The sequence below is a fragment of the Sunxiuqinia rutila genome, assembly GCF_050589705.1.
Classification (GTDB): Bacteria; Bacteroidota; Bacteroidia; order Bacteroidales; family Prolixibacteraceae; genus Sunxiuqinia; species Sunxiuqinia rutila.
In genome coordinates this window covers 1-57,671 of sequence record NZ_JBNGOT010000016.1, presented here as the reverse complement: position 1 = coordinate 57,671, position 57,671 = coordinate 1, and the positions used below count along the sequence as shown (strand labels likewise).

Genomic DNA, 57,671 nt, shown 5'->3' with positions numbered 1-57,671 from the left:
AAGATGGGCAAGGAGTGAATGACAAAAAATCAAACTAAAAGCACTTTGTAAGTTGCGTTAACGATAGGAATGTGTTTATGAAACAACTAAAAGTTTTTTTCTTACTAATACTGGCAAGCCTGAGTTTAAAGGCTCAACCAAGCCTGAGTCTGGAAGAAGCCATCAAACGATCGCTTGAAAATAATTACGATATCACTTTGGTGAAGCAACAACAGCAGATTGCATCGATCAATAACAGTTGGGGAGCAGCCGGCCGCTATCCGTATATTGGCGTGTCGTTAGGGGCGGATTATGCCTTGAATGATAATGCCAATGAAGACTTTATTCAAAATCGGTTTTCAGGTGGGGTGAACCTGAACTGGACGCTTTTTGATGGTTTTGCTGTGAAGATTACAAAACAACGGTTCGCCGAACTGGAGGAGCTGTCGAAGCAGAATACCGCGATCATGGTGGAGGGGACGATCCAGTCGGTGGTGCTGGCGTATTATGCTGCCTTGCTCGAAAAAGAGCGGCTGAATGTGCTGAACGAAGTGATGTTGTTGTCGGAAGACCGATATCAGCGGATTCAGCAGCGAAAAGAACTTGGTTCGGCAGTGACTTTTGAGGTGCTTCAGGCCCAAAATGCATACCTGACGGATAAAACAAGTTACCTCTCACAACAGGTGTTTTATAAGAATGCCTTGCGCGATCTGGCTTTTTTAATGGCTGATGACAGTGGGGCTTCGTACGAGTTGAATGATGAGTTTCAGGCGATGCCGGTATCTTATGTGTTGGCTGACTTGCAGACTCAAATGGTGGCCAATAATAAAAGTTTGAAAAATCAATACATCAATCAAAACCTCTTGGAGAATGCTATTTTATCGGCTAAAAGTTCATACTACCCAACGCTGTCTTTTGCGGGGGGCGCTACGCATACCCGTACCGGCAATGACTTTGAGAACAGTGGAATTTCATGGAACAATGTCAATAACATGTATGGCAACTTTACGCTGAGCTACAACTTGTTTAGCGGAGGCAACCGGAAAAGGGCTCTTCAGATAGCCCGGCTGGAGGAGGAAAACGGCTTGGTTGAGCTGGAGCAAATGAAGCATGAACTGGATAACAAACTGGCAAATCTGTACGAGTTTTACCTGGTTCGGCAGGAGTTGCTTTCTGTGGCCCGTGAAAATATGGAAGCGGCTAAGCTGAACTTTCAGATTGCCCGGGAGAAGTTTGAAAGCGGTGCCATTAATTCGTTCAATTTTCGCGATGTGCAGCTGATTTATCTGAATACTTCGCTGCAGGAGCTGCAAGCGATTTACAATTTTATTGATACGCATACCGCTTTGCTTCGTATGGTGGGTACCATTGTTCAGCAATATGAATAGTTGGGCTGCTCCTCAGAATAATCAATAATATTTTTAGGCCCGGACAGCGAATGCTCCGGGCTTTTTTTTGCTTGCCCTTGAGACTGGTTTAGAAGTCAAGAATTTGTTGCCAAACATCAGCATGTACCGGTATGCCCAGCCTGCGGTTCTCAGCACGCGTTTGAATGACCCGTTGTCCGGGATAGCGTAAGGTCATTTCCGGGGCCACTTTTTCGGCGGAATGAAAATCATCCAGCACCGCTTGCAGGCTTTGTTGAATGGCCGGAAAGTTAGACAGCTGTTTTAGGTTTATGGCGATAAAAACCTGCGACACCCCATATTCTTCCAGGTGTTGTTGGGTGAGTGCGGAAGTTGATAAACCGGCAGAAAGGATGCTTGCAAATAAGTCCAGCATGAGCGATAAGCCCGCGCCTTTCCAATAGCCAATGGGCAATGGCCGGCCCGATTCAATAATCTCCTGCGGCTGGGTGCTGAGTTCATTGTTGCGGTTGAATCCACCGGGAACAGAAAGTTGCTGCTCCAACTGCTGCATGTTTTCCAGTTTGCCGTATGAAAATTGCGACATCGCCATGTCCAGCACGATTGCCTCGTTTCGGTAGGGAAGGGCAAAGACCAATGGATTGTTGCCCAGTTTGCATTCGCGGGCTCCCCAGGCCGGAAGGTTGGCGATGGTGTTGGTCCAGCCCATAAAGGCGAACCCTTGGCGGGCCGCTTGCCAGCCATAGTATCCACCGCGCATCCAGTGGTTGGTGTTGGCCAGAGCTACGAGCCCCAGGCCTTGCTCCTGGGCTAGTTCCATGGCTCGTTCGGTAGCCTGAAGCGCGTTACTCGGTCCCGGCCCCAATTGGCCGTCCCACTGTTCAATGGCTCCAAGCCGGTTTTGACATTTAGCATCCATTTCTGGTTTGATATAGCCTTTCTGGGTGTAATCCACAAAACGAGGAAACCGGTTGACTCCATGGGAGTAAATGCCATCAAGGCTGTTGGTGGCAAAAATGGAAGCACAGCTTGCTGCTTTTTGTTCCGGAAAGCCTAAGTTGAGCAGTACTTCCAGAAAGCGGGCCTGCATGGTTTCAAAAGCAATTCGGGTAAACTGTTCAGAAGACATGGGCGTGTCGGATTAAAGGGCAAACTCAACGGCTGTGCGTGCATGAATTTCAATGGTGTTCAATAATGGAATGTCGCAGTCTTCCTGTTGAACAAGAAGTGGAATTTCAGTACATCCTAAAATAATGGCTTCAGCGCCTTTTTCCTGCAGTTGCCGAATAATTTGCAGAAAACGGTTTTTACTCTCGGAATTGATTTGATTAAAAACCAATTCGGAACTAATGCACTGCTGGATGAAATTCTGATCGTCCTCTTCCGGAACCAGTGTCTCAATGGCTTGTTCGGTGAGTTTCTCTTTGTAAAAAGGAAGCTCCATGATTGATTTGGTGCCCAGCAAGCCAACTTTTTTATAGGCTGACTGGCTGGCCTGAGTGGCAGTTGCCTCGCCGATGTGAAGCAGCGGAACCCGAAGGGCTTGCTGAATATCTTCTGCAAATTGGTGCATCGTATTAGACGCTATTAGGATGCAGTCGGCACCACTGGCTTCCAGTTTTAGCGCGGCATGTTTTAGAGTCAGCATGATGGATAGCTGGTCTTTTTTTTGGCGCATCGCATCAATTTCTCCAAAGTTCAACGAATAGATAATGACACGAGCTGCGTGCAAGCCGCCCTTTTTTTCATTCATGAAAAGGTTAATCAGGCGGTAGTATTCCATGCTTGATGCCCAATTGATTCCTCCAACAAGTCCGATGGTCTTCATATAGCTTGTTCTGTATTTGTTTTGAATAATATTAACGCCTTCGTTCGTGGCGAAAGCTGTGGATGAATGTATGAAAAACAAAAGAGGGTTGCAACTGCAACCCTCTGGTATCTGCTTCGAGAAGCAATTTTACAATTCTTTGATTTTGATGTTTTTAAACCAAACATCGTTTCCGTGGTCTTGCAAAGCAATGTAACCTTCTTTAGGCACATCCGCCCAGTTTTCGTTCAGGCCCGGAAATTTACTGCCGGCAACCAGTGCTTTCCAGTCATCGGTCCACAAGTGGTATTCAACAACCACTTCGCCGTTTTGCTTGTGAACAACTGTGCCTTGGTAGCAAATGATTTCAACACTGTTCCATCCTCCGGCAGGCTTGGCATTCTGTGGTTTAGCGGGAATCAGGTCGTACAATGAACCTGCTTGGCGGTTACCATCTTTTCCCAGCATGGCGTCCGGATGACGTTCGTTGTCCAGAATCTGCATTTCAGGAGCTGTTTTATAAATTGGCCAATCTTCAACTTCTTCGCCCAGGTAGAAAATTCCGGAGTTCCCGCCTTCAGAAATTTTCCAGTCCAGTTTCAGCTGAAAGTTTTTGAATTTTTTGTCGAAAAGGATGTCACCACCATCCTCAGCTCCAGCTTCACCTTCACCTGAACCTTTGCACATCAGGGTGCCATCAACAATTTGCCATCCGGTAGGGAAGTGGTCTTTGTTGACTCCACGCCAGCCTTCGGATGTTTTTCCGTCAAAAAGAAGCACCCAGCCGGCTTCTTTTTCAGCAGCTGTTAAGGTATTATCGGCGGCAGGCTCTTCCGCTTGGGCCGATTTTTCTTCTTTCGCATCTTCTGCTTTTTTAGTTCCTGTGTTGCAAGCGGTCGCAAATGCAAGTACAGTGGCAAATAGTAGCAAATAAACTCGTCTCATAGGTAAATTAAATTTTAGGTTATCGATTTAAATTATAAAGAATTAAAATGATGCTACGAATTTAATAAAAAACTTGGCAAATTCCGTGGGTGCTGCAGGCTGGATTCGTGGATTTTATCGGAATAAAAGATACCGGAAAAGGATGAGTGAACCGATTTTTAGTGACGGTGTTTTGATGTTGGGTAGGCATGGAAAAATGAGCCTGTCCCGGAGTTGGCATTCATTCCTGACGGTCAGGCTTTCCAGCTTAGCGGAAGGAATGAAAGTGAATTTTTTTGAAAAAAAGCGAATTTCTTTTAGTAATTTAGATTGATATTTAAACCGGCCACATCCTTGTGGTAATATTCAAAATTAGATAGCATATGAGTACTCAAAAGCCAAAGCGAATAGGAATTTTAACAGCCGGGGGAGATTGCCCGGGACTAAATGCTGCTATTAGAGGAGTTGGGAAAACAGCAATTGTCGACTACGGCATGGAGGTCATTGGATTTACCGCTGGATTTTCTGGTCTGATTGAAAAGGATTTTGTTGAACTTAAAGAGTCGCATCTTTCCGGTATTCTGACTTTGGGAGGAACCATTTTGGGAACATCCCGCGAGAAACCTTATAAGGTGGTGAAAGATGGCGAAAATGATAAGCCGGAATTAATCAAACAGCATTACCAGGAATTGGGTTTGGATGCTGTTGTTTGTATTGGGGGCAATGGAACGATGAAAACCGCTGCGCGCCTGCAGCAAGAAGGTCTGAATGTAGTAGGTATCCCCAAAACCATTGACAACGATGTGTGGGGGACAGATGTAACTTTCGGTTTTGACTCGGCTGTGCAGATTGCCACCGAGGCCATCGACCGACTGCATACCACGGCCAACTCGCACCAACGGGTTATGATTATTGAAGTGATGGGACATCATGCCGGATGGATTGCCTTGTATGCCGGAATGGCTGGCGGAGGCGACATCATTCTGATTCCGGAAGTGGAGTATAATATCCGTTCGATTTGTAAAAAAATAGAACAGCGCTACCAAAGCAATAAGCCTTACTCCATTGTGGTTGTTGCTGAAGGGATCGATCATCCCAAAAAAGTATCAGCCGCAGCGCATGTTGGCGAGGCCATTCATACTTTTACTGGGATTGAAACCCGCGAAACAGTGCTAGGCTACGTGCAGCGCGGAGGAAGCCCCAGCCCGATGGACCGGATATTGGCTACCCGCTATGGTTCGTTTGCGGCCCAGTGCATCGCCGAGGGGAACTTTGGTTCGATGGTTGCCGTGCGCAATAACTTGCTGACTACAGTTCCGCTGGAAGAAGTTGGGGGTAAGCTGAGCCTGGTTGAAGCGGATAATCCGCTAATTATGAAAGCCCGGAAAATGGGAGTTGCTTTTGGCGATGAATACGAATTGATGTAAAAATAAGTGACTGATATAAAACAGGAATCCCGGCTTTTTAGCCGGGATTTTTTGTTTGCAGCCCATTCTTATTTGGTAAAGGTCTGCTTATTTCTTTTCAACCGGTGCATTGAAGCGAAAGCCAATGCCGTGCAGGTTGATGATTTTAATGTTGGAATCACTTTTAAGGTACTTGCGTAAGCGCGAAATAAACACGTCCAGGCTTCGGCCCAGGTAGTAATCATCCGATCCCCATACATTTTTGAGAATGTCTGATCGGCTTAGGACCGAGTTGGCATGCTCGCAGAAATACTTCAGCAATTCAGCTTCCTTATAAGTCAGGGTGCGTTTTTCGTTGCCGTACTGAAGGGTTAAATGATCAAACAAAAAGTTGAAGTGGCCGACCTGATAGTTGTTTTGTTCTTCAGATTCAAGGGTGTCGGTATGGCTTCGTTTTAGAAAAACTTTGATGCGCAGCAAGAGTTCTTCCATGCTAAAAGGCTTGGTAATGTAGTCATCGCCACCAATGTTAAACCCGTTAATTTTATCCTCAGTCATGGCTTTGGCAGTCAAAAACAAAATGGGAATGGACTGATCCTTTTTCCGAATTTTTTTCGCCAGCGAGAATCCATCCAGTTTGGGTAACATGACATCCAGCAGACATAGGTCGAAGGAGTTTTGTGCATAGGTTGCAAAGGCTTCTTCGCCATTTTCGGCTGAAGTTACTTCGTAACCCGCTTCTTCCAGGTTGTCGCGTATGATAAAGTTGAGGGTTTTGTCGTCTTCAACCAACAGAATTTTTTTCCCGGTAAGTTCCATAGTACAATACGGTGAAATAATTAGTGTTCTGTGTTTAATTTTGAATACCTGATTTCCGGAGAAAAGGCATGTTTTAAGCTTTCTTTTTCGGAATCGTAATGGTAAATATACTTCCTTTTGGTGAATTATCAGAGACTTCAATGCGCCAGTGATGGCGGGTGGTGATTTTATTGACATAATCAAGTCCCAGCCCAAATCCCTTTACATTGTGGATGTCGCCTGTTGGAATCCGATAGAACCGATTGAAGATCTCTTTGCGGTATTCCTTGGCGATTCCAATTCCGTTATCGGCAATTTCAATTTGAAACCCTTTTTTGGATTGACTGATTCGGACCTCAATTTTGGGATCCTCGTCGCAATACTTAATTGCATTGTCCAGAATGTTGAAAATAACATTTGAAAAATGCAAGGGGTCGGCTTCTACCGTGGCCTCCTCCAATTCGCTGCGGAAAGTAATGCGATACTGATTCCCGTTTTGACTGGTTTTAAAATCAGCAATGCTTTTCTGAATGAAACGATTTAATTCAACTGACTCCAGGTCCAGCTGAAGCTGTTGCTTTTCGATACTGGCCATTTGCAATACCTTGTCAACCTGTGCTGATAAGCGTTGGGTTTGTTCGGCTATAATCTGGCTGTAGTCCTTCAGCCGTTGGGGGTGCTCAATAATTTTAGGATCAGCAAGAACCTTGGACGAAAGGTCAATCGAAGCAATGGGGGTTCGAAACTCGTGCGTCAGGTTATTGATGAAGTTTTTCTGAATTTCGCTTAACTGCCGCTGCTTAAAAATGACATACAAGGTGTAGCCAAAAAACAAAATGATGATGAGCAAAAAGCCGTTGACGACATACCAGGCATGTACCTGGCTGCTGTAGTATTTTGACCGGCTGGGAAAGTATACCCCAAAGTAGTAGGTGTATTTTTCGCAAACCGGCAGACCACAATCAAGCTTGGCTGTCTGCGCTTTATAATGTTGTTCAAACAGCCGTTCTTCCGCCAGACAATCGTCTGATTGCTTGCTGGTCGGGTAGATTTGAGTCAAGGTATCATTATTTTCGGTGAGGTGCTTGCCATACACCATCTTCTCGTTTTCGCAATCGTAAATGGCATATTCAAAATCCACATTCAGGTTGTGGTTCTTAAACTCCTGAACAAGGAAATGCTCCAGCAATCCCGGATGAATATCTTCGTTGACATTCACCACGTAATAGTTGTTGGAAATTTGGTCCACCGCATTGGGGAGGTCTACTTTTTGGGTTGATCCATGAACCTGCTGGTTGTAGGAAACCAGTTTTTGAGCCACCACATTCAAGGCTTTGGTGGTTGCTTCGTGAAACTTTTTTTCATTCAGGTTGACCGTGTTTCGTAAGAAAAAAAACTGAATCAGGATAATTCCCAAAACGGAAAAAGTGGCTAAAATGATGACGTATCTTAAGGTGTTTCTTCCCATGGTTGTAACATACTCAATTGACTACTACGAAACTACTTATTCTTTTGAAAAGCAACTTGCTGTTAACAACTTATTAACAAAAGTTAGTGATGCATTAACACCTTTGGGGATGAAGCTTTTATAGCTTTGTTTGTGCGTAGTTAGCGCGTGATTATTATCTTTGATCTGGATTTAAACACCTCATATAAAAAATTGGTTATGAAGAATTTTTTCATTTTTTTAGTACTAATCTCATTTGTAGCAGGCACTTCCGGCGAAGCTCAAACTGTAAAGGCTAAAATTGATTTTGAAACCTTGGAGCATGATTTTGGTACCTTCAAAGAAGAAGATGGTTCACAAACCTATAATTTTAAATTTGTGAACAATGGTGCATCACCCCTTATTTTAAATAATGTCCGTGCGGCATGCGGATGCACCACGCCCCAGTGGACCAAAGCCCCAGTGGCTCCGGGACAGGAAGGATTTATTAAAGTGAGCTATAACCCCCGTAACAGACCGGGACCTTTCAATAAAACAGTATCGGTAACCTCCAATTCCGAAAAACCCAATACGATCTTAAGAATTAAAGGAGTGGTTGAACAGCGTGAGAAAACGCTGGCAGAGCAGTATCCGCGTCAAATTGGGCCATTGCGTGCCAAAAACAACCATATTTCAATTGTGAAAATTACCGAGAATGAAGTAAGGACGGAAGAGCTCGAGCTGATTAACGATACCGATGAGCCGGTTAGCCTCTCGTTTAAAACTCCTCCCAAACACCTGACAGTAAAGGCTGTTCCTGAGACGATTCCGGCCAAAGGCAAAGGGAAAGTGGTGGTTGCTTATGATGCCAAGGAGCTGAATACTTATGGCTTTATGATGCACCGCATTTACCTCAATATCAACGGGGAGTCCAACTATCGCAATTCTATTGGTATTTCGGCGACTATCGAAGAGGATTTTTCGGCCTTGACTGCTGAAGAACTGGCCAATGCTCCGGTTGTTGCGTTCAACGAAAAAGTGCATGATTTTGGCGATATCAACCAGGGCGATGAAGTGGAATACACCTTCAATATTAAGAATGAAGGGCAGCGCGACCTGATCATCCGTCGGGTGAAAACCTCTTGTGGCTGTACGGCCGTTACTCCTGAGAAAAAAATTATTTCGAAGAATGAAGTTGTCCCATTGAAGGTGAAGTTTAGTTCGAAAGGAAAACGCGGGCGGCAGAATAAGTCAATAACTGTAATTACGAATGATCCTAAAAATCCAACAACGATTTTGCGGGTTTCAACTAACATTAAAGTCACCGGATAGCAGCAAAATAAGAAGATTGAAAAGCCGCTTCATTTTTTGGAGCGGCTTATTTTTTTGTTCGTACGCTAAGTTTTACCTTCGTAGAAATTTTTTCTCATGAGCATAAAAAAGAATTACGATCATATTGAAAACGACAAGGAATATAAAGGCTTGAAAGTCAATAAAGGAATTGATCATCCCGAAACCTTTAACGAGGATTCTATTCAGCGTTTTTTAAAGAATAAACGCAAACGAATAAAGACTGCAGATGATTATGTTGAAGGAATTTTAGCCGGAAATATTACCACCCTGAGCCAGGCGGTTACTTTGGTTGAGAGTTCCAAAAAAGAACACCAGGAAGTAGCCCGGGAAATCATCACCAAATGTTTGCCCTATAGCGGAAAGTCCTTGCGCATTGGAATTACCGGCGTGCCCGGAGTTGGGAAAAGTACCTTTATCGAATCGATGGGGAAATTTATTACCAAGCAAGGGGGAAAACTGGCTGTGTTGGCGATTGACCCCAGCAGTGAGCGTTCCAAAGGAAGTATTTTGGGCGATAAAACCCGGATGGAGCAGTTGTCGTCCGATCCCAATGCTTACATCAGGCCTTCACCATCGGCAGGCTCTTTGGGGGGCGTAGCCCGCAAAACCCGCGAAACAATTATTTTGTGCGAAGCCGCTGGTTTCGATACCATTTTTATTGAGACGGTGGGCGTAGGCCAAAGCGAAACTATGGTGCATTCGATGGTCGATTTTTTCTTGTTGTTGATGCTTGCCGGAGCTGGTGATGAATTGCAGGGAATCAAGCGGGGAATTATGGAAATGGCCGATGCCATCACCATTAATAAAGCGGATGGAAATAATGTTGATAAAGCCGAAATGGCTCGGATTCAGTATTTGAATGCCTTGCATTTGTTTCCGCCCACCGATTCGGGCTGGAAGCCTAAAGTATTGACTTGTTCCGCTTTTCATCATATCGGAATTGACAAAATTTGGGAAACCATTCAGGAATATATCAGTTTAGTAGAAAAAAATGGTTATTTTCAGCACAAGAGAAATGAGCAGGCCAAGTTTTGGATGTACGAAACAATCAATGACCACTTAAAGTCTGATTTCTACCAGAATGAGGAGTTAAAAGAACTGACTTCAAGCTTTGAAAACAAAGTGCTGGGGCAGGAAATGAGTTCATTTGTCGCAGCCTTTGAGTTACTGAATAAATATTATCAAACAAAAAAATATTAACGGATGAGAAATTTAGGTATAGTTGTTCTTTTATTGCTTTTTATTGCTGGTTGTCAAAGTAATTCAGCAAAATATCAGGTAAATGGTACGGTTGCCGGGCTCGACTCGGCTGTTGTTTATCTTGTTAAGGCCGAAAATGGTCGGCCAGTAACAACCGATACCACCCACGCTGTTGAAGGAAAATTTTCCTTTGAAGGAACGATTGCCGTTCCTGAGTTGCACTACCTGCGTTTAGGAGAGCGTGATTATTTTGCTCAGTTCTTTCTGGAAAATGAAACGATTACTGTTGAAGCCAATGCGGATAGTTTGCGTGGAACACAAGTTACCGGTTCTCCAATTACCGATCTGTTTAACGAGTACCTGGATGAAGTGCAGCGGATGCAGGAAAAAATGAGTGAGTACCAGCAGCAGTATTCTGCAGCGATGGCTTCCGGTAACCAAGACGAGGTGGACCGTATCCGAATTGATGCAGAAGCAGCGAACGACAACATGCAGGTTTACGCTAAAAATTTTGTTAAAGAGAATAGTACTTCCATTGTAGGTCCTTTCGTTACGTTGACACAGCTGGCTCAGCAGCTGGATTACACCGAATTAAAGGAGTTGGTTGATTTATTTCCTGCTGAGCTGGATTCATCGGTATACACCAAACAACTGAAAGAGTTTGTGGCAGAAAAAGGGCGGACGGCCATTGGTGTTCAGGCTCCGGAATTTACCATGAACGATGTGGATGGCAATCCGGTAAGCTTGTCTGCTTTCCGTGGAAAATACCTCTTGATTGATTTTTGGGCTGCCTGGTGTGGCCCTTGTCGTCAGGAAAACCCCAATGTGGTAAGCGCTTACAATACTTTCAAGGATAAAGGATTCGATATTTTGGGCGTTTCGCTTGATCGTGAAAAAGAGGCTTGGCTGAAAGCGATTGAAGATGATAAACTGAGCTGGACCCATGTTTCGGATTTGAAATACTGGCAAAATGAAGCGGCCCAGCTGTATGGCGTTCAATCGATTCCTCATTCGGTGTTGCTTGATCCGGAAGGGAAGATTGTAGCCAAGAACCTGCGCGGGAAAGACCTGCACGATAAATTGAATGAATTACTGAACTAAAATAGAAACCGGCCAAGTGCCGGTTTTTTGTTTTAAGGTCGGCCGTGTTGTCGAATAAGATTGTTGTGTCGGAGCTGTTGTACAGTATTCACTTATTTAAGAACTTTTTGGTCGTTGAGCTGTTTTTTTTAGCGATCAATCAAATTCAGTTAATCAATTATTATGAGTTACGATGTATTAGTTATAGGAAGTGGTCCTGGCGGTTATGTTGCTGCAATCCGGGCTGCCCAGCTAGGTTTTAAAGTAGGTGTTGTTGAAAAAGAAAATATTGGAGGAGTATGCCTCAACTGGGGATGTATCCCTACTAAATCCTTGTTGAAAAGTATGCAGGCGTTTGAATATGCCAAGCATGCCGCAGATTATGGCGTTAGTATTTCTGGCGAAGTAAAGGCTGATTTTAAAGCTATGGTCAACCGCAGCCGCGAAGTGGCTGGTGGAATGAGCAAAGGAATTCAGTTTCTTTTCAAGAAGAATAAAATTGAAGCAATTAATGGATACGGCCGCCTGAAAGCAAAAGGTACGGTTGAGGTTGAAGACGAAAAAGGAGCGAAAACGACGGTTTCGGCCAAGCACATCATTTTGGCTACCGGAGCTCGCTCACGTCAGTTACCTAACCTGACTCAGGACGGTAAAAAAATTATTGGCTATCGCGAAGCCATGACTTTAGAGAAGCAACCCGAGTCGATGGTTGTGGTTGGCTCTGGCGCCATTGGTAGCGAGTTTGCCAATTTCTACCATACAATTGGTACCAAAGTGACCTTGGTGGAATATATGCCTACCGTGATTCCGAATGAAGACGAAGAGGTTGCCAAAACTCTAGAGCGTTCCTTCAAGAAAAGTAAAATGAAGGTGATGACCAATGCTTCGGTTGAGTCGGTTGATACGAAAGGAAAACTTTGCAAAGTAGTGGTGAAAACCAAAAAAGGTGAAGAAAGCCTGGAAGCGGAAATCGTTTTGAGTGCCGTGGGTATTGCTCCAAATATTGAAAACATAGGCCTTGAGGAACTGGGCGTTGAGCTCGAAAATGGCAAGATTAAGGTTGATGATTACTACCGCACCAATGTAGAAGGTGTTTACGCCATTGGCGATATTGTACACGGGCCTGCTTTAGCTCACGTAGCTTCAGCCGAGGGAATTACCTGTGTGGAAAAGATTGCCGGTCAAAATCCGGATCCGGTGGATTACGGAAACATTCCGGGATGTACCTACACCAACCCCGAAGTATCATCGGTAGGAATGACGGAGCAAAAAGCCAAAGAAGCCGGCTATGAGATTAAGGTTGGTAAATTCCCTTACTCAGCCAGTGGAAAAGCCAGTGCAGCGGGTCAGAAAGATGGTTTTGTGAAACTGATTTTTGATGCGAAGTACGGCGAATTGTTAGGTGCTCACATGATTGGCGGCAATGTTACCGAGATGATTGCCGAGCTGGTTGTGGCCAAAAAACTGGAGATAACCGGACATGAACTCATCAAGACCATCCATCCGCACCCAACCATGAGTGAAGCGGTTATGGAGGCGGCAGCCGCTGCTTACGATGAAGTCATTCACTTGTAATAACAGATTTCATTTATGCTATAAAAAAAGCCGTTTCAGTTTCATTGAAACGGCTTTTCTTTGCCTCTTTAGTTTGGATTTTGTTGTTTGACTCCAGAACTGATTGGGTGTTTCCCGGATCAGTAAATCTTTTCAACGACCGGTTTTTCCTGATACACCAATAGGCTGACTACTTCGTCGGCCAGTACGCCCATTTTTAAAAGCTCGGTGTAAATATCGGCGTAGATAACACCCACTTTTGTTTTGTAGCCTCCTTTTCGCAGATTTTTAAAATGCTCCTGTTGCAGCTTGTCATGATCTTTTTTGATGTTCTGCATTAAGGTCCTCACCTCGTGAATATCGATGGAGAGTTCGGCATCTTTTACAACCCCAATCATGAGGCAAAACAGCTCTGAAATGCGATCGGAAAAGCGGAGCAGGTTTCCATACATTTCTTCGTTAAACTGAAGCTTGCCCGATGTTTTACGGCTGATGGCCTTCGAAATGGAGTAACACGAGTCGGCAATACTTTCAATATGGGTGGTTATTTGCAGCATTTTGTTGATGTTTTCTGCGGCCTGGTGGCTGAGCTCTTGCTTGGAGACTTCCGCTAAATAGGCAGCAATTTCAACTTCAAGCTGATCCGATATTTCTTCGTACTTTTTGATCTTGTGTTGGTAGTGCGTAATTTTTTTGTCTGAATGGGTCTGCAGCAGTTCCCGGGTGTGGAAAAACATTTTTTCAACTCGCTCGGTGTACACCATCAGTTCCTTTCGGGCTTGCAAAATCGATAAATCGATGGTAGACAGAAGCCCGGTGCTGATAAACTGGAGGCGGAACTCTTCATCGTCCTCTTTTTGTTTGACAATTTTCACAATCAGTTTTTCCAGCGGCTTAACAAACCAGATGAGGATAAAGGTATTCAGCAGGTTGAATATGGTGTGAAAAATAGAAAGGGCGATGGGGATGGCTGCTGCTGTTTGCTGGCTGGTCTGTCCTGCCGTTGCCAGAGGGGAATCGAACCCATTGTGCACGGTAATGGAGCTAATCAGGTCGAGAAACGGGAAAAATACCGGCAAGAGCAACAATACACCAAGCATGTTGAAAAATAAGTGCGCTGTGGCGGTTCTTTTGGCAGAGGTGTTGGCTACCAAAGCGGCCAGGTTAGCGGTAATGGTCGTACCTATGTTTTGTCCAAGCACCATAGCTGCTGCCATGTCAAAAGCAATCCATCCGTTAAAGCACATCACCAGGGTTAAGGCCATTACCGCACTGGATGACTGGATTAACATGGTCAGGATAACACCAATAAACAGGAAGATTAGAACAGAGCCATAACCATAATTGGAGAAGTTGGTTAAAAAGCGCAGTATTTCCGGATTGCTATTGATGTCTGGCGTGGAGTGATTTAAAAAATCAAGACCAATGAAAATAATGGCAAAGCCAATGATGACGCTTCCCCAGTTGTTGCGGTTGGTGTTTTTAGAAAAAAGCAGTGGGAAGGTTATGCCGATTAGCGGTAACACCAACATGCTGATTTCAACTTTAAAGCCTAGAATAGATATGAGCCAGGCGGTTACTGTGGTTCCAATGTTGGACCCCATGATTACCCCGATGGATTCGGCAAAAGTGACCAGCCCGGCATTAACAAAGCTGACGAGCATCACCGTTGTGGCCGACGATGATTGGATGATGGCCGTAACCAGGAAACCGGTAAATATGCCTTTAAATCGGTTCGAAGTCATTGCCGACAGGATTCCTCGCAAGCGATCGCCGGCAACTTTTTGTAGGGATTCGCTCATCAGTTTCATGCCAAACAGGAAGAATCCCAGTGACCCCAGCAGTTTGAGGAGGTCAAATATGGAGTAGTTCATAATGCGTTGAAAAATTTTGCGCTAAATATATTACTTATCGAACCTCTGGACAAAATATTCGACTACAGAAATGGAAAAGCTGAAAAGAATCATTCGAGTGATCCGTAAAGTATCCTGAATTGTTTTTCCCTTTTAGCTCCATCCGCAGGCTGAAATGTGGTGTATCTAATGCTGAATGTTTCGGTTTAGAGGTAATCACTTTTCTTCATAATGTTGAAGTCTTCTTTTGAAATACGAGTGTAGTGCAATGATCCGATTTCATTGGTTGATTTCCCTAAATACCACCCCGACATCTTATTGATTTTTGAAGCGGGGTTGTTGATGTTCCATCCCAGGGTGACAATGCCGTTCAAATCATATTCCCGACTCATAACAGATGGGGTGTTGTACCAGTAAATCAATTTCCCGTTTCGTTTGCCTAACTCGGAGATTAGTACCCGTTGGCTCGAGAACAGCTGGGCATTTTCATTGTCGCACATCCAGCCACTGAATAGTAACTCGCCGTCAATCTCTTCAATTTTGACAATTCTCGGAACTTCATATTTTTGATCCAGATCATTGATGGATTTGTTTTGCGGAATGGAATTGTATTTCCAATGTCCGATGATGGAGCGATACCGAACTTTGTTTTTCAGTTTTGAGGAAGTTAAGAACAAGAACACCCCGGATAGCAAGCCGCCAATGGTACTGGCCGTTTCAAAATTCGACATGCCAAAGTCTTTCTGAAAATACAGGGTGATAAAGATGGCGCCCATCATTAATGCTTTGCTCAAGGTACCAAGACCTTTATCGGTGAACGAGTAGTGAAGCATTTGATCAATCAGGGAGATGTCTTCTTTTTCAGGGTCTTCGGAGTTTTTAAACATCCTGAATTCCGTTACATTGTCACGGTTGTCTTCAAAGTTTTCGGCAACCAGGTGCAGGTGGTGATTTTCACCGGCTTCTTTACTGCATAGGATAGCTGTTTCCAGGCCTAGTTTTCCTTTTTCCAGGTATTTGGCTGAAATGGCTGTGTCTTCAACTTCTTTCAGTTTAATATCGCCAAATTTTTCCTGGATGTTGTTTTTGCATTGTTTGAGAGCTTGCGGGTGCGAAGCAATCTGGTTGATTTGTGTTAACGGAATGTCACTGCTTTTAGTGAATAAGCAGTGATGGATGTCCAGCAATTCGGTGGCCACTAAATCAATAAATTCGGTTTTAATTGCATTGTAGGTTTCTTCAACAATTCCGCCAATGCTGTTCTTTACAGCTACAACGCCATAGGTAATTTCATTGCGTTTAAGCATGCCAATAACACTTTTTGACGAGATGAGCGGAATGAGTTCGACATCGGTTAGGTTTAGTTTTTCGGCAATTTTTTTAGCTGCTCTTTCAGAGTTACTGCCAGCCATTCCTTGGTAGCCAATCTTAATCATGGTTCAACTAGTTTATAAATTCAATTAATGGCAGTCAGTATCAAAAAGGGAGTAAATTCAGTTTAGGGTTAGCTGGCTGCTCTTTGTTCGTTTTTTATGCAAAGTAGTAAAAAATTAGTTTGAAAGCGGATCATTCCTGAATCCTTTTTGTGATTGATTGATCTTCAGCTGGCTTTAGCCGGTGGGGTGTTGTTGGTAAGTAAGCCGTGGAGCTCCAGGCTCGGATTTATCTTAACCGAGTTGCGCAGTCATGCGTTTACAAACCTTGACCCCATTGACTTGGTCACATAGCATTACCTCCGAATTGGTAAATTCCTGTTGCTGTTTTAAAACGTTTTTCAGGAATCGGAGAGTGAATTTAAGTTTTTAACTTAAATTTGCAGGACATTGGCAATGAGGTCTGCCTTAAACCGTTTCGTTTCGGAACTAATGACTTCTACGTGTAATGGCTGAAGCCAATGTAGAATCATCTATTTAAGGTACTATGAACATAAAAAGAATCCGAGACTTCCTATTCACTTTCGAGCAAATCCCTTCCCTTATTTATCTTTTGAAATGGATTTTTATTTGTCTTGTCCTGGGCGTAATTGTGGGGAGCATTTCGGCCTTTTTTCTGTTGAGTCTGGAGTGGGTAACCAATTGGCGGGAGTCGCACCTGTGGATTATCGCCTTGCTTCCTGTTGGCGGATTTATTATTGGCTTATCCTACCATTTATACGGTAACAGCGTGGTGAAAGGAAACAACCTGTTGCTTGAAGAATTTCATACGCCGGAGAAAATCATTCCCTTCCGGATGGCTCCATTGGTGTTGTTTGGAACCATTTTAACGCACTTTTTTGGTGGGTCAGCCGGGCGAGAGGGAACAGCTGTTCAAATTGGAGGAGCCATTGCCGACCGGTTTACCAAGGTTTTCAACTTGTCGAAACGTGACCGGAAAATTATGCTGATTGCCGGAATTAGCGCTGGGTTTGCCTCGGTATTTGGCACCCCTTTGGCCGGAGGTATTTTTGCCCTCGAGGTGCTGATCTTGGGTCGAATACGGCTGGATGCCATTATCCCCAGTTTTTTGGCGGCAGTTTTTGCCAATTACTTTTGCGAGATCTGGGATGTGTCTCACACCCACTATCACATTGCTTCGGTGGCTGAAATGAATCCGGTTAACCTGCTATGGGCATTATTGGCCGGAATTATTTTTGGCCTTGTGGCCATGCTGTTTTCAAAGTCAACTCATTTCTGGAGCGACCTGTTTAACCGCACCATCAGGTATTCGCCTTTGCGCCCCGTGATTGGCGGAGTTGTTTTGGCTGTCGCTATCTACTTGATTGGTACCACCAAGTACATCGGGTTGGGTATTCCAACCATTGTTGATGCGTTTGAAATTAAGTTGAACTCGTATGATTTTCTGCTGAAAATACTGTTTACATCCTTTACTCTGGGGGCTGGTTTTAAGGGGGGAGAAGTAACGCCACTGTTTTACATTGGAGCAGCCTTGGGGAACGTTTTGGTATGGTTCATTCCCTTGCCTATGGGACTGTTGGCCGGAATGGGTTTTGTTGCTGTTTTTGCCGGCGCTACCAACACGCCCATTGCCTGTACGGTGATGGGAATTGAGCTGTTTGGAATTGAAGCAGGAATGTTCATTGCGCTTGCCTGCAGCACTTCGTATTTATTTTCCGGACATTCGGGCGTGTATTCGTCGCAGATTATCGGAAGCCCCAAACACAACTTTTTCATTCGCGAAAAAGGCTTGCAGCTTTCTGAAATTAAGAAGAAAAGAAAGAAAAAGTAGGCTTTTAAACCATCACCTTGCTTGCTTTAAGCTTCTCTGTTTCCTTGAAAAGAAAACTCCCTCAAGACTTTCGTCCGGAAGGAGTTTCATTAGTAAGTAGTAATAGTAGTAATTGAGTGTAGTGTTTTATTTTTTCTCTACAAAGTCATCGGGGGCATAGTAAATGCCTTTTTCTTGCCAGATGGCTTGTAACTTTTTTAGGGCTGTTTTGAATGAGTCGAAATCTTTGTTCGCCAGCTCAGTCCAGCCGACCTCGGCATAGGCTGCCAATCGTGGAAAAACCATAAAATGCATGTGCCCGTTGGTCGGAATCCACTCTCCCCACATTTGCGAACCGGTTCCAATCACCTTGCTGTGGTATTCTTTGGCCAGTCCTTCCGGAATCGGATCGAAATGGTAAGCTTTGGACAAGGGGATGGATTGGTAATCGTAATCCAGGTAGGTTAGAGAATGAAGTGAGTTGACAATCTCGTAACCATTGCTGGCAGCGGTTGTGGCCAGGTTTAAATCACCTTTCCAAAAATGAATCAACGTTTGCTGGGCCAGTTGCTGATCAACCTTGGTGTCCGAGTCATCCTGAAAATGATGCAGGTTATGCCCCATAATTTCGTTCCAGCCCATCATCCTTCTTCCTTTCGATTCCAGGTAATTTGAAATTCGGTTGGTGAAGAAAACCTGTAAGCCTGCCGGTGAAGCAATACCATTCTTTTTCATGTATGCCTGAACGGTTTCTGACGATTTCCAGTGGTCGTATTTCACCTCGTCTCCACCAATATGGATTACTTCTGAAGGGAACAGTTCCATCACTTCGTCCAGCACATCGGTCAGGAACTGGTAAACTTTCGGATCGCTTACATCATAGACATCGGTACCAACTCCAAATTTTGTTGGGACTTCAATTTCTTTTTTGGCCGTGCCCAACCAGGGGTAAGCGGCAATGGCAGCACTGGAGTGCCCCGGCATTTCAATTTCCGGAACAATGGTAATGTGCCTTGCCTTGGCGTAGGCAATAATTTCTTTGATTTGTTCCTGGGTGTAGAACCCTTCGTGAGGCTCGGCCGACTGGATTGGGCTATCCCATTTTAGCGGACCAACCTGAGTGCTGCTTCGCTTGGAGCCAATTTGTGTCAGAAGCGGGTATTTTTTGATTTCTATTCGCCAGCCCTGATCATCAACCAGGTGCCAATGGAAAACATTCATTTTCAAACGAGCCATCTCATCCAGCAACAGTTTTACCTGTTCTGCTCCTTTGAAATAGCGTGATTCGTCGAGCATGAAAGCCCGCCAGTGAAAGCGGGGAGAATCGCTGATGGCTACTGCCGGAATTTCGCCTGGGTTTTCATCCATAAGCTGAAGCAAGGTTTGTACGCCATAAAACCATCCGGTTGCAGTGGATGCACTTATTTCAATAGACTTGGGTGAAATATTTAGTTCGTAAGCTTCTTTGCTGAGTTTGCCGTTTTGCTTAAACAGGATGTAGTTTTCTTTCTGCTTATTGTTTTCTTCCAACTGGTTTTCCAGTCCGAAAGCTGTTTGAAGCTGTTGCTGTAAGGTTTTAGCCGACTCATAGCCAGCTACACCAGTGATAATTTTGGTTTGCGGGTTGATGGCAAAATGCCCATCCTGCTGCTTGATTTCCTGAGGGCGAGGAATAATATTCAGGGGTTGTGCCAGCGTAATGCCCGTAATGAGGCACAAGGCCAATAAGATGGTTGATCGTTTCATTCGTTCGTGTTTTGTGTTTGTAAGACGCTTTGTTTTTAATTAGGAGACTGTCTCTTTGCGAAAAGAAACAGTCTCATGTAAATCTATGAAAAAAACGATCGGTTATACAAATTCTACCGGTTTGCGTTTGATCCACTGTCCGCGTGTAAAGTCGGGGAAGTATTGTGGAGCACTGTTTTGTGCAATTGATGCTTCTGAAAGCGGTGTTACGGCACTCCAGGCTGCAGCATCATACACATCCATAACCGGCTGGCGCTGTTCTTTAACGGCATTAATGAATTCGCGGGTAACAAAATAGTCAATGCCGCCATGACCAGAACCATTGGCTATTTCACCATATTTTTTCCAAAGTGGGTGATCATACTTGTCTTGCCATGCCTGAAACTCGTCCCATGCGTGGTCTTTGCTCTGCCCCTCAATGTGAATGCGGCGGTGGCCGTAGTCAAAGTCGGTTACACCATCGGTGCCGGCTACATGAAAGTTCAGGGAGTAGGGGCGAGGCAGGTTACAGTCGTGGGTAACAATGATGGTTTCCCCATTGGTAGTTTTAATAGTTGAGGTAATAATATCGCCTTGTTTCCAGGGAAGTTGGGCATTGGGGTGATCTTTTCCACCTTTTTCTTCAATGTAATCTTTCAAACCAACTGCTTTTGATGCTGTGGAGGTCAGATACAGGAAGCGGTTTCCGCGGTTGATGTCCAGCATGGCAGCAATAGGGCCGAGACCATGTGTGGGGTAAACATCGGCATTGCGCATTAAGGAGTGTTGCGTTCTCCAGCGTGCTTCACCTTTGGCTTCTTCGCCAAATTGAAGGCCGTTGTTGAATTTCACATTCAATAAGCTGTGACGATAGCCGCAACGAGCGTGTACCACTTCACCAAATACGCCTTGTTTCACCATGTTCAATACGGCCATGGCATCGCGGCGGTAGTTCACATTTTCAAGAATCATACATGGCATTCCGGTTTCCTCCGAAGTGTTGACAAGGTCCCAGCATTCTTCGATGGTATTGGCAGCAGAAACTTCAAGACCGGCATACTTACCTGCTTTCATGGTTGCCACAGCCATTCGTGTGTGCCATAGCCAAGGCGTTGAAATAATCACGCCATCAATGTCGTCACGTTTCAACATTTCAAGGTAAGCGTATTCGCCATCGGAATAAACATCCGCTTCAGGAACGCCAACATCGCGAAGGAGCTTTTGAGTGCGTGTCACTGCTTCCGGATCGATGTCGCAAAAAGCGGTTACTTTTACACCCTCAGTCATTGCTGCGCGTTTTACGTGTCCGCGTCCACGGCCTCCACAACCAATGAAAGCAATATTAACTTCACCTTGTTTTTTTCTGGAGAGCGTACTTCCTTTTGAAATATGAGGAGCGATAAACATGCCTGCTCCGGCAGCACCTACTGTGCGGAGAAAATCCCTTCTGTCCGTTGTCATCTATGTCAGGTTTTAAAAATTGTTTTAAAGTGCTGCAATGTACGCTACTACAGGGGAACAAGGGGAGGAATAAAAGGGGGAACAACGAAAGAAAATGCGGAAACAGGCTATTTTTTTAAGGTTTCCGCATAGCCGGCGGGATATTCTTCATCGTAAAGTGCGCTGTATTTTTTGCAGAATTCTTCATAAATCTGTTGAGCTTGTCCGTGGTTTCCCTGGGCAGATAAGGCTTGCAAAATATACTTTAAGGCGTCCTCATGAAGCGGGTCAAACTGAAAAATGGTTTTGGCCGCCTGAACAGTCAAATCGGGTTGCTCTTCAATTAAGGGCAGTATTTCCTGAATAATTTTTATCGTCTCATCAGCCAGTTTGCTTTTGTGCGAGTCCAGCCACTCCTGTTCAATGTTCGGAAGAATATTTCCATTCCGGAGAATGTAGAGCAGCTGCTGAAGCAAGCCGGTATCGACGGTCTTTTGCTGTAGTTGCTCTTGCAGCTGTTCGGTGATTTGCTTAAAATGAAAGTAATCCACTTTAAGTTTATCATCGACCTGAAGGTGCCAGCGTTTGTTTTTGTATAAAATTTCAATGCCGTCAACCGGTTCCAGCAGCTTGCGCAGTTTCTTAATGTTTGCTCCCCGGTTTTCTTTGGCTTTATCTTTATTCATGCCGGGCCAAAAGGTGTCTGTGATCTTTTTAACACTGATGCCTTCGGGTGACTCCGGCATATTCAGAATGCAAAATGCCAGCAGCTGCCTGAGCAAGGGGGAGAAACGCTCGGTAATGTCTCCGGTGGGCTGGGTGCAAAACTGAAAGCTTCCGAAAAGCTGGATTTGGAAAGCTGGCAGTGCCGTTGCTTTTGCCTTGGGTTCCGGAGTAGACTTTACCCGTATTTTTTGCTTTTTCTCCTGTCTGAGCCAGAAAAGAACCAGTGCCAGCACAAGGAGCCCCAACAAGAGGAAATAGCCAATCGATGAAGAGGAGGAGACTTCCCTTTGAGTTCGGTAAATGCTCATGATTTCATCATCCGAAAGCCCGCGATCCCATATTTTCAATTCATCAATCGAACCATAAAATTGTTCGCCCCAAATGTTGTTGCCAATAATAACAGACTGCTCCGAAGCGACTATTTCCGAAGCATTCATGGTTGATTTCTTTTCACCGTTAATGTAAAACTCCACGTTGGTACTGGGGTTGAAAACAACTGCAATGTGGTACCACCGGTTTAAGTCCAGCGGTTCATCCAGCAGGTGGTCTTTGATGGTGGGCGTAGTAAAATCAGGAAACCCTCTGTTGAGCTTTAAGGAGAGAGAGGTTCCCAGTCCGATAATCCCCATGAATGGGCGCAAACTGTCGGGCTTTATCCAGGTCGAGATGCTTATGGGGGTGTCAAAATTCAGTTCATTGGCTTTGGCATAATCCACGAAGGAATTGTTTTTTGTTAGATGCAGGACGCGACCTCTCTCGGCATCTTTTTCAATGGTCGCATTGTGCGAAATAATTCGATCCCAGTCCGGATCAATCTTATTCTTCACTTCCTTGTCAAAGGGGAAGTGCATGCTCAGTTGATCTTCGATGGAACTATTGTAAGCGATGAATTCCCGGGGGCTATCGCTTAGCCCACTGTGATGAATGACTTCGCCGGGCGTAATTTTAAACCCGTTTTTATAGGGTGAAAAAATTTCCTGAGTTTTCAACAGGGGAGATGAAAACCTGGCAGGGGTGATCATGCCCGGTCGGTTCTTCCAGAATATCTCGCTAAGGTATTGGTCTTCGTGTCGGAAGATGGCCTTAAAACGTCGCTTCTTATTGAGCTTGCTACTAACCTGGGCGACAGCTTCCTGTTTTTCGGCCGGTGCCACGATTAGGTTAGGAACCTTTCCGGTGAGTTGCCACACGCGCAGGCATTCGTTGTATAAACTGTCGGTTGCCTCAGTTTGAAAGACAACTATTCGATTTAAGGGATCGTTGGAGAACCGATCAGCGTAAGCAATATTCTCCTGAATTTGCGCTGGCGTGGTAAAGCTCAGGTCTTCGTTGAATAGCGCAATGATGTTTTTGTTGGTTTGACGCAAGGAGTCGATGGCAGGCCAGTTGTCGCGGTTGTTGGGCATGAAGAGCTGCTTGCCCAGAATTGTTTGCAAGGCTGTTTGAAGCTCGCTTTGGTTGTAGGTGCCTGAAAATGCCAGGCAGATAACTTGATCATGCTTCGTTTTTCCGGCAAGTGTTTTTAAAAATTGCTCAATGTCGGCCGGTAGTTGTGTTTGCCTCAGTTTAAAAAGAAAAGCCTGCGAGCCGTTGCCGATTCTGGCTTGGTCTGCACTGTTGTAGGACGTACAAGGGAATGCAAAATCATCAACCAATAGCGGCATTCTTTGCGCTTTTACCGATAGCACAAAAAACAGACAGGCAATGAAAGACAAAAAAAGTGGTTTGTTCACGTTATTTCCCTTTTTGGCAAGACACAAAGATAAAATAAAGTCGGAGCGAATGGAGCGAATTTGACGATTTGCTGCCAGAGTTTATGAACAGGCTTGTAAGCAAGCCGGACAACACTGCCTGACATCTAATTCATTGGTGGAGCCGGGAGAGGCAAAGGCAAAGGCACCACCCATATGCTTAGTTCTTTGTTCTATGTAATATCTATCGGATGTTTATCCGGACGGTATGGATGAAAAGAAGTCCGCTGGCTCTGAGGGGAATAAATCTATGAGCCAACGGACTTTTGCTTTTTAGAAAGATGGAGGGCTACCAGTTGGTAAACCAGTATTGCAATAGCTTTTCAGCCGGCTTGTTTCTGACTGAAGCTGATTTTTGAAAGGCGGTTTCCATGTCACGTGGTGCATATTTCTCCAGTTGGTCATAATACATGTAGCCGTGCGACAGTATGCCTTTTACATTAGTGCTTGTTTCATTAACAGCTTCCATGATTCCCTGATAGATATCGGCCTGCTCATAATAATCCTTCTCAAAATTGTCGGCTTCGCGGCCTACCGCCAAAACCGGCTCCAGATGACCGTAGTGATTGGCTGCTCCATCAGCCGATGGTGCCCAGATCCATAAGATTATCGGCTTGTCAAAATCGGCATAGCGATTCAGTGTGGTGGCAACGGCCTCTTTGACTTGGCTGAGAGTTGGGTTGACCGTCTCCGTAATGTTTGAAATAACCAGGCCAAAGGCATCAAATAGGTTTATGAAGGTTTTGGTGTATCCGGAATCTTCAAAGTAAGCCACCTCGCGGCCTCCATGGTAGTTGGGGGCTTCAAATGGCCGGGCAGTGCCAAAGTAGAGGATTTCGCCAGAAAAAACTGCGCGCAGGTCAGCAATTAGCTTGGTCCATAATTCGTGGTAGCGGGCTTCGGAAGAGAAAAGTACGGGCGATGTGGCATAATTGAGCCCGTGCCCTAAGGAAATGTAAGGAACGTTGTTGGTTTGTGCTACGGCAGCATAATCGGTTAACACCCGGGTGTATTCGGAGAACCAGTCGTTCCAGAATTCATCGCTTAGTTTCGTCCCTGAGAAAACCAGCTCATTAAATGACTTCCCGTCCAGCTGTTCTTCGTCCTGTGGCCACACCCCGAACCAATAAATTAAGTCCAGTCCTTGCGCGTTGGCTTTTTCGGTGAGGTTGGTATATTGGGAGTAGCTAAGCATGTCCCAGGAATGTGTGGTGGCAGCCTGCGTACTCATTTTCACGGAGTCGGTACCAACAACGGTTACAAATACCGGATCAAAAACGGTTGCCGCATTGACCTTCATGCTGTTCAAGCGGGCAAAGGTGCTTTCAAAGGCATCGGGGTAGAGGTCTTCTCCCATCCAAGGACCCGCGTCAAACAAGCTGATTCCTTTGATAAAATCGTCCGGTTTGGGGTTTACGTTTTGAGGCGTTGGATAGGCATAAAGGGGAATCGTGAGTTCGGCATCGTCCATCAGGTCGAATCCATAGCTAAAAGGGATGTAGCCTGAACCCACTTCGCTGGTGATGGTGCATACGGGCCCCAGTGTTTGGTAATTGCTGAATTGATAGGCTCCTTGCTCGTTGGTTTGAACAGTGGTGTTCTCTAAAGCGATAGTCATGTTGCTCAAGGCTTCCTGGGTGAGCCGGTTCTTTAAGGTACCGCTAACCGATACATTTAGCTTGGGCTCGGCCAGTTTCACCCGCACCTGCTCCAAGGCTGTTTGGTTGTCCTGGTCCACAGCTTCGGCCCGGATGATGTGTTCACCCAAAGCTTCTTCCGAAGTATCCCATTGGTAGGAATAGGGCGGATTTTCCAGGTAAGCAACTTCTAAGTTGTTAATGTAGAAACGGACAAAGCGAACGCCTTCGTCATCTGTGGCCGTAGCGCTGATGGTAATGACCTCGCCAAGGACTTTCTCGGACTGGTCAGCAGGGGAAGTGATGGTAACTTCAGGAGGAGTCGGTTCTTTTTCGGGTTTCTTCTCATCTTCTTTGCAGGTCCATAGGAAACCGGCCAGCAGGAGAAGAACTAAAAGTTTAAGGCTTCGGTTTTGAATTAACATAGGTGACGTTTTTGGTTTGTTATGGTTATTTATTTTCGTGACTGTTCTGTCAGTCTGATCAAGCCTTTGCGGAATGGTTCGGACTGACTCACATGATCATAGGCTGAAGCATGTCTGCTCCTTTTCGCTTATTCATTCTGCTGACAGCTATTGCCTGGGGGTGGTGCTGGAACGACCAGTGAATATAACCTGTGATAAGCATTGGAGATTCGTGGCGCTTATCGCGTCGCTCTTTTCAAAGGGCTCTGTACGAGCAGGATGAGAATGAGATAAAAATAAATAAATATTTCAAATTAAGAAAAAAGAAAGATCATTTGTTCGTTTTCTGGTAAGGCAAAGGCAAAGGCACTCTGCTCTTCGCCCCATGCCCTTTGCGCTTCCCTCCATGCCCTCTGCCCCTAGCTCTAAGCTGTTTGCGCTATGCTCGCTACTCTCCCCGGGCTTTTCCGGTTTTATTCAACTAAACTTCGTTTATCTTTGCAAACTTCGTAAAACGCACAAAAGTTTAGTATTTGTTCAGTATGAAGTATTTATATCTCCTTTCTTTTTTCTTGTTTGTTCATGCGGGGCTTTCCGGCCAGATTAGCCAGGATGATCAACCCTTTTCCGCGAAAGTTCAACTAAAGTCAGCCCGGCTAGTGGCGAAAGTGGAGCTGAAGGTAAATCGTGACTCCCTGCTGGCAGAAGCCAGCCGGATTAAAGGAACACTAAAAACGGCCATTTATGGTAAAGGAATAGCCGCACCCGTGAATTTTCTGGAAAGCGCTTCTGTATCGAAAGTAAGCGGGGGAAAGTGGTACCAATTAAGCATCGGGGCAGAGCAGGCCACCGCTTTAGGTTTATCCTTTTCCCGATGGGAGCTACCCGAAGGAGGTAAACTGTTTGTATGGAATAGTGACCGTACCAGCTATATTGGGGCTTTTACCCACCATAACAATAAACCCTGGGGAGGTATGATGATTCGGCCCGTTGAAGGGCATACCTTACACCTGGAGTACTTTGAACCCGACCACACGCAAACCGAGCTGGTCATTGATCAGCTAATTTACAGTCTGGAGAAAGCGATTAAGGGGGAAAATGATAATTCTTTTGGTTTAAGTGGGGAGTGTCAGGTTGATATAAATGATCTAGCAGGGCAAGGCTGGCAAAGGGAAAAAAGAAGTGTTGTTAAGGTGATAACTGAACAGTGGAGCACTGATGTACCGGGAGGATGGTACACAAAATATTCTGGTGCGTTGATTAACAATACGGCTCAGGATGGAACCCCGTACTTGCTGACGGCAGCTCACTGTGTGAAAGATGATGAACATGCTCAGAAATCCATATATTTTTTCAACTATGAAAGCATCGTTTTAGGTCAGGATGGTAATAAGGAACAAACGCTTGTTGGCTCACAGGTAATGGCAACTAAGCCAGGCATGGACTTTACCTTGTTGAAACTTTCGGAAACTGTTCCTTCAAGCTACCGTCCTTACTATTCCGGTTGGGATCGCAATGACCAGGATTTAGAATTTGCTGTGGCTATTCATCATCCTGTGGGTGATGTGAAGAAGATATCGAAAAGCTATTCAAACGTGATAGCCTATGGCACCTTTCGTAATACCGATTTGAACTTTGATAAAGAATCGCATTGGGAAGTTGCAGAATGGACTATCGGAGTAAGTGAAGGAGGATCTTCAGGAAGCCCGTTGTATAACCAAAATCATCGCATTATTGGCGATTTAACAGGGGGAGCTTCTCGCTGTGGACAGCCGATAGATGATTATTACCAAATGTTTTCCTTAGCCTGGAACAGTTCTGATGCCTACGGACAACAGCTGAAGCACTGGCTCGATCCGCTAAATCTGGACGTAATGGCCCTTAATGGCTACGATCCGAATCCGCAGCAAGGAGTTTACATGCACCCGGACCGCGAACTGTGTTACCTGAATGAAGCCATAACGTTTACCGATTACTCCCACGGAGATTACAGCAACTACCGTTGGAACTTCGGAGAAATGGCAAGCCCAAAGACCGCCACAGGCAAGGAGCCGGTTAACGTGACTTATCAGGCTATCGGAACCTATTCGGCTTCTCTTACGGTGTTTAATAATACGACCGGTCAGGATGAAACCTTTCAGCTCAGCGATTACATTGAGGTTTATCATCGCAATGCTACGCCAGCATTTAAAGCCAGGGAAACCGTAGCTTACCTGAATGAAACGGTAATCATTGATAACCACAGTACCGGCTCCAACCAGGAATACCGATGGAGTTTCGGGCAGGGAGCAAGCCCACAGCAGCTGGTCACTTACAACCTGGATTCAGTTAAGGTGAGTTATTCGACTACCGGAAAAAAGAGCATTACCCTGGAGGTGGTTAATCCTAACGGTAATCAGAACCTGACCAAGCCCATGTATATTTCAGTATATGAAAAGGTACAGGCCGGATTTTCCTTTGAAGAGCGTAATTACTATGTAGGTGATACCTTAAAAGTGAATGACACCAGTCAAAAAGGGACTAGCCTTGGAACCTTCTTTATTAACGATATTCCTGATGGTTTAAATGACTGCCCTTTTAAGTTTACTTATTACCGGAAGGATGGTGAGGACGGCATGTATGCTTATGATAATCCGTGGTATATACTGCAAGAAGCCGGAATCTATACCATTCGCTATACGTTTACCGGAGGGGATTTTAACCCCGATGATCCGGCCATTAGCTTTGAAAAGCAAGTGCAGGTTTTTGAGAAAGTGGATCTGGCGATTAACTACAGCCAGGAAGGGGATGAATACCGCTTTTATGTAAGTGGGGCTGATAAAAGCAAGTACAGTTATAGATGGAGCTTTGAGGATGGTCAACAGTTCAGTCAAGCCAGTTGTAGCTATACCTTCACCAAGTCCGGAGCATTTTTAGTCTTGCTGGAAGTGTTGAACGAGAAACAGGAGGTGGTAGCACAGCTGGAACAAGAGCTGGATGTAATTATCACTTCCCTGAATGATATCAGCCAGGCCAGCATCAAGGTTTATCCGAACCCCGTGGTGGATTATGTGCAGATCGAGCTTCCCCATACCCGGCAGGATCAGGCCATGGCCCGCCTGTTTGATATTACCGGAAAATGTGTGCACAGCTCCGTAGGAGAAAAGCGAATTTCTACCGCTTCACTTGCTCCGGGAATGTATGTACTTCGACTGGATTGGGAAGAAAACGCCTATTCAACCAAGATTATCAAGAAGTAGAACAGGCAAAGGCAAAGGCAAAGGCAAAGGCAAAGGCACTCCATGCCTTGCTCCGAAAATGTCCTGACTTTTTTCAAAAAAGTCCAGAGAGAAATTAAAAAAGTCCAGACTTTATTTAAAAAGGTCTGGACTTTTCTCTGAAAACTCCCTGACCTTTTTGAAAAAACAACCAGACTTTTCCAGAAAAAGTCAGGACATTTTTTTTCCAGGTCAGGACATTTTTAAGTTTCCTGCCTATTGCCCGTTTTCTTCCATTTTAACGAATTCGGCGGTCTTCAAGGCAGTTTTAAACAGTTTGCCGGGGCGAAAAAGTACTTTGGCACCTTCAATATGGCTGGCATTAAAAGCATCCTCTTGCTCGGTGGCCTGGCTTTTGGCTGTTAAGCCCATCGAGCCAAAATCTCCCAAGTCAACGGTGTACCCATCGTTTAAGGTTTCCGGCACAATTTGAAGAAATCCTTCAATAACAGAAAGAATATCCATTTCGTTCAAAGATGAACGTTCAGCAATTTGGTGAGCAATGAAACGGTGGCTACGTTGCCCTTTGGAGTTGATGGAAGCATAATACTTAGGAGCAGCTTCCCGATCGGCTGGATTGACGCGCGCGATCACTTTGTAGTTGATACTCATAAATAAATGGTTTTAGTTAAATATGAATAAGTTACGATAATGTTTGTTTAGAATCAATTTAGATTGATAAATAGAATAGTTGTTATGAAATAAGCAGAGGCAAAGACAAAGGCACTCCATGCCCTCTGCCCGTTGCTCTTCGCCCTTCGCTCACGTTTTTTGGCTCTTTATTCTTGGTTTTCCTTCTCGGGCTTCTTCTAGTTTATTTGTGCGAATGTGTTTAAACTGCGAAATTCTAGAAAAAAACTGCTTTTTGCTTACAAATTAATTTTGTGTGTTGGGGATTAATTTTTACATTTGCTCCATCAACAATTAAAAAAATGAAAATTCCGGCTATCATACTTAACGTCATTATTCTTCTCGTGGTCATTTCGCAAGCGAAGTGAGGATGTCGTACGTTGGTATAACCGATAGCCATTCTCAATAGGGGGAATGGCTTTTTTCATTTATTAGGACTTATAGTTATGAGACATTTTACAGCAATTTACCTGGTCATTCTACTCGTCATTCTAGTATTTCACTAAGAAAGGCCTGGGATTGTTGAACAAATAAAATTCGAAAGCCTTTCTCTATAGGAGAAGGGCTTTTTTAAAAATATAAAAGAGGATTGAAATGCAGAAAAAGTTAAGATCAGCCACAACTACCGAAGGACGGAAAATGGCCGGGGCCCGAAGTCTTTGGAGGGCCAATGGAGTGAAAGAGGAACAATTTGGCAAACCGATGATTGCCATTGTCAATTCCTTCACCCAGTTTGTGCCGGGGCATGTGCATTTGCATCACATCGGTCAGGAAATAAAAGCACTGATTGAAAAACGAGGATGTTTTGCCGCCGAATTCAACACCATTGCCATTGACGATGGCATTGCGATGGGGCACGATGGCATGCTTTATTCCTTACCCTCGCGCGATGTGATTGCCGATAGTGTGGAATACATGTGCAACGGGCACAAGGTAGATGCGATGGTTTGCATTTCAAACTGCGATAAGATTACTCCTGGTATGATGATGGCTGCGATGCGTTTGAACATCCCGGCCATTTTTGTTTCCGGGGGGCCGATGGAAGCCGGTAAAATTGACGATAAAGCTTATGACCTGGTGGATGCCATGGTGATGGCTGCCGACGACTCGGTTTCTGATGAAACCATATTGCGCGTGGAGCAGGAAGCATGTCCTACCTGTGGCTCGTGCTCGGGCATGTTTACGGCCAATTCGATGAACTGCCTGGCGGAAGCGCTGGGACTGGCTTTGCCCGGTAACGGAACCATTGTGGCTACGCATGCCAACCGTAAAAAACTGTTTGCTGAGGCGGCCGACCGCATTGTTGACATTACTTACGATCATTATCAGAATGGCAATGACAAAGTAACGCCGCGTGGAATTGCCACCCGGGCTGTGTTTGAAAATGCCATGAAACTGGATATTGCCATGGGCGGATCAACCAACACGGTGCTGCACATTTTGGCCATCGCGCAGGAGGCCGGGGTTGATTTTACGATGGAAGATATTGACCAGCTTTCGCGCAATACGCCTAACCTGTGTAAGGTGGCACCCAATTCGGACTATCATATTGAAGATGTGAACCGCGCAGGAGGAATTCTGGGCATTTTGGCCGAAATGAACCGGGGTGGCTTGCTGGATACCTCCGTTTCGCGGGTGGACGGGTACACCCTGGCCGAAGCCATTGAGCAGTTTGATATCACGAAGGAAGGGGTATCGGAAGTGGCTGTTCAAAAATACAAATCGGCACCGGCAGGTGTGCGCAACAATGTGATGGGCTCGCAGGAAAGTTATTACAAAGAGCTGGATGCGGATCGTGCCGAAGGATGTATCCGGGATATGGAGCACGCCTACAGCAAAGATGGCGGGCTGGCGGTTTTGTTCGGAAACATTGCCCGCAACGGATGTATCATCAAAACAGCCGGGGTTGACCCTTCGGTGTACACCTTTAAAGGAACGGCCCGGGTGTTTCACTCGCAGGACACAGCAGTCAATGGAATTTTAGGCGATGCTGTACAGGCCGGCGATGTGGTGGTTATCCGCTACGAAGGACCGAAAGGCGGGCCGGGCATGCAGGAAATGCTTTACCCTACGTCCTACATCAAATCCATGAAACTGGATAAGGCTTGTGCCTTGATAACCGATGGACGTTTTTCAGGCGGAACTTCGGGCTTGTCTATCGGACACGTATCGCCCGAGGCGGCTGCCGGTGGGGAAATTGCGCTGATTGAGGATGGTGATTTGATTGAAATCAGCATTCCCGAACGAAAAATCAACCTGCTGATTTCGGATGAAGAGATGGCGAAACGAAAAGCCGCTGAAGAAGCCAAAGGCAAAGACGCTTACACACCAGTAGGACGTAACCGGGTGGTGAGCAAAGCGCTGAAAGCATATGCCAGCCTTGTTTCATCAGCCGATAAAGGTGCAATTCGATTAATTGATTAGTAACTAATAAAAACTCATTCATATGGCAACAAAGAGAATTACAGGTTCGGAAGCCGTTATTCTGTCACTTTTAGAAGAAGGCGTTGATACCATTTTTGGCTATCCGGGCGGGGCTATCATGCCCATTTATGATGCTTTGTATGATTTTGACAAACAAGTTTCTCATATCCTGACCCGCCATGAGCAGGGGGCAGTACATGCGGCTGAAGGTTATGCTAAAGTGACCGGAAAAGCGGGCGTTTGCTTTGCCACTTCAGGTCCTGGTGCAACGAATTTGATTACCGGGATTGCTGATGCCATGATTGATTCCATTCCGCTGGTTTGCATTACCGGCCAGGTGGCTTCTCCTTTGTTGGGAACCGATGCTTTCCAGGAGTCGGATGTGGTCGGTATTTCCATGCCAATTACCAAGTGGAACTACCAGGTCACGAAGGCCGAGGAAATTCCGGAAGCCATTGCCCGGGCCTTCTTCATTGCCCAGTCCGGAAGACCTGGTCCTGTGTTGTTGGATATTGCCAAGGATGCTCAATTTCAGGAAATCGACTTCAGCTATAAGAAGTGTACCAAAATACGATCCTATATTTCCAAGCGTGCTGTTGATCCGTTTAAAGTGAAAGCGGCAGCCTGGCTGATCGATCAGGCCAAAAAACCTTTGTTGCTGTTTGGGCAGGGGGTAATTATTGCCCAGGCCGAAGCGGAGTTGAAGGCTTTTGTAGAGAAAACAGGAATCCCGGCTGCCTGGACCTTGTTGGGACTGTCGGCCTTACCGAGTGATCACCCCTTAAATGTAGGGATGCTGGGGATGCACGGCAACTATGGGCCAAACATAAAAACCAATGAGGCCGACCTGATTATTGCGGTGGGGATGCGCTTTGACGACCGGGTAACCGGCAAGGTAAGCGCTTATGCCAAAAACGCGAAGATTATCCACCTGGAAGTTGATCCGGCGGAAATCGACAAAATCATCAAAACCGATGTGGCGGTGCTGGGAAGTGCCAAGGAATCGCTGGCTATGCTGACCAACAATGTGAAGGAAAACAAACATGAGGCTTGGCTTCAGGAATTCCGCGACTGCGACAAAATTGAACGTGAAAAAGTAATTGATAAAGATATTTACCCGAACAAGGAAGGCTTAACCATGGGAGAAGTGGTGCGCATCACTTCTGAAAAGACAAACCACAATGCGGTGCTGGTGACCGATGTGGGACAACAGCAAATGATTGCTTCCCGCTACTTTAAGTTCTCCCAGTCGAAAAGCAATGTAACTTCCGGAGGTTTGGGGACGATGGGCTACGGAATTCCTGCAGCTGTAGGGGCCCAGTTGGGTGCCAAGGACCGCACGGTATGCTGCTTTGTGGGCGATGGAGGTTTCCAGATGACCTTGCAGGAGCTGGGAACAATCGTACAAAATAAGCTGCCGGTAAAAATAATCTTGCTGAATAACAATTTTCTGGGAATGGTGCGCCAATGGCAGCAGTTGTTCTTTGAAAAACGTTATTCGTTTACTGAGCTCCAAAACCCGGATTTCATCACCATTGCCAAAGGTTTTGGCATGGCCGGTCATAAAGTTACCCAACGCGAAGACCTGGAAGAAGGCGTTCAGCGCATGGTTGACCACGATGGTCCGTATTTGCTGGAAGTTGTTGTTGAAAAAGAAGATAATGTATTTCCTATGGTTCCTTCAGGAGCTTCCGTTTCTGACATTATCCTTGAAGCATAACCTAAAAAATTGAAACAATGAAACAGGAATTTATCATTAGTATATATTCAGAAAACCACATTGGTTTGTTAAACCGGATTACCATCAATTTTACCAAGCGTAAGATGAACATCGAGAGTTTAACCGTTTCTGAATCCGCGATCAAGGGAATTTCAAAGTTTACCATCGTTGTAAAAGAAGAGGAAGACCGCGTCAAAAAAGTGGTTGGGCAGTTGGAAAAAGTGGTTGAAGTGTTGAAAGCTTTCTACCACACCAATGATGAAATGGTTTTTCAGGAGCTAGCGCTTTACAAAGTACAAACGGATACGCTTTACGACAGCGACCAGGTAGAACGCATTGTTCGTAAATCGGGTGCCCGTATTTTGGAAATTACCCGTGAATATACTGTTATCGAAAAAACAGGACACAAAGAAGAAACCCAGGAGCTGTTTGAAGCGTTGAACCAGTTTGGCGTACTTCAGTTTATTCGCTCAGGCCGGATTGCCATTACACGCGACCCGATTGAGCGGCTTTCTGAGTTCCTGCGCGAACGGGACACCTTGCTGAGTCAGGTTGACTAGCCGGTGAAACATTGAAAAAGAATATTGTAGATTAGTTGAAAATAGATTTAAAAAGTAAAATAGAAATGGCAAATTATTTCAACACACTTCCGTTGCGTTTGCAATTGGAACAGTTAGGAACTTGTGAGTTTATGGACCAGGCTGAATTTGCAGACGGCGTAAAAAAGCTGGAAGGCAAAAAAGTAGTCATCGTGGGTTGTGGTGCACAAGGCTTGAATCAAGGTTTAAACATGCGCGATTCAGGTCTGGACGTATCGTACACCCTGCGTGAAGCAGCCATTAAGGAAAAGCGTCAGTCATACAAAAATGCAGTTGAAAACAATTTCAAAGTAGGAACTTACGAAGAAATGTTGCCAACCGCTGACTTGGTGATTAACCTGACTCCGGACAAACAGCACACCAACGTGATTAACGCGGTGATGCCACTGATGAAAAAAGGAGCAACTTTATCGTACTCTCACGGGTTCAACATTGTTGAGGAAGGCATGCAAATCCGTAAAGACCTTACCGTGATTATGGTAGCGCCTAAATCGCCGGGTTCGGAAGTGCGTGAAGAATACAAACGTGGTTTTGGGGTACCTACCCTGATTGCCGTTCACCCCGAAAATGATCCAAACGGAGATGGATTTGAAATTGCCAAAGCTTATGCCGTGGCTACTGGTGGACACAAAGCGGGTGTTTTGAAATCATCGTTTGTTGCCGAAGTGAAATCAGATTTGATGGGTGAGCAAACCATTTTGTGTGGCTTGTTGCAAACAGGTTCAATCCTGTCGTTCGACAAAATGATTGAAAAAGGCATTGAGCCAGGCTATGCTTCAAAACTGATTCAGTATGGATGGGAAGTGATTACCGAAGCCTTGAAACACGGTGGAATCACGAACATGATGGATCGTTTGTCGAATCCGGCAAAAATCAAAGCTTTTGAATTGGCTGAAGAGTTGAAAGATATTATGCGTCCGTTGTTCCAAAAGCATATGGATGATATCATGTCGGGTGAATTCTCGAAAACCATGATGGAAGACTGGGCCAATGATGATAAAAACCTGTTGACCTGGCGTGCTGCCACTGGCGAAACGGCTTTTGAAAAAACGCCAGCTACCGATGAAGAAGTTAGTGAGCAGGAATACTTTGACAATGGCGTTTTGTTGGTTGCCTTTGTGAAATCTGGTGTTGAGTTGGCTTTCGAAACCATGACCGAAGCTGGTATCAAAGAAGAGTCAGCTTACTACGAGTCGTTGCACGAAACGCCGCTGATTGCCAATACGATTGCCCGTAAGAAGTTGTTCGAGATGAACCGGGTTATTTCGGATACGGCCGAGTATGGCTGCTATTTGTTCGATCATGCCTGTAAGCCCTTGTTAGCTGACTTCATGAGCAAAATTGAAGCTGATGTGATTGGTGAAACTTATGGCGAAGGTTATGACAACAGTGTGGATAACAAACGACTGATTGAAGTAAACGCCCAAATTCGCTACCACGATGTGGAAATCATTGGCGAAGAATTGCGTGCGGCTATGGCTGCCATGAAAGCGATTTACTAGTTTATTCGCAATTTCCCGGCAAACAAAAGTAGCCGGGAAAAGATAAGATAGAAGCTCCATCCTGGTGATGGGGCTTTTTTTGTGCGGTTTATCCGGCTGGTTTTGCAGCTTGTCAGAATATTCTTTTAAATTCATCCTTTTTAGAGGTTCTTTGAACAAACCTTTAATACCGGACTGATGAAAAATCGAATCGTACTTTTCCTTTTAACCTTGCTGTCGTGTCAACTTTGGGCGGCTAATGAGCCCAACCCAGTTGATGCTGATCTTCTGAAACGAATTGAAAACAAATTTGTGGTGGACTCGCTGCCCGTTCGTTATTATTCCAACATCCTGATTCGGCTGGAGGGACAGCCAACAGTTGATGACTCGCTCATTGTGCAGCAACTGGTTGATACTTTAAACTCGGTTATTGATGTGTGGAAAGTGTACCTGATTTATGAAGGCACATCGAACCTGGTGATTCAGCTGAATATGCCGGAAAATATTGGAAAGGAAAACCATATAGAGCGTAGGGATAATTCACGAGAGATTGTTCAGAATAAGATTATCTTGAATATGGACGCAGATGCTGATTCACTGACACGCAAAAAGCAGTTGTATTATTACCTGATGCGTTCGCTGGTAAAATTTACCGAGAAGGCTGCAGAGTCGCCTAAAGTAAAGGGAAGTGTCTTTGATGAAGATTCGCCGGAGAAAATCACTTTTGCCTCGGTTGATTTGCCCGTCATCAAAAGTTTGTACGCAAAAGTGTATGATGATCGGTCGCGCAGGCCAAGGAAAAATTCGTCTTTTCAATCAAATAAATTCTCTTTTCAATCGAAAAACGTCAGTCCTCGAAACCGCTTTTTAGTGAGTTCAGCAGCCGGATTACTGGGCATGTTGCTGGCAATTATTTACCTGATTGCGATTGTGCAGACAGGGGTGATTAAGAACCATAACTATGATTTTGGGAAGTTTTTGTGGCAGGGCATGTTGGTGTTTTTTGCCTATGTGCTTCAGGTGGCTGTTGCTTCGTCCATCAAAGTGTATTTCTTAAATGTCAAGTTTGATTACCGTATTGTGCTGGGCAATACCATTGGTATTGCTGCATTGGGGGTTATAAGCATCATTCTTATTTTTCTGACGGAGTTTGGCATTTTAAGAAAGCGAAAGGATGATTTATTGCTGAATACGCTGATTCCATTTTTAACCACTACGTTTATTCCGGCACTGCTCCCCATGGGACTAACGCTGATTATGCCTTCTTCAGTGAGAAATGAGGAAGCCATTTTTGGAGTGACAGTCACGACCATTTTGTTTTGCTCGCTTATTGGAGTGGCCCGTACTTTTTACATCTATATGAGCATGCAGTCGCGCCACTTGCTGCGCAAGAAAGATGTGCAGTTGGCGCAGTTGAGCGAATTGCACAAACAAGCTGAACTGCAATCATTGCAATCCAAAATTAATCCCCACTTTTTGTATAATTCGTTAAATTCGATCGCGAGCCTGGCAACCATCGATGGACAAAAAACGGAGAAGATGGCTTTGGCTTTATCCGATTTCTTTAAGTATTCGTTGAACAAGGAGCAAAAGCAAACGGTGAGTTTGAAAGAAGAGATGGAGTCGGTTGAGACCTACTTAATCATTGAAAAGGTGCGTTTTGGCGAGCGGCTCAATTATGAAGTTCAGCTGCCGCAGGAACTCGAAGAAGCGCATATTCCCCAGTTTTTGATTCAGCCGCTGGTTGAAAATGCCGTGAAACATGGCCTGTCTCAATTAACCCACAATGGGTTGATTCGGGTGGTGGTTGAGCGTGTGAATAAACAACTTAAAATCCGGGTTTTTGATAACGGACCTGCATTTCCGGATGAGCCAATTGCCGGCTACGGACTACAAAGCATTCAGGAAAAATTGAATTTGCTTTATCAAAACAAGGCGTGGCTCAAGTGGGAAAATGCGCCGGAGAAACACATTCTTATTGTATTACCTTTTTCAGAATAAAAAAACAGCATGTTGAATAATTACTATCGAACCCTGATTATTGATGATGAAAGTCCGGCGCGGCAACGGATGCAGCAAATATTAAGAGAAATGCCTGAGATTGATCTGGTAGGAGAAGCTGCCAATGGACTGGAAGCGGTCAGGCTGATTGAAGATTTGCAGCCGGATCTGATTTTTCTGGATATCCAGATGCCGGGCCTTAATGGTTTTGAAGTGTTGCAACAGATCAGCTATTTTCCTACGGTGGTTTTTTGCACCGCTTACGATGACTATGCGTTGGAGGCTTTTGAAACTGCTGCAATTGATTACCTGGTAAAGCCGGTAAAAGCCGAGCGGGTCAGGCGCTCCATCGAGAAACTGCGGTCGTTGCAGCAGGAGGTGAAAAGAGAGCAGGTGTTGCAATTGCTGTCCAGTTATTCTTCTCCGGAAAAACGAAAAAGAGTGACCAGCATTCCTGTTAAGCTGGGCGACCGGATGTTGTTAGTTAAACTGACCGATATCAGCTACTTTATTTCCGAAGACAAGTATGTGTCGATTGTGAAAAAGGATGGTAAAAAGTACCTGACCGACCACAGCCTGAAATTTCTGGAAGAGAAACTTCCCGATAATTTTATTCGCATTCATCGGAGTATTTTAGTTAATGCAACACTGATTCACGAAATTGACAAGCACTCGGGCTGCCGGTATGTGGTTCGTTTGGATGATCTGGTTAAGACAAAACTGGTGAGTGGGCGAAACTACGGCGAGAAAATAAAAGCTTTGCTGGAACTTTAGGTATCTGTAGAACGAAATATGGATTCCTGTTGGTGAAAATAGGCTTTAGGGAAGCGGGTTTCTTAATTCAAAATGAAATCGTACAGGGTGAATGAGGGAAGCAGTAGTTGGCAATGGTTATTTTTGTATTTTCATGTTGACTAAAATTTTTCTGGTTATTAACGCAAAGAGATTCTGACTATGTATTCATGGTTTGTTGAACAAGGGCCTGTGATGCAGGCATTACTTGCTACATTATTTACCTGGTTTGTAACGGCACTTGGTGCCGGTATGGTTTTTTTCTTTAAACGGATCAACCGTAAGGTGTTGGATGGCATGCTGGGGTTTGCCGCAGGGGTTATGATTGCCGCCAGTTTTTGGTCTTTGTTAAGTCCTGCCATCGAAATGGCAAGTGAAACCAGTGACAAACCATGGATTCCGGCAGTGATCGGATTCCTCAGTGGGGGGGCTTTTTTATGGCTTGCCGACCAGCTGATTCCTCACTTGCACCTTGGATTTCCTCGGGAAGAGGCCGAAGGGGTTCCTACTTCCTGGCGCAGAAGCGTGCTGTTGGTGTTGGCCATTACCTTGCACAATATTCCTGAAGGCTTGGCTGTTGGAGTCGCTTTTGGTGCGGTGGCATCTGGCCTTCCGGCAGCTTCATTGGCAGGAGCCATTGCTTTGGCCATTGGTATTGGTATTCAGAACTTCCCTGAGGGAGCTGCTGTATCAGTTCCACTTCGTCGGGAAGGTTTTTCGCGTCGCAAAAGCTTCATGTACGGGCAGGCTTCCGGAATTGTGGAGCCCATTGCCGGTGTAATTGGAGCAGCAGCCGTGGTGATGATGCGCCCAATTTTGCCTTATGCACTTTCGTTTGCTGCCGGTGCCATGATCTATGTTGTGGTGGAAGAATTAATTCCTGAGTCGCAGTTGGAGAAAAACACGGATATTGCAACCATTGGTGCCATGCTGGGCTTCGCGGTGATGATGACCCTGGATGTGGCTTTGGGCTAGTAGCTGACGTTTCAAACTTCACTTTTCAAGTTCCAAGCAGATAGTTTGCAGTTCCAGGTATGCATCTCTGGATTGATAGAATCGTGCTATGAATTGTCTCAAAACTATCTTTTAAACATGTTTTTGCGTGCTGGAAGTTTGCTGCTAAAAGCGTAATATTAGTCATTAAAACTGAATATTATGAGTAGCATTATTGAAGGAACCTACAAGCTTTTGTCTTTTAGCCTTGAAAAAGAGAATGGGACCGTGGAGTACCCGTTTGGGAAAGATGCCATTGGCTACATTAACTACACGGGGTCTGGTCATTTTTCCGTTCAATACATGCCCCGGCATCAGCAAGCGGATAATTGGAAAGGTGTATCCTATTTTGGAACCTATGAATACAACCGGGAGAAGGATTACATTGTGCATCATGTTGAAGGTTCGCTGTTTTCGAGCGAAGAGGGCCTGGATAAAATCATTCATGCCCGGGTGCGGGGTAAAAGCCTGAAATTGACTTGTCCTACACCAACAGCTGGTGGAAAGACTGAGGAGGCAGCTACTATTCATTTTGAAAAACAGGAGGTCTTGCCTCCCGTTACGGTGTTTTAATTCTTCCGGCGAAAAGAAAAATTCAGGAGCCGATCAAATTGGAAAAGTAGAATCACGGCAATTGCAAATTGAACGAATAAGGCGATTTTGCGTAGTGGAATTCCATGGATCTGTTCGTTAAGGTTGACGGTGAGGCTGGTAATGAGTAAGCCCATAAAAAGGCCGAGAAAGAAAAAGAGCCAGGCTAAATGCAAGTTGTTGTTAACCGATTTTTTTTGCTGCTGTTCCTGATAAATTTGATCCATCATCCGATCTTCAAAATCCTGAAAGGGCATTTCGGTAAGCGAATGCTTCATGAGATTTTTAATCAATTTTTCTTCTTGTTGCATTTTGTCCATGTCACACTGTTTTTAACTCGTTGCATAATAATCGGTTTACAACCGATAACATGTTCTTACGACCTCTGTGCAGAATCACCCGCACGTTGGCTTCCGCCCAACCGGTCTCATCGGCAATGGTTTTAGCCGATTGGTCTTCCAGGTAAAATAGCCGTAATACCAAACTTTCTTTTGGCCGAATTTGCTTTAAGGCTTCCTGGACCAAGATCGTTTGCTCTTCGGAGGTCATGCCGTTGAGGGTGTCTTCAATAGAATCTAATCCCGTTTCCGGGAGTTCATCTTGATAAAGGTGCTGTTTTTTTTCTTCGCGTAAGCGCTGGAAAGCTTCGTTGATAACGATTCGGTAAAACCAGGTTTTAAAACTAGAGTGCCCTTTAAACGATTTCAGTTTTTGGAACACCTTGATAAACGACTCCTGGACGACCTCCTCGGCCCAAAATTCATCTTTGACCACAGAGATGGCCACTGAAAAGGCCAGGTCTTTATAATTGCTTATAAAATACCTGAACCCTTCCGTGTCTCCGTTTAATACCTTTTTGATGTAAAGGCTGTCCATTCGTGACTCCTAGTTTTTGCTTGGTTTGTCGACGTAATGGGCAATAATCATTGAGATTCCCCCAAACAACATTAATGCAACGAAAATAGCAAAACCATTAGTTCTGTCAATCACCTTTTCAATTGTAGGGATTCCACTTAAAAAGATGATAAGAGTTCCTCCAAAAGCGATACCTGTAATTAGTAGCCCAAGCTTCAACCAAGGGAACCGAAAGCGAAATTCACGTTTGGCATAAATCTCCGAAACATCCTTATCCCGTTCAATTAGGGCCATACGCTCTTTGTTTCGGGCCTGAAGGAAATAGTACCATCCAAAAAACACGCTGGCAAAAAAACCCAGCCAAATGAGTGCTAACATCAAATCTTCCATACTTCTTTGTTTTTGTTTTGCCCCTTTGATGCAAGCTAGTAAGAAATGTTACAAAGAAAATTGCTGCTATGGTAATTTTTGAAGGAAATGTGATTATTGAACCAGCACAATTATGTTACCAACTAAGGAAATAGTAGTGCAACTATTTTAAATAGTTTGAAAACTAAAAAATATAGTTATATTTGGTGCAAGCATAAATAATCATGAAACATCTGACGAATCGAGAAGAAGAAATTATGGAGCTTTTTTGGGAAAAAGGTTCCTTGTTTGTTAAAGAAATTATTGAATTAATGGTTGGTTCAAAACCTCATTACAATACCATTTCAACAATTGTGCGGGGGCTCGAAGAAAAGGGTTTTGTCGACCATGAACAGTTTGGAAATACCTACCGGTATTTTGCTAAAATATCACGTGAGGAGTTTAGTAAGAATACGATTAAAAATCTGGTGAGCAAATATTTCAATACCTCGTACGCTTCGGTGGTCTCCATGTTTGTTGAAGAACAGAAAATTACAACCGAAGAAATTCAAGAGTTGATCCGTCAGGTTGAATCGCGTAAAAACACCGAAAATGAATAGCTTACTTTTGTTTCTGGTCAAATCGACCCTGAGTTTGACTTTGCTGTACTTGACATTCCGGTTGTTAATGAGCCAGGAAACTTTCTTTAAGCTCACAAGGCTGGTGTTGTTGTTATTGATATCAGTAATAATTCCATTCTTAAGTGCACCTCAATTCTCTCAGCCATCGGTAACAACAAAATTGAATCCTGTTTTTCAAAGTCACCTGGTTTTTGAAGAAACTGTTCCAACGATTGTTTCATCAGAGGTTCCTCAGCCTTCAGCGGCAGTATCCGAAGCAGTTCAACCTAATGCTGTTTCGTTTATGACTATTATTTTATTCGTTTATCTATCTGGTGTTTTCATTTCATTTCTGGTGTTGTTTTCCAGCATTATTTCGGTTTTTCGGCTCTTTCGGAAAGCCCGGAAAGTTTCGCTGGATGGAATTCGCTTGATGATTATTGCCGACGACATTCCTGCTTTTTCGTTTGGCCGTTACATCCTGATTTCTCAGTACGATTACGAAACGAATTCGGAAGCTATTATTACACACGAGCGGTCTCACATTAGCCTGGGGCATTTTTACGATCTCATGTTGATGGAACTGGCAAAAATTATCTTTTGGTTTAACCCGTTGATTTACCGCTTAGCCCGTGATCTGAAGGAAATTCACGAATTTCAGGCAGACCACAACACCCTTCATTCAGGCATCGATGCAACTCAATATCAATTATTAATCATTCAAAAATGTGTCGGACATCAAAAGTTCGCACTTGCAAACAGTTTTAATCATTGTCAAATTAAAAATCGTATTACTATGATGAACAAACAAAAAACGAGTAAAGCGTGGCGCTGGAAGGTGGCGACCTTTCTTCCCCTGCTTGCCCTGTTGCTGATGGCTTTCGGCAGAACGGGCGAAAATGCACCGCCGGAACAAATTTTGCTTTCTCCAGAAGTTTTCTCCAATTCGACAGACTCGGTGAAGCAATGGACAGAGAAAGATTTTAATATCCTGAAACCAAAAGAACGTGAATCTCTTGTTTTGGGTGATGAAAAGTTTCTGGAAATTTCCATGGATGCTCAGTCTCACATAACGATTGGGAATGACGAACTCATGTTATCCGGTGTACCAGCCATTATCCGCAAGTGGAGGGATTATGATCTTGCCGATGATAAATCAATATTTGAAAAGATTAGCGTCAATGGGAATGAGAAAATGGCTTCAGTTTCGAAAATAGTTATTCGAGGTGATGATGTTCCTTATTCATTGTTTAAAGAATTGGCCAACAGAATTGGAAATACAGTTCTCGAAATTAGAGGAAAATACTCGAAAAATATTTTCAAAGTATCTTATTCTAATTTGCCTGATACGCAGCGAGATGAAATTGATAAGCTAATACCATTGAACGTTTACTTAGGTCAAATTAATGTGACAGAAGTAAAGCCACCACCTGCTCAACGAAGATGAAATTGGGATTATAGAAAAAATTAACTTAATGGGTGAATTGAAGAAATTGATAAATGAAATCAATTCTAAAAAGAGGTTGTAACAATTGATGCACATTCAACTTCAAGTAAGGAATTGTTAGGTGATATAAAAAGAGAATAGAAAAATAAGCTATCAGATTATTTGGTCAAGTCTTTAGTGATAAAAAAAAGCCGCCGGCTTTGGTGCGTCTCCATTGCCGGCAGCTTTAATCATTGTCAAATGCTGTATTGCTACAACATGCCAAAGTTAGGAATTGTAAACCGCTGTCAAGCACTTTTTTCCAAAAAAGGAAAAGTGATTTGATTTTCTCAAATTAAGACCGAATAATCTTTTTATTAAGAATCGTAAAATAAATAGCCGTTCTGTTTTCATTTTAAAATTAATTTGTGATATTTGCAGGAAATCATTGAAAAAATGACACGAATTCATTCCATTTCTATTCTCTATATTCTACTCGGTATTCTACTTTGGATGCGGTAATGAGAATGGTATGGAGTAACTAAATTTATAATAAACATACATAAAGCCATTCTCAGACGAGAATGGCTTTTTTCATTTTTAGCAAATAATAACGAATAACAAATAAATCATTGCATCATGAGCGACAGATTGTACATTTTTGACACCACCTTAAGAGACGGGGAGCAAGTTCCCGGGTGTCAGTTAAACACGGTTGAGAAGATTGAAGTAGCCAGAGCTTTGGAGGAATTAGGAGTCGATGTAATTGAAGCCGGTTTCCCTGTGTCAAGCCCGGGTGATTTTAAGTCGGTAGTCGAAATTTCAAAAGCGGTAACCTGGCCAACCATTTGTGCCCTTACCCGCGCAGTAGAGAAAGATATTGATGTTGCAGCTGAGGCCCTTAAATATGCCAAGAAAGGGCGTATTCACACTGGGATTGGAACATCGCCCTACCACATTTACAACAAGCTCAATTCGACTCCTGAAGAGATTCTTGAACGTGCTGTTGCTGCTGTAAAATACGCCAAAAAGTATGTCGAAGATGTTGAGTTTTATGCCGAAGATGCCGGCCGCTCGGACAACGAATACCTGGCACGGGTAATTGAAGCGGTTATTAAGGCCGGTGCTACGGTGGTTAACATTCCGGATACCACAGGTTATACCATGCCTTACGAGTTTGGTGAAAAAATCAAGTACCTGGTGGATAATGTACGGGGCATTGAAAATGCCATTATCTCCACGCACTGTCATAACGACCTGGGGATGGCAACAGCCAACACCATTGCCGGAATTATCAATGGGGCCCGCCAGGCCGAGGTAACCATCAACGGAATTGGTGAACGTGCCGGAAATACTTCGTTGGAAGAAGTGGTGATGACTCTGAAAAGCCGTTACCAGGTGTTGAATATCGATACCAATATCAACACGAAGAATATTTACAAAACCAGTCGATTGGTGTCGAACCTGATGAACATGCCGGTGCAACCCAACAAAGCCATTGTTGGGCGTAATGCCTTTGCACATTCCTCCGGTATTCACCAGGATGGCGTGTTGAAAAACCGCGAGAACTATGAGATTATCGATCCGGCTGATGTTGGTATCAACGAATCCTCCATTGTTTTGACAGCCCGTAGTGGACGGGCCGCTTTGAAGCACCGTTTGGAAATAATGGGCTTTGAGCTGAACAAGGAACAATTGGATGAGGTTTATGAGAAATTTCTGGAGTTGGCCGACAAGAAAAAAGACATTCGTGATGACGATGTGGCCTTGTTGGTGGGTGATGCCGAGCAAAAAGAGCGTCGCGTAAAGCTGGATTTCCTGCAGGTTATTAGTGGGAAGTCGCTGCAGCCGATGGCTTCGGTACGAATTGATATTGCTGGTGAAAAGTTTGATGCTACGGCTTCGGGTAACGGACCGGTTGATGCTGCCATTAATGCGGTTAAACAAATTATTCGCCGTCAGGTTACATTAGAGGAGTTTTTAATTCAGGCCATTACCAAAGGAAGCGATGATGTTGGTAAGGTACACATGGAGCTGGATTTTGAAGGCGTGAAGTATTTCGGCTTTGGAGCGCATACCGATATCATTACAGCTTCGGTGGAAGCTTTCCTGGATGCGGTCAATAAAATCCATGTAAAGTAGTTAGTGTAAAATTTTAAAACGAGAATAAATTGGAAGCAAAAACTTTATTTGATAAAATCTGGGATGCACACGTGGTTAAAAAGGTAGAGGCAGGCCCCAGTGTATTGTATATCGATCGTCACTTTATTCATGAAGTGACGAGCCCGGTTGCCTTTTTGGGCTTGAAAAACCGGGGACTGAAAGTATTTCGTCCGGACCAAACCACAGCAACACCTGACCATAACGTGCCGACCATTGACCAGGAATTGAGCATTAAAGATGAATTGTCGCGCCACCAGGTGGAAATGCTGAAGAAAAACTGCGAAGAGCATGGCATTACTTACCATGGTTTGGGAAGCGAAGGACACGGGGTTGTGCACATCATTGGGCCGGAAATGGGCTTGACACAGCCGGGCATGACCATTGTTTGTGGTGATAGCCATACTTCAACACACGGAGCTTTTGGAGCCATTGCTTTTGGAATTGGAACCAGCGAAGTGGAAATGGTGCTGGCCAGTCAGTGTATTATGCAGCCCAAGCCCAAGAAAATGCGTATTACGGTGGATGGTGAATTGGGTAAAGGGGTGACTTCAAAAGATATTGCCCTTTACATCATTTCAAAAATCTCAACCAGCGGTGGAACCGGACACTTCATCGAGTATGCCGGATCGGCCATTACCAGCCTGAGCATGGAAGCCCGGATGACTTTGTGTAACCTGAGTATTGAAAGTGGTGCCCGTGGTGGTATGATTGCCCCCGATGACACGACGATCAACTACATCAAAGGCCGGCAGTTTGCGCCTAAAGGTGCCGATTGGGACAAGGCTGTTGAATACTGGAAAAGCTTGAAATCAGACGAAGGTGCTCAATTCGATACCGAATACCATTTTGATGCGGCTGATATTGAGCCCATGATTACCTATGGAACCAACCCCGGTATGGGAATTGGAGTAACAGCCTCCATTCCGTTGGGGGAAGAGTTGCAGGGAACCGACCGGACAACCTTCCTGAAATCGTTGAAATACATGGATTACAACCCCGGAGAGCCGATGAAAGGTAAAAAGGTGGATTACGTATTCCTGGGAAGTTGTACCAACGGACGGATTGAAGATTTCCGCGCGTTTGCCCAGTTTGTGAAAGGGAAGAAGAAAGCCGATGATATTCATGTTTGGCTGGTTCCCGGATCAAAAGCTGTTGAGAAACAAATTATCGCGGAAGGATTGGATCAGATTTTTGAAGAAGCCGGAATGGCCCTTCGTCAGCCGGGTTGCTCAGCTTGTCTGGCCATGAATGACGATAAGATTCCGGAAGGCAAATACGCAGTTTCCACATCGAACCGAAATTTTGAAGGTCGTCAGGGACCGGGTGCCCGCACCTTGCTGGCCAGCCCTCTCACCGCAGCAGCAGTGGCAGTAACCGGCGTAATTACCGACCCCAGGGAACTGATGTAGATTGATTATTTATGATTGATAATTGGTGATTGAATGGATCGAAAAACCTTAGAAGCACGAACCAAAGTATTTGCCCATAACTGTGTGAAGACGGCTTTGTCACTGGAAGGGACAAAACTTGGAAATCATATTTGTGGCCAATTAATAAGATGTGCGACTTCGGTTCCGGCGAATTACCGGGCAGCTAACTTAGCTCATTCAAGGGCTGCGTTTGCTGCAAAATTATCAATTGTTATTGAGGAAGCAGATGAATGTGGTTTTTGGTTGGATTTTGCAATTGGAGAGAATATTCTTTCAACCGCTGTTGCAGAACCTCTGATCAAAGAAGCCCATGAACTTACGTCAATATTTGTTGCCTCAAGAAAATCAATTCAGGTGAAATCAAAAATAATAAATCAAAAATAATAGATCAAAATGGCATACGATAAATTTGTAACATTAACTTCCCGTGCTGTTCCACTGCCTGTGGAAAATGTGGATACGGACCAGATTATACCTGCACGGTTTTTGAAAGCGGTGGAGCGTAAAGGCTTTGGCGATAACCTGTTTCGCGATTGGCGATACGACAAGGCCAATCAGCCGATTGCCGACTTCCCTTTAAACGATTCAAAATACAGCGGCAAAATACTTGTAGGAGGTAAGAACTTTGGAAGTGGTTCCAGTCGCGAGCATGCAGCCTGGGCCATATACGACTATGGTTTTCGGGTGGTGGTATCCAGTTTCTTTGCCGATATTTTTAAAGGAAACTCACTCAACAACGGGCTGCTTCCGGTGATTGTTTCACCCGCCTTTCTGGAGAAAATATTTGCCGCAATTGAAGCTGACCCTACAACGGAATTAGAAGTTGACCTGGAAAATCAAAAAATTACCTTGCTGACAACGGGCGAATCCGAAGAATTTGAGATTAATGCCTATAAAAAGCATTGTCTGCAAAATGGCTTGGACGATATTGATTACCTCGTGAATATGAAGGAAGAAATTGAGGCTTTTGAACGATAAACAACAATAAGATGACGGGAAAAATGGTGGAAGGACGAACTGAGGTATTAAGTATAATGGACACCACGCTGAGGGATGGCGAACAAACTTCAGGGGTTTCGTTTACCGATACCGAAAAGTTGAGCGTAGCCAAGGTGTTGCTGGAAAGTGTCAAGGTCGATCGCATTGAGATTGCTTCAGCACGGGTTTCTCATGGCGAGTTTGAAGCTGCCCGTCGGATTATGGCCTGGGCGGCCGAACGTGGTCATCTGGACCGCATCGAAATTCTGGGCTTTGTGGATGGCAAAATCTCGCTCGACTGGATTAACCAAGCCGGGGGGAAAGTCATCAACCTGTTGTGTAAAGGTTCTTACAAGCACGTAACCGAGCAGCTTCGGAAAACTCCGGAAGAGCACGTGGCCGACATTAAAAAGTCAGTGGATTATGCCCGCGAGTTAGGCATTACGGTAAATGTTTACCTGGAAGACTGGTCGAATGGAATGCGCAATTCCAAAGATTACGTCTACTACATGATTTCCGAGCTGAAAGAACTGGATATTCAGCGGATCATGTTGCCGGACACCCTCGGAATTCTTGACCCGGATGAAACATACGAGTTCTGCAAGGAAATGATTGACCGCTTTCCCGATGTGCAATTCGATTTTCATGCGCATAACGACTATGATCTAGCCATTGCCAATGTCTTTCATGCGCTTAAAGCCGGTATCCCTTGTGTGCACACCACTATCAACGGGCTGGGCGAACGGGCAGGGAATGCTCCGCTGTCGAGCGTGATTGCCACGGTGAAAGATCACCTGAAAATGGAAACCCGCGTGAACGAAAGCATGTTGAACCGCGTGTCGAAACTGGTAGAGAGTTTTTCCGGTATCCGGATTCCAACCAACAAGCCTTTGATTGGTGAATTTGTTTTTACCCAATGCAGCGGCGTTCATGCTGATGGAGACAATAAAAACAACCTGTATTTTAACGATCTCTTGCCCGAGCGTTTTGGACGTACGCGCAGCTATGCCTTGGGTAAAACCTCGGGGAAAGCCAACATCAAGGCCAATCTCGAAGAGATGGGAATGGAGTTGGATCCTGCCGTTCTGAAAATGGTTACCAACCGGATTATTGAGTTGGGCGACCGAAAGGAAACGGTAACCGCCGAAGATTTGCCCTACATTGTGGCTGATGTTTTGCAGGAAAATATTGAGCAAAAAATCAAGATCAACAATTACTCGCTATCCCACGCCATGGGTTTAAAGCCATCGGCTACGGTGAGTATTGCCATTGGCGGAAAAACCCATGAGGCTGCGGCTGCCGGCGACGGACAGTACGATGCTTTTATGAATGCCTTGAAGGTAATTTATGAGAATTTGAACAAGCCTTTCCCCAAATTACTTGACTACAGTGTGACCATTCCGCCAGGGGGAAAAACCGACGCCTTGGTTGAAACCGTTATTGTTTGGGAGCTTGATCGGGAGTTTAAAACCCGAGGCTTGGATCCGGATCAAACAGCCGCTGCTATTAAAGCCACGGTTCGGATGCTGAACTTACTTGAACACTGGAATGAGCTTGAGAAATAGCGGCCCATGCGTTGATCGCTGCTTATTGATTCAGCGGATGACACGCCAATTACACGAAAAAAGATTGAAAAAAATAAACACATGAAATTAAAATTAGCAGTTCTCCCCGGAGATGGTATCGGACCTGAAATTGTTGATCAGGCCATGAAAGCAGTGAAGGCTGTTTCCTTGAAATTTAAGCATGAATTGGAGTTTGAGTTTGGCTTGACCGGAGCCGTAGCCATTGATGAGGTGGGGGAGCCTTATCCTGAAAAAACACACCAGTTGTGTATGAATGCCGACGCGGTTTTGTTTGGAGCCATTGGCGACCCCAAATACGACAATAACCCCAAGGCTACCGTGCGCCCCGAGCAGGGCTTGTTGCTGATGCGTAAAAAGCTGGGCTTATATGCCAATATCCGTCCGGTAGAAACGTTTGAGTCGCTGCTGCACAAATCACCTTTGCGTCGCGAGTTGGTTGAAGGCGCCGATTTTGTTGCCATTCGCGAGTTGACCGGTGGAATCTATTTTGGCGAAAAAGGGCGTAAAGACGATGGCAATACTGCTTTCGACACTTGCACCTACACACGCGAAGAAATAGAACGTATCCTGAAGCTGGGCTACGAATTTGCCATGAAACGGAATAAGAAACTGACAGTTGTGGACAAAGCCAACGTATTGGAAAGCTCGCGTTTGTGGCGTGAGATTGCCCAGGAAATGGCTCCCAACTATCCGGAGGTGACTACCGAGTACATGTTTGTCGATAACGCAGCCATGCAAATTATTCAGTGGCCTAAAAACTTCGATGTGATGGTTACTGAAAACATGTTTGGTGATATTCTGACCGACGAAGCCAGTGTGATCACCGGTTCGCTGGGGCTGTTGCCATCGGCGTCGATTGGGATTCATACGTCGGTTTTTGAGCCGATTCACGGATCGTATCCACAGGCGGCTGGCAAGGACATTGCCAACCCGATTGCCACCATTTTATCGGCAGCCATGTTGTTCGAGTATGCTTTCGACCTGAAAGAAGAAGGCAAACTGATTCGGGATGCCGTTGCAGCTTCAATGGCTGAGAAGGTGGTTACCGAAGACATTGCTGAAGGCAAAGCCTATAAAACATCTGAAGTGGGTGACTGGATTGCCGACTACATTGCCAAAGCATAAATAAGCATTTTTTTTTGATTCAGTATGAGGGGCTTTCCAATTTGGAAGGCCTTTTTTATTGCCGCTTGGGAATGCACTTGGGCTTTTCTTGAATTATTCCTAACTTGGTGAAAACTTAACTATTAGAACTAAAACGATGAGAAAAAAACGATTTGTACTGTGCTCCCTATTGCTGCTCCTCGCTGTAGGAACCTGGGCCAAAGGAAACGACTGGCTTAGCTTATTCAACGAGAGCAATCTGAATGGCTGGATTCAAAAAAACGGGGAAGCCAGTTACTGGGTTGAAGACGGGGTAATTATGGGAAAAACTGTTGCCGGGAGCCCCAACTCCTTTTTATGTACCGAAAACGAATATGCCGATTTTGAGTTGAGGTTTGAAGTCAAGCTGTTTGATAATGAATTGAACTCAGGAGTTCAGATTCGCTCAACCACCAAAGCGCCGGAAGGGGATGAAGCTTTTGGCCGGGTGAATGGGCCGCAGGTTGAAATTGAAGCAAGTGGTGCGAAGGGCGCCGAAGCCGGCTACCTCTACGGCGAAGCCTGTGGCGGATGGATGACCCCGGAGGAACTCCGCATTCCGCATAAAAACTTCGACGATGGCCAATGGAACAAGTACCGTATTGTAGCGAAAGGCCCCCGTATACAAACCTGGGTGAATGGCAAGCTAATCTCCGACTTGGTGGATGAGGAGAAGTTCAAATCGCACCCCAGTGGGTTTATCGGGCTGCAAGTGCATGGCGTAGGCGATCGCGGGCCCTACCAGGTAGGCTGGCGGAATATCCGCCTGAAAGTACTCGATTAAGCCTGTTGAAGAAATGATTTCAAAAAGCAAAGACGACCGGAACTTCCCGGTCGTCTTTGCTTTTTTACAAGCGGCTTTCACCTGCTATTGAGTCTGGCCGGTTCTTCGTTAACCGAAGAAATACTGTCTACTTTGCCTTTTGGCTGGCCGCTTCTTTCAGCAGCTTGACAATAGCGGTTTGGTTTGCGCGTTTGGCGTGTTGCAGGGGTGTTACCCCCTCGCCGTCGGGCAGGCTGATGTCACAGCCCGCAGCAATCAGAATCTGCACGATCTCCTGATATCTGGCACTGCCATCGCCAAGAATGATGGCTTCCAGCAGGGCGGTCCATCCCAAACGGTTAATGTGGTCAATGGGGAAGCCCTGGGTGTTGGCCAATAGCCTGACGGTTTCAACATGGCCTCGCTCGCAGGCCGGAATCAGCGCACTGCCATAGTAACGGTTAAAAACATCGAAGCGGGCACCATTCGCTAAAAATAGTTTAAGCAATTCGGTTTGGCCCGTTGCCCCGGCATGCAGAAACGGACTGGCCAGTTGATTGTCCTGCTGATTGACATCGGCACCATGGGCTACAAGCAGTTGGGCCATTTCAAAATGGCGGGCCTGGGTTGCAATCAGAAGCAGCGAGCGCTGGTTCTCATCCCGGGTGTTCACGTCGGCTCCGGCGTTTAATTTTTCTTCTGCCAGTTGAAGCTTGTTTTGCTTAACAGCTTCAAGAAGCGCAGACTGCTCTTGTTTCATTTCAGTTGTTTTTAGAGGATTCGGTTGTGTGTGCAAAAGGTTAAGCACAACGAAAAGCACGAATATGTTCATGGTGTATTTCGGTACAGGCTAAAATACAAGATTGCCTTGATAAATCAGCGACTTAACCGGCGATAAGCGGGATACAGCCTCTGCCGAGCAACTGGCATCCAGAAAGGCAAGGTCTGCCTGGTCTCCCGGTTTTGGCCATTGCTGGTTACCTTCGTCATCCAGTGGTAGCACATTGTAGGTGGCCAGTTTCAGGCTTCGCGAAAGGGCATGCTCAGTGCCATAGCCATACAGCTGAGCCATTAGTTTAGCTTTTTCCAGCACGCTGCCACTTCCCCAGGTGTTCCAATGGTCCATAATGGAGTCGTTGCCGGTGCCTACCGTTACCCCGTGTTTGTACAATGTTGGAATGGGCATGATCAGTCGTCCGAAAGGAATGGTGGAAATGATGCCAACCTGGGCGGCACTTAGTTTTTCAGCCATTTCTTCTTGTTTGGCCTGGTCAATCCGGCCCAGTACAAAGCAGTGGCTGATAAATGTCTTGCCTTTCAGCACCGGATTTTCATTGACTTTGTCAATCAGGTAATTCATGGTTTGTAGTCCGGAGTCGCCTGTTTCGTGCAAGTGAATGTCAATTCCTTTGTTGTGGTCCAGAGCCAGCTGAACGGTAAAATCAATTGTTTTTTCAATTTGCCCGTCCAGGGTGTAAGGATCAACGCCGCCAATGTAGTCGATATCCATTTGGGCAGCCTCTTTCATCAGTGGAGCCGAATCCGTATAGTAAACACCATGCTGGGGGAAAGCCACCAGCTCAGCGCCGAACGTGTTCTTTTTATTTTCCAGGGCTTGCTGCAGGTTTTTCAGTGAGTTGAGGCCGGAGGTTGGCTCAATGTTGACCTGGCTTCGGGCAAAAGCAGAACCACAGGATTGCAGCAAGTCAATCATTTTTTCCGCCCGTTCGGTGGATGTCTTTAGCATTTCGGGCAGAATTTGCTGCTCCAGGGCAATCATTCCTTTTACGCCGCCCTGTCTTTTCCGGATTGCTTGCCAGGGGCCGCCGTAAAACGTTTTGTCCAGGTGAATATGCATGTCCTTAAAGGCGGGCAACATCAGATAGCCCTTGGCATCAACGGCTTGTGCCGCCGGATTGTTGGGCGAAACCTTGCGGATCTTTCCATCTTCAATATCGACACAAAACAAGTCGGTTTTTGTGGCAATTACTTCATCTCCTTCATAGTCAAAGCCGGTTTCAAGGCGTACATTTTTTAAACGAATGCTGTTCATCTTGGTTAGTATGGTGTTTTCAACTGGTGCCTGCCGGGCTGTATTTGCGGCAAGTGTCGGTGCGGCTAAACTTAGTCCGGTAGCCAGCATGGCTGAACTTTTAATAAACTCTTTTCTGGAAACTGTTTTACGTATCATCTTCTGTTTTTTTATCGCTTGTGTGGAGGGGCGTCTTTTCTGGTTCAGACGTTTAAGCAGGTCGAAAGGTTTGCACGCAAAACTAAGAAAAAAGCAGAAGCAGATCGATTTTTCCCAGACTGGCTTTCCAGCTGTTATCTAAAACTTAAGATGGGGGGAGCTTTCTTTAGGGCCTCAATGGGGTCTAAATCAGAATCAATCTGTGTGGAATTGGTGTATTTTGAAGCGCAGCTTATTTGGCTCATTCAGTACTTACTGCTTTCCGGTTTTTCAACCAAGGCACGGGTTACAAACCCGCGCCAGTGGAGAGGAAAGACATTCGTTTCGGTACGTTTCCAGGTTCACTATTCGCTTTTTTGTCCAAATGCAAGGATGTAGCCGTTATTGTCCTGTAGGTAAAATTCACGCATTCCGTACCAAGCCGTTTTAAGTGGGGTTGGGTTCAGGCCTTTGTCTTTTATTTGTTCATAAAAGCGGTCAATTCCGTCAATTTCCATATAGAACGAAACACTTGCTCCCATAGAGCGGTCTTTGGCGAGAAGAACGTCTTCTTTGAAACTGTCGGTTCGCTGGAACATCATTTCCACGCTGTCCTTACTGAGCAAGGCGTAAACATATTCTTTCCCCTCAGTCAACGATTGTTCGACTCCGTCCTGTGTTTCGGGGACAGCCATTACCAACGAAAAGCCTAAAATGGATTGATAAAATTCAATGGTTTCCCGAATGTTTTTAACCTCAAAATTGGGCGTTAATTTGTTTGCTTTCATCTTCCTTATTTTTTGTTCACAGCACAAATTTAGCTTGACTGAATGGTGGTCAATTGTAAAAATCGGTCGTTTTTGTTCAAGTACAAATTCGTTGGTGTTGAGCCTGTAATCTGCTTTACTTGCTTAATAAAATGGGCCTGATCGTAATAATCGTTTTCGGGGAAAAGCTTGCCATTGGCAATGTGTTTTAACGAAGAATGACATTTCAGGATCTTGCAGAATGTTTTAAGCGAAAAACCAAAGTGACGGTTAAAATATCTGTTCATTTGCCGGCTGTTCCAAATAATTCGTTCTGAAAGTTCCTGGACTGAAATTTCGCCTTTTCGTTCGTAAAGAATTTTGAACAGCTCAAATTTCCGGCTGTCAATTTCTTTAAGGTTTTTGAGTCCGTATTGTAATTGTTCGCTAATCGAATCGGTAAATTTGCCGAAATCGTTCAAATCGAGGTGTTCACAGCCCATAAAAGGAGTGGACAGTTCTGTTTTGGTGTTTTTAAGTTCTTTGATGGACTGTTTGAAAAGATACTCGGCAGAAATCAATTTGAAGCGAGTGCCAATCAATTTGGTATTCTTTGGTATGGAAATTTGGATTTGCTGTGTCCAAACACCTGTCAGCCATACTTTGTGAATTTGTCCGTTTTTGATCTCAAAAATTAAATCGAAACATCCGTCTGGAAGTATTTCATACTGGCATTCCTTTTCGGCAGTTTCAAACTCCCAAAAACTTTTGATGAAGTTGGAAATAAATCCTTTGGTATGTTTCTCCCGGTAATTCACGCGTTTGTTTTTTTTATGGTAACGTTTAGTACATGTTGTCGGGGCGGATTTCGGAGAGCGTTCCTGTCCGAAGGACACGGAACTGCGATGCGAGAATCCGCAGTTGGCGTACCACCAAACCCCGCCCTGCAATATGTACCGTGTTATAGGGTGTTTTTTATTCATTTTTTGTTTTGTTCCAAAAATCAATATCGTATTCGTTCCAAGACAAAATAACCTGGAGGTCATTGTTTGCTTTTGAATCGCTGTCCAAGTAATGATGTCCACCACTGCCAAGTCTGTACATTGATGTTAGTTTTTCTCGAAATTCTCCCCATTTTTCTTTTGTTACTCTCCACTCATAATTCTCGTGACTTGTTTTTAATAATCCAATATTTTCGTTGTCGGAGAAAGTTTTCAAGTTGATTCGATATTTATTGTCTAAGAGCTTTAACTTGTCAAAATTGAAGTCAGTCAGGTTTTTGGAGAGTTTTAAAAATACCTTCTCAAGTTCTAAAAGTCCATGAATGTCCACCGAAATTAAAATGCTATTTTCTCCTTTGAAATTTTCAAAAAATCCGATTCTGATATGTTTTTTTGTCATGGCAAGTTTAACTTCTATTGAAATTGCGAACTCTTTGTAGGTCATTCTTTGAAATTATTCCATAAATCAAACTCGGGACAATCAATGGTGTTACCAGCCCTAAAATTGTATAAACGTTGTTTGTTTTAAAAAAATAGTCCCATAGAAAAATGAAAAGCAGAGGAGTCCCAACAAGAAAAATAATTAATCCAACAATCAGCGCAACTTTACTTTCTCTTGCAGAAATTGTGTCGATATGATATTTTTCCTTGTGATTGCATTTTTTACAAGTCAATGGAATCCATTCGTTTTTTGACTTTTTAAAATCTGTCCGATTTACATTCCAAGTCCAAAAGGAAATCTCTGATTTACATTTATTACAAACTGCGTAAAGTTTCATTTCATGCTGTTTTGTCTTTTTTTAAAATACCCTATAACGGTTGGTGCAAGTGGAGTGCGGAGCTTTGAAACGGCAACTTGTCAGGTTTGCACAGAGCCAAGCCGGCGTACTACTAAACATTATTTTTAACCGAAAATCCGTCAACGACGGATTGGCGGTGGTTGAACAGAGAGTAAACGCTGGAACACCACGCCCGCCCGCATTACATTTGCACTGTGTTAGCGGTAGATTTTTTCATTTTTTCAATATTTAATGCACATGATTATCACAACAGCAATAAATGATAAACAACTTGTCAGAAAAGAAATTGAAGTTAAAAGTCCGAAGAGTTTCAATTTCCTTGACGAATTTGACTGAAACATTTTATTTGCCGTTTTATCTGATAATCCAAATGCTTTTTTGTATGTGTCTTTTGCATAATCCATTGCAAATTCAAATTCTTGTTTAGCGCCTTGTGCAATTTTTTGATAGCGAGATTTTAAATCATTAAGAACTATTAGTTTGTCCTCGGGATTCAATTTAGAATATTCATCTAAAATATGTGATACATCATCGTCATAGTCTATTTTTAAACGTCTTATAACTTCTTTAATGTCATTTTCACCTGAGATATCATCAGGATTTACCTCCATAATTTGTTGATTTGAGAAAGCTCCATAAAGATAAAATTCGATACTTTGATAATGAATTTGATAAATAGAAAAAAACCATCGATACAGTATTCCTGAAATTATTGATGCCGAGAGTAAAATTAGAATTATCTTAATTGTCCAATAGTCAAATGATTTAGTAAACTGGGCTAAATTGGTTACAATAATTGAAAGTCCTCCGATTGAAAAACCAACAATCCATATTAAAAATCTTTCTGAATTATTAAAATTATATCTTTGGTTATCTTTGACCTTATCAAGGTTTTCAAAGAAAATATCCATTACAAATTCGAAGGGGCGTTTCATATAACTTTTTCTTTTAGGTTATTGATTTTTATAATCTTTTATCCAATTGTCAGTAATTTCGAAAACAGTTCCCTCAATTTCATCTAAATTCAAAGTGTCACGGTCTTCAGGAACCCAAAACAAATCATTTATTGTAATCTTAAAAGTTTCATCTTCTCGGTCAAGTGTATAGTGCGAAAGTGTTTCAAGTTTCTGTGCGTTTTTCCATGAGGAAAATTGAACCCAGTAATGCTTATTATTTATTTTTTTTACAGAGCTTGCATTTACAAAGATGAAATTGAATTGTGATTTGTCAGCTATAATTTTGTCAAAGATGTTCAAGTGCATTTCTCTAAAATGCCAAATTTGTACAAGATTATTAGTCTTTCTGTATTCTTCAACAGCATCAACAGCTTTTCGTCGTTTATTATAGTTGAAATACGAATAGCCTAAGAATCCTGCTATAAGAACTAGAATTATTAAAATTGACTTCAATCGTTCCATGTTTTTTGTTTTTTTAATTTACCGCTAACGGTCACTTGTAAGTTGTCGTTGCGGATTTCGGAGCTCGTTCCTGTCCGGCAGGACGGAACGATGTTGCGAGAA

The 57,671-nt window shown here is 44.4% G+C and carries 49 protein-coding genes and 1 riboswitch (1 of these 50 running past the window's edge); of the genes, 26 read left to right on the top strand and 23 right to left on the bottom strand.

Annotated features, from left to right (window positions below; genetic code table 11):
* Together ACRD6K_RS16935 and ACRD6K_RS16930 are read left to right on the top strand one after the other, a co-directional pair.
* A protein-coding gene (locus ACRD6K_RS16935) for an efflux RND transporter permease subunit (RefSeq protein WP_430974245.1) crosses the window boundary here: on the top strand, window positions 1-38 show its 3' portion. It extends 3,160 nt beyond the left edge of the window; 38 of the gene's 3,198 nt are visible here — the last part of the coding sequence; its start codon lies off the left edge, out of view; it ends in the stop codon at window positions 36-38.
* A 39-nt stretch (window positions 39-77) separates the two neighbouring features.
* Entirely contained in the window at window positions 78-1,367 is a 1,290-nt protein-coding gene (locus tag ACRD6K_RS16930) for a TolC family protein (RefSeq protein WP_430974244.1), read from the top strand.
* Between the two features lie 88 nt (window positions 1,368-1,455).
* Here the strand turns inward: ACRD6K_RS16930 and yiaK are convergent, their stop codons facing one another.
* The 3 genes from yiaK to ACRD6K_RS16915 form a co-directional block, all read right to left on the bottom strand.
* Window positions 1,456-2,475: a 3-dehydro-L-gulonate 2-dehydrogenase gene (gene yiaK / locus ACRD6K_RS16925; protein WP_430974243.1), complete on the bottom strand. Its 1,020-nt coding sequence runs from the start codon at window positions 2,473-2,475 to the stop codon at window positions 1,456-1,458.
* A gap of 12 nt (window positions 2,476-2,487) precedes the next feature.
* On the bottom strand, window positions 2,488-3,174 hold the full coding sequence (locus ACRD6K_RS16920; protein WP_430974242.1) for an aspartate/glutamate racemase family protein: 687 nt from the start codon (window positions 3,172-3,174) through the stop codon (window positions 2,488-2,490).
* 129 nt (window positions 3,175-3,303) lie between these two features.
* Window positions 3,304-4,098, bottom strand: a complete 795-nt coding sequence (locus tag ACRD6K_RS16915; RefSeq protein ID WP_430974241.1) for a 3-keto-disaccharide hydrolase — start codon at window positions 4,096-4,098, stop codon at window positions 3,304-3,306.
* A gap of 362 nt (window positions 4,099-4,460) precedes the next feature.
* On the opposite strand from ACRD6K_RS16915, the gene ACRD6K_RS16910 reads away from it, so the two are divergent.
* Window positions 4,461-5,504, top strand: coding sequence for an ATP-dependent 6-phosphofructokinase (locus ACRD6K_RS16910; RefSeq protein ID WP_299583422.1), 1,044 nt, complete (start codon window positions 4,461-4,463; stop codon window positions 5,502-5,504).
* 87 nt (window positions 5,505-5,591) lie between these two features.
* Here the strand turns inward: ACRD6K_RS16910 and ACRD6K_RS16905 are convergent, their stop codons facing one another.
* Window positions 5,592-6,302 carry a response regulator transcription factor gene (locus ACRD6K_RS16905; protein ID WP_430974240.1) on the bottom strand — a complete coding sequence of 237 codons (711 nt, stop codon included), beginning with the start codon at window positions 6,300-6,302 and terminating at the stop codon, window positions 5,592-5,594.
* A 73-nt stretch (window positions 6,303-6,375) separates the two neighbouring features.
* A complete protein-coding gene (locus ACRD6K_RS16900; protein ID WP_430974239.1) occupies window positions 6,376-7,749 on the bottom strand; it encodes a sensor histidine kinase in 1,374 nt (457 codons plus the stop codon).
* A gap of 198 nt (window positions 7,750-7,947) precedes the next feature.
* On the opposite strand from ACRD6K_RS16900, the gene ACRD6K_RS16895 reads away from it, so the two are divergent.
* The 4 genes from ACRD6K_RS16895 to lpdA all read left to right on the top strand — a co-directional run bounded on the left by ACRD6K_RS16895 (window position 7,948) and on the right by lpdA (window position 12,915).
* Window positions 7,948-9,039 carry a DUF1573 domain-containing protein gene (locus ACRD6K_RS16895; RefSeq protein WP_430974238.1) on the top strand — a complete coding sequence of 364 codons (1,092 nt, stop codon included), beginning with the start codon at window positions 7,948-7,950 and terminating at the stop codon, window positions 9,037-9,039.
* A 96-nt stretch (window positions 9,040-9,135) separates the two neighbouring features.
* Window positions 9,136-10,260, top strand: coding sequence for a methylmalonyl Co-A mutase-associated GTPase MeaB (meaB, locus tag ACRD6K_RS16890; protein WP_299583434.1), 1,125 nt, complete (start codon window positions 9,136-9,138; stop codon window positions 10,258-10,260).
* A 3-nt stretch (window positions 10,261-10,263) separates the two neighbouring features.
* The gene (locus ACRD6K_RS16885; RefSeq protein WP_430974237.1) at window positions 10,264-11,361 is read left to right on the top strand and encodes a redoxin domain-containing protein; all 1,098 of its coding nucleotides are present in this window, start codon (window positions 10,264-10,266) and stop codon (window positions 11,359-11,361) included.
* Between the two features lie 162 nt (window positions 11,362-11,523).
* Entirely contained in the window at window positions 11,524-12,915 is a 1,392-nt protein-coding gene (gene lpdA, locus ACRD6K_RS16880; protein WP_430974235.1) for a dihydrolipoyl dehydrogenase, read from the top strand.
* Between the two features lie 119 nt (window positions 12,916-13,034).
* Here the strand turns inward: lpdA and ACRD6K_RS16875 are convergent, their stop codons facing one another.
* Window positions 13,035-14,768, bottom strand: coding sequence for a Na/Pi cotransporter family protein (locus ACRD6K_RS16875; protein WP_430974234.1), 1,734 nt, complete (start codon window positions 14,766-14,768; stop codon window positions 13,035-13,037).
* Window positions 14,769-14,953: 185 nt separating this feature from the next.
* Window positions 14,954-16,183, bottom strand: coding sequence for a prephenate dehydratase (locus ACRD6K_RS16870; RefSeq protein WP_430974233.1), 1,230 nt, complete (start codon window positions 16,181-16,183; stop codon window positions 14,954-14,956).
* Window positions 16,184-16,563: 380 nt separating this feature from the next.
* Window positions 16,564-16,629, top strand: a riboswitch (Fluoride riboswitch).
* A gap of 38 nt (window positions 16,630-16,667) precedes the next feature.
* Between ACRD6K_RS16870 and ACRD6K_RS16865 the strand changes: the two genes are divergently transcribed.
* On the top strand, window positions 16,668-17,972 hold the full coding sequence (locus ACRD6K_RS16865) for a voltage-gated chloride channel family protein (protein ID WP_430974232.1): 1,305 nt from the start codon (window positions 16,668-16,670) through the stop codon (window positions 17,970-17,972).
* 126 nt (window positions 17,973-18,098) lie between these two features.
* Here ACRD6K_RS16865 and ACRD6K_RS16860 read toward each other — a convergent pair whose 3' ends face one another.
* The 4 genes from ACRD6K_RS16860 to ACRD6K_RS16845 all read right to left on the bottom strand — a co-directional run bounded on the left by ACRD6K_RS16860 (window position 18,099) and on the right by ACRD6K_RS16845 (window position 25,655).
* The gene (locus tag ACRD6K_RS16860; protein ID WP_430974231.1) at window positions 18,099-19,697 is read right to left on the bottom strand and encodes a beta-N-acetylhexosaminidase; all 1,599 of its coding nucleotides are present in this window, start codon (window positions 19,695-19,697) and stop codon (window positions 18,099-18,101) included.
* A 102-nt stretch (window positions 19,698-19,799) separates the two neighbouring features.
* Window positions 19,800-21,137: a Gfo/Idh/MocA family protein gene (locus ACRD6K_RS16855; protein ID WP_430974230.1), complete on the bottom strand. Its 1,338-nt coding sequence runs from the start codon at window positions 21,135-21,137 to the stop codon at window positions 19,800-19,802.
* Window positions 21,138-21,244: 107 nt separating this feature from the next.
* Window positions 21,245-23,575 carry a LamG-like jellyroll fold domain-containing protein gene (locus ACRD6K_RS16850; protein ID WP_430974229.1) on the bottom strand — a complete coding sequence of 777 codons (2,331 nt, stop codon included), beginning with the start codon at window positions 23,573-23,575 and terminating at the stop codon, window positions 21,245-21,247.
* A gap of 307 nt (window positions 23,576-23,882) precedes the next feature.
* Complete coding sequence (locus tag ACRD6K_RS16845; protein ID WP_430974228.1) at window positions 23,883-25,655, bottom strand: Ig-like domain-containing protein; 1,773 nt, start codon at window positions 25,653-25,655, stop codon at window positions 23,883-23,885.
* A gap of 521 nt (window positions 25,656-26,176) precedes the next feature.
* Between ACRD6K_RS16845 and ACRD6K_RS16840 the strand changes: the two genes are divergently transcribed.
* The gene (locus tag ACRD6K_RS16840) at window positions 26,177-28,873 is read left to right on the top strand and encodes a PKD domain-containing protein (RefSeq protein ID WP_430974227.1); all 2,697 of its coding nucleotides are present in this window, start codon (window positions 26,177-26,179) and stop codon (window positions 28,871-28,873) included.
* A gap of 234 nt (window positions 28,874-29,107) precedes the next feature.
* Here ACRD6K_RS16840 and ACRD6K_RS16835 read toward each other — a convergent pair whose 3' ends face one another.
* Window positions 29,108-29,503 carry an HU family DNA-binding protein gene (locus ACRD6K_RS16835; RefSeq protein ID WP_430974226.1) on the bottom strand — a complete coding sequence of 132 codons (396 nt, stop codon included), beginning with the start codon at window positions 29,501-29,503 and terminating at the stop codon, window positions 29,108-29,110.
* Window positions 29,504-30,115: 612 nt separating this feature from the next.
* On the opposite strand from ACRD6K_RS16835, the gene ilvD reads away from it, so the two are divergent.
* From ilvD to ACRD6K_RS16795, 8 genes are all read left to right on the top strand, one after another.
* Window positions 30,116-31,945 carry a dihydroxy-acid dehydratase gene (gene ilvD, locus ACRD6K_RS16830; protein ID WP_430974225.1) on the top strand — a complete coding sequence of 610 codons (1,830 nt, stop codon included), beginning with the start codon at window positions 30,116-30,118 and terminating at the stop codon, window positions 31,943-31,945.
* A gap of 22 nt (window positions 31,946-31,967) precedes the next feature.
* On the top strand, window positions 31,968-33,665 hold the full coding sequence (gene ilvB, locus ACRD6K_RS16825) for a biosynthetic-type acetolactate synthase large subunit (protein ID WP_430974223.1): 1,698 nt from the start codon (window positions 31,968-31,970) through the stop codon (window positions 33,663-33,665).
* Window positions 33,666-33,682: 17 nt separating this feature from the next.
* The gene (gene ilvN / locus ACRD6K_RS16820; RefSeq protein WP_299583472.1) at window positions 33,683-34,225 is read left to right on the top strand and encodes an acetolactate synthase small subunit; all 543 of its coding nucleotides are present in this window, start codon (window positions 33,683-33,685) and stop codon (window positions 34,223-34,225) included.
* Window positions 34,226-34,290: 65 nt separating this feature from the next.
* The gene (gene ilvC, locus ACRD6K_RS16815; RefSeq protein ID WP_430974221.1) at window positions 34,291-35,766 is read left to right on the top strand and encodes a ketol-acid reductoisomerase; all 1,476 of its coding nucleotides are present in this window, start codon (window positions 34,291-34,293) and stop codon (window positions 35,764-35,766) included.
* 177 nt (window positions 35,767-35,943) lie between these two features.
* The gene (locus tag ACRD6K_RS16810) at window positions 35,944-37,746 is read left to right on the top strand and encodes a sensor histidine kinase (protein WP_430974220.1); all 1,803 of its coding nucleotides are present in this window, start codon (window positions 35,944-35,946) and stop codon (window positions 37,744-37,746) included.
* 9 nt (window positions 37,747-37,755) lie between these two features.
* Window positions 37,756-38,520: a LytR/AlgR family response regulator transcription factor gene (locus ACRD6K_RS16805; RefSeq protein WP_430974219.1), complete on the top strand. Its 765-nt coding sequence runs from the start codon at window positions 37,756-37,758 to the stop codon at window positions 38,518-38,520.
* 180 nt (window positions 38,521-38,700) lie between these two features.
* On the top strand, window positions 38,701-39,513 hold the full coding sequence (locus tag ACRD6K_RS16800) for a ZIP family metal transporter (protein ID WP_299583484.1): 813 nt from the start codon (window positions 38,701-38,703) through the stop codon (window positions 39,511-39,513).
* 180 nt (window positions 39,514-39,693) lie between these two features.
* The gene (locus ACRD6K_RS16795; protein ID WP_430974218.1) at window positions 39,694-40,104 is read left to right on the top strand and encodes a lipocalin-like domain-containing protein; all 411 of its coding nucleotides are present in this window, start codon (window positions 39,694-39,696) and stop codon (window positions 40,102-40,104) included.
* Here the strand turns inward: ACRD6K_RS16795 and ACRD6K_RS16790 are convergent.
* Genes ACRD6K_RS16790 through ACRD6K_RS16780 form a run of 3 tightly spaced genes read right to left on the bottom strand, consistent with a single transcriptional unit; the run spans window position 40,101 to window position 41,367 of the window.
* A complete protein-coding gene (locus tag ACRD6K_RS16790; protein ID WP_430974217.1) occupies window positions 40,101-40,442 on the bottom strand; it encodes a hypothetical protein in 342 nt (113 codons plus the stop codon). The genes ACRD6K_RS16795 and ACRD6K_RS16790 overlap by 4 nt on opposite strands.
* Window position 40,443: 1 nt before the next feature.
* Window positions 40,444-40,998 (bottom strand): RNA polymerase sigma factor, encoded by a 555-nt coding sequence (locus tag ACRD6K_RS16785; RefSeq protein WP_299583493.1) that lies wholly within the window; start codon window positions 40,996-40,998, stop codon window positions 40,444-40,446.
* 9 nt (window positions 40,999-41,007) lie between these two features.
* Complete coding sequence (locus tag ACRD6K_RS16780; RefSeq protein WP_299583496.1) at window positions 41,008-41,367, bottom strand: DUF6249 domain-containing protein; 360 nt, start codon at window positions 41,365-41,367, stop codon at window positions 41,008-41,010.
* Between the two features lie 203 nt (window positions 41,368-41,570).
* Here ACRD6K_RS16780 and ACRD6K_RS16775 point away from each other — a divergent pair, with 203 nt between their 5' ends.
* The 9 genes from ACRD6K_RS16775 (at window position 41,571) to ACRD6K_RS16735 (ending at window position 51,455) form a co-directional block, all read left to right on the top strand.
* Complete coding sequence (locus ACRD6K_RS16775; protein ID WP_299583499.1) at window positions 41,571-41,945, top strand: BlaI/MecI/CopY family transcriptional regulator; 375 nt, start codon at window positions 41,571-41,573, stop codon at window positions 41,943-41,945.
* A 433-nt stretch (window positions 41,946-42,378) separates the two neighbouring features.
* Window positions 42,379-43,392 carry a M56 family metallopeptidase gene (locus tag ACRD6K_RS16770; RefSeq protein WP_430974216.1) on the top strand — a complete coding sequence of 338 codons (1,014 nt, stop codon included), beginning with the start codon at window positions 42,379-42,381 and terminating at the stop codon, window positions 43,390-43,392.
* A gap of 618 nt (window positions 43,393-44,010) precedes the next feature.
* The gene (locus ACRD6K_RS16765; protein ID WP_430974215.1) at window positions 44,011-45,513 is read left to right on the top strand and encodes a 2-isopropylmalate synthase; all 1,503 of its coding nucleotides are present in this window, start codon (window positions 44,011-44,013) and stop codon (window positions 45,511-45,513) included.
* Between the two features lie 29 nt (window positions 45,514-45,542).
* On the top strand, window positions 45,543-46,943 hold the full coding sequence (leuC, locus tag ACRD6K_RS16760; RefSeq protein ID WP_430974214.1) for a 3-isopropylmalate dehydratase large subunit: 1,401 nt from the start codon (window positions 45,543-45,545) through the stop codon (window positions 46,941-46,943).
* A gap of 33 nt (window positions 46,944-46,976) precedes the next feature.
* Window positions 46,977-47,348 carry a four helix bundle protein gene (locus ACRD6K_RS16755; RefSeq protein ID WP_430974213.1) on the top strand — a complete coding sequence of 124 codons (372 nt, stop codon included), beginning with the start codon at window positions 46,977-46,979 and terminating at the stop codon, window positions 47,346-47,348.
* A gap of 9 nt (window positions 47,349-47,357) precedes the next feature.
* Window positions 47,358-47,942 (top strand): 3-isopropylmalate dehydratase small subunit, encoded by a 585-nt coding sequence (gene leuD / locus ACRD6K_RS16750; protein WP_299583511.1) that lies wholly within the window; start codon window positions 47,358-47,360, stop codon window positions 47,940-47,942.
* A gap of 11 nt (window positions 47,943-47,953) precedes the next feature.
* Window positions 47,954-49,507, top strand: a complete 1,554-nt coding sequence (locus ACRD6K_RS16745; protein WP_430974212.1) for an alpha-isopropylmalate synthase regulatory domain-containing protein — start codon at window positions 47,954-47,956, stop codon at window positions 49,505-49,507.
* Window positions 49,508-49,588: 81 nt separating this feature from the next.
* Entirely contained in the window at window positions 49,589-50,653 is a 1,065-nt protein-coding gene (gene leuB / locus ACRD6K_RS16740) for a 3-isopropylmalate dehydrogenase (RefSeq protein WP_299583516.1), read from the top strand.
* Window positions 50,654-50,789: 136 nt separating this feature from the next.
* On the top strand, window positions 50,790-51,455 hold the full coding sequence (locus tag ACRD6K_RS16735) for a 3-keto-disaccharide hydrolase (protein ID WP_430974211.1): 666 nt from the start codon (window positions 50,790-50,792) through the stop codon (window positions 51,453-51,455).
* A gap of 127 nt (window positions 51,456-51,582) precedes the next feature.
* Here the strand turns inward: ACRD6K_RS16735 and ACRD6K_RS16730 are convergent, their stop codons facing one another.
* From ACRD6K_RS16730 to ACRD6K_RS16695, 8 genes are all read right to left on the bottom strand, one after another.
* On the bottom strand, window positions 51,583-52,266 hold the full coding sequence (locus tag ACRD6K_RS16730; RefSeq protein ID WP_430974210.1) for an ankyrin repeat domain-containing protein: 684 nt from the start codon (window positions 52,264-52,266) through the stop codon (window positions 51,583-51,585).
* 18 nt (window positions 52,267-52,284) lie between these two features.
* On the bottom strand, window positions 52,285-53,625 hold the full coding sequence (locus ACRD6K_RS16725) for an amidohydrolase family protein (RefSeq protein ID WP_430974209.1): 1,341 nt from the start codon (window positions 53,623-53,625) through the stop codon (window positions 52,285-52,287).
* 344 nt (window positions 53,626-53,969) lie between these two features.
* Window positions 53,970-54,392 (bottom strand): VOC family protein, encoded by a 423-nt coding sequence (locus ACRD6K_RS16720; RefSeq protein ID WP_430974208.1) that lies wholly within the window; start codon window positions 54,390-54,392, stop codon window positions 53,970-53,972.
* A gap of 29 nt (window positions 54,393-54,421) precedes the next feature.
* The gene (locus ACRD6K_RS16715; RefSeq protein ID WP_430974207.1) at window positions 54,422-55,333 is read right to left on the bottom strand and encodes a DUF6597 domain-containing transcriptional factor; all 912 of its coding nucleotides are present in this window, start codon (window positions 55,331-55,333) and stop codon (window positions 54,422-54,424) included.
* On the bottom strand, window positions 55,326-55,796 hold the full coding sequence (locus tag ACRD6K_RS16710; protein WP_430974206.1) for a hypothetical protein: 471 nt from the start codon (window positions 55,794-55,796) through the stop codon (window positions 55,326-55,328). Before ACRD6K_RS16710 ends, ACRD6K_RS16715 begins: the two co-directional genes overlap by 8 nt.
* The gene (locus tag ACRD6K_RS16705) at window positions 55,759-56,130 is read right to left on the bottom strand and encodes a hypothetical protein (RefSeq protein WP_430974205.1); all 372 of its coding nucleotides are present in this window, start codon (window positions 56,128-56,130) and stop codon (window positions 55,759-55,761) included. The genes ACRD6K_RS16710 and ACRD6K_RS16705 overlap by 38 nt, the downstream gene beginning before the upstream one ends.
* Before the next feature lie 242 nt (window positions 56,131-56,372).
* On the bottom strand, window positions 56,373-57,086 hold the full coding sequence (locus ACRD6K_RS16700) for a hypothetical protein (protein ID WP_430974204.1): 714 nt from the start codon (window positions 57,084-57,086) through the stop codon (window positions 56,373-56,375).
* 18 nt (window positions 57,087-57,104) lie between these two features.
* Window positions 57,105-57,569: a hypothetical protein gene (locus ACRD6K_RS16695; protein WP_430974203.1), complete on the bottom strand. Its 465-nt coding sequence runs from the start codon at window positions 57,567-57,569 to the stop codon at window positions 57,105-57,107.
* Between the last annotated feature and the right edge of the window lie 102 nt (window positions 57,570-57,671).

Coding starts and splice junctions, on each gene's coding strand:
- ACRD6K_RS16930 (WP_430974244.1), top strand. CDS start 78: ATGAAACAACTAAAAGTTTTTTTCTTACTAATACTGGCAAGCCTGAGT.
- yiaK (WP_430974243.1), bottom strand. CDS start 2,475: ATGTCTTCTGAACAGTTTACCCGAATTGCTTTTGAAACCATGCAGGCC.
- ACRD6K_RS16920 (WP_430974242.1), bottom strand. CDS start 3,174: ATGAAGACCATCGGACTTGTTGGAGGAATCAATTGGGCATCAAGCATG.
- ACRD6K_RS16915 (WP_430974241.1), bottom strand. CDS start 4,098: ATGAGACGAGTTTATTTGCTACTATTTGCCACTGTACTTGCATTTGCG.
- ACRD6K_RS16910 (WP_299583422.1), top strand. CDS start 4,461: ATGAGTACTCAAAAGCCAAAGCGAATAGGAATTTTAACAGCCGGGGGA.
- ACRD6K_RS16905 (WP_430974240.1), bottom strand. CDS start 6,302: ATGGAACTTACCGGGAAAAAAATTCTGTTGGTTGAAGACGACAAAACC.
- ACRD6K_RS16900 (WP_430974239.1), bottom strand. CDS start 7,749: ATGGGAAGAAACACCTTAAGATACGTCATCATTTTAGCCACTTTTTCC.
- ACRD6K_RS16895 (WP_430974238.1), top strand. CDS start 7,948: ATGAAGAATTTTTTCATTTTTTTAGTACTAATCTCATTTGTAGCAGGC.
- meaB (WP_299583434.1), top strand. CDS start 9,136: ATGAGCATAAAAAAGAATTACGATCATATTGAAAACGACAAGGAATAT.
- ACRD6K_RS16885 (WP_430974237.1), top strand. CDS start 10,264: ATGAGAAATTTAGGTATAGTTGTTCTTTTATTGCTTTTTATTGCTGGT.
- lpdA (WP_430974235.1), top strand. CDS start 11,524: ATGAGTTACGATGTATTAGTTATAGGAAGTGGTCCTGGCGGTTATGTT.
- ACRD6K_RS16875 (WP_430974234.1), bottom strand. CDS start 14,768: ATGAACTACTCCATATTTGACCTCCTCAAACTGCTGGGGTCACTGGGA.
- ACRD6K_RS16870 (WP_430974233.1), bottom strand. CDS start 16,183: ATGATTAAGATTGGCTACCAAGGAATGGCTGGCAGTAACTCTGAAAGA.
- ACRD6K_RS16865 (WP_430974232.1), top strand. CDS start 16,668: ATGAACATAAAAAGAATCCGAGACTTCCTATTCACTTTCGAGCAAATC.
- ACRD6K_RS16860 (WP_430974231.1), bottom strand. CDS start 19,697: ATGAAACGATCAACCATCTTATTGGCCTTGTGCCTCATTACGGGCATT.
- ACRD6K_RS16855 (WP_430974230.1), bottom strand. CDS start 21,137: ATGACAACGGACAGAAGGGATTTTCTCCGCACAGTAGGTGCTGCCGGA.
- ACRD6K_RS16845 (WP_430974228.1), bottom strand. CDS start 25,655: ATGTTAATTCAAAACCGAAGCCTTAAACTTTTAGTTCTTCTCCTGCTG.
- ACRD6K_RS16840 (WP_430974227.1), top strand. CDS start 26,177: ATGAAGTATTTATATCTCCTTTCTTTTTTCTTGTTTGTTCATGCGGGG.
- ACRD6K_RS16835 (WP_430974226.1), bottom strand. CDS start 29,503: ATGAGTATCAACTACAAAGTGATCGCGCGCGTCAATCCAGCCGATCGG.
- ilvD (WP_430974225.1), top strand. CDS start 30,116: ATGCAGAAAAAGTTAAGATCAGCCACAACTACCGAAGGACGGAAAATG.
- ilvB (WP_430974223.1), top strand. CDS start 31,968: ATGGCAACAAAGAGAATTACAGGTTCGGAAGCCGTTATTCTGTCACTT.
- ilvN (WP_299583472.1), top strand. CDS start 33,683: ATGAAACAGGAATTTATCATTAGTATATATTCAGAAAACCACATTGGT.
- ilvC (WP_430974221.1), top strand. CDS start 34,291: ATGGCAAATTATTTCAACACACTTCCGTTGCGTTTGCAATTGGAACAG.
- ACRD6K_RS16810 (WP_430974220.1), top strand. CDS start 35,944: ATGAAAAATCGAATCGTACTTTTCCTTTTAACCTTGCTGTCGTGTCAA.
- ACRD6K_RS16805 (WP_430974219.1), top strand. CDS start 37,756: ATGTTGAATAATTACTATCGAACCCTGATTATTGATGATGAAAGTCCG.
- ACRD6K_RS16800 (WP_299583484.1), top strand. CDS start 38,701: ATGTATTCATGGTTTGTTGAACAAGGGCCTGTGATGCAGGCATTACTT.
- ACRD6K_RS16795 (WP_430974218.1), top strand. CDS start 39,694: ATGAGTAGCATTATTGAAGGAACCTACAAGCTTTTGTCTTTTAGCCTT.
- ACRD6K_RS16790 (WP_430974217.1), bottom strand. CDS start 40,442: ATGGACAAAATGCAACAAGAAGAAAAATTGATTAAAAATCTCATGAAG.
- ACRD6K_RS16785 (WP_299583493.1), bottom strand. CDS start 40,998: ATGGACAGCCTTTACATCAAAAAGGTATTAAACGGAGACACGGAAGGG.
- ACRD6K_RS16780 (WP_299583496.1), bottom strand. CDS start 41,367: ATGGAAGATTTGATGTTAGCACTCATTTGGCTGGGTTTTTTTGCCAGC.
- ACRD6K_RS16775 (WP_299583499.1), top strand. CDS start 41,571: ATGAAACATCTGACGAATCGAGAAGAAGAAATTATGGAGCTTTTTTGG.
- ACRD6K_RS16770 (WP_430974216.1), top strand. CDS start 42,379: ATGATTATTGCCGACGACATTCCTGCTTTTTCGTTTGGCCGTTACATC.
- ACRD6K_RS16765 (WP_430974215.1), top strand. CDS start 44,011: ATGAGCGACAGATTGTACATTTTTGACACCACCTTAAGAGACGGGGAG.
- ACRD6K_RS16755 (WP_430974213.1), top strand. CDS start 46,977: ATGGATCGAAAAACCTTAGAAGCACGAACCAAAGTATTTGCCCATAAC.
- leuD (WP_299583511.1), top strand. CDS start 47,358: ATGGCATACGATAAATTTGTAACATTAACTTCCCGTGCTGTTCCACTG.
- ACRD6K_RS16745 (WP_430974212.1), top strand. CDS start 47,954: ATGACGGGAAAAATGGTGGAAGGACGAACTGAGGTATTAAGTATAATG.
- leuB (WP_299583516.1), top strand. CDS start 49,589: ATGAAATTAAAATTAGCAGTTCTCCCCGGAGATGGTATCGGACCTGAA.
- ACRD6K_RS16735 (WP_430974211.1), top strand. CDS start 50,790: ATGAGAAAAAAACGATTTGTACTGTGCTCCCTATTGCTGCTCCTCGCT.
- ACRD6K_RS16730 (WP_430974210.1), bottom strand. CDS start 52,266: ATGAACATATTCGTGCTTTTCGTTGTGCTTAACCTTTTGCACACACAA.
- ACRD6K_RS16725 (WP_430974209.1), bottom strand. CDS start 53,625: ATGATACGTAAAACAGTTTCCAGAAAAGAGTTTATTAAAAGTTCAGCC.
- ACRD6K_RS16720 (WP_430974208.1), bottom strand. CDS start 54,392: ATGAAAGCAAACAAATTAACGCCCAATTTTGAGGTTAAAAACATTCGG.
- ACRD6K_RS16715 (WP_430974207.1), bottom strand. CDS start 55,333: ATGAATAAAAAACACCCTATAACACGGTACATATTGCAGGGCGGGGTT.
- ACRD6K_RS16710 (WP_430974206.1), bottom strand. CDS start 55,796: ATGACCTACAAAGAGTTCGCAATTTCAATAGAAGTTAAACTTGCCATG.
- ACRD6K_RS16705 (WP_430974205.1), bottom strand. CDS start 56,130: ATGAAACTTTACGCAGTTTGTAATAAATGTAAATCAGAGATTTCCTTT.
- ACRD6K_RS16700 (WP_430974204.1), bottom strand. CDS start 57,086: ATGAAACGCCCCTTCGAATTTGTAATGGATATTTTCTTTGAAAACCTT.
- ACRD6K_RS16695 (WP_430974203.1), bottom strand. CDS start 57,569: ATGGAACGATTGAAGTCAATTTTAATAATTCTAGTTCTTATAGCAGGA.